The sequence below is a fragment of the Metapseudomonas phytobenefica genome (genome assembly GCF_043392685.1).
Taxonomy (GTDB): Bacteria; Pseudomonadota; Gammaproteobacteria; order Pseudomonadales; family Pseudomonadaceae; genus Metapseudomonas.
In genome coordinates this window covers 1-50,840 of the sequence record NZ_JBHZGM010000036.1, presented here as the reverse complement: position 1 = coordinate 50,840, position 50,840 = coordinate 1, and the positions used below count along the sequence as shown (strand labels likewise).

Here is a 50,840-nt window from a genome sequence, read left to right as displayed (position 1 = left end):
GAGCAAGATCAATAGGATGCACGGCGGCAGCAGGGAGTGGGGGTTGGTTCGTTTGGCGACTGCCAATTTACCCACTTCCCTGACTGTCAACTCGCTCTTCCCCCAGACTCCGCGAAGAACCTTTTTTCTTGCTGGGTTCATCGCCGGAAACGCGAAACTTCCGGTTTTGCGGAGTTCTCGGTCACTCCTGGCCGCGTAGCCCCTGTGACAGTCCGAACATGAACAGCAGCAGGTTCCGGTCCGGTTGTACATCGGCCTTCACCCGGGCGTTGGGTGGTAGCGGGCAATAACCCAGGCCATTGACGCTGACTACGGCGGGTGAAGGCTCATGCCAGGCAGCCACTGCCAGGGAGGCCAGTCCCAAGGCGCCGACGAGGAACAAAGCTCGCGTGACTTCTAACTTCATGATCGCAACCCCTTGATAGCGCTGCCAAACGCTGCTTCATAACCCTAGATCAGCAACACCCAGTGTGCCCAACCCAGCGACGAATGGTGCCTTTGTCTCCCCTGACCCTGCGCAGGCGCGATGCCCACTGCCAGGCCTCTCCGGCGCCATTTGGCCAGCCGAAAGGTGCCGCCCTGGTGAGGCGGTCGAGGTTAGCAGCCGATTGTTACAGTTCGGGTGAACGGGTGCTTTCGGGCGGGCCGGGGAGTGCTGGCTTGCCACTCTAGCCAGCAACTGGTGAAAAAATCGTCAAGAAGCGGAGTGGGGGTTTCCCTTGAGGTCTACCTCGAATCGGCAACCCGTGGGTTGGGAGGCACTCAGGCTGACGGTCCAGCCCTGGTTGTCGCAGATCCGCTGCACCAGCGAAAGGCCCAGCCCAAGGCCGTCGCCGCGTCTGGCAGGCCCCCGGACGAAGGGGCGGAACATCGCCTCGCGATCCTCCTCGGGAATGCCCACGCCGCTGTCCTCCACCACGAATCCGTCGCCCTTCAGGATCAGGCGGATGCTGCCGCTGTCGGTGTAATGCAGGGCGTTGCGCAGCAGGTTGCCTAGCACCGAGCGCAGGAAGGAAGCGTTGTAGCGCCGCTCCTGGGGTTGCCCCGGCTGGTATTCGAAGCTCAGCCCCTTGTGCTCGATAGCCGCGCGCCATTGGCTGGCGAGATCATCGGCCACGCTGCTCAGGCTCGCCTGGGGCGCCACGCTGGCCTCATCGCTCTGGGAGCGCGCCAGCATCAGGAAGGTCTGCACCAGGTCGCGCATTTCCTCGGTGGCACGAGCGATGCGCCGCACCTGGGCGCGGCCCCGGGCATCGAGGCCGGGGTTCTCCGCCAGCAGTTCACAGGAAGTGGCCAGCACCATCAGCGGTGTACGCAGCTCGTGGCTGACGTCACTGGTGAACAGACGCTCGCGGTGCAGTACCTCATGCAGCCGGCCCAGGGTGTCGTCGAAGGCCTGAGCCAGTTGCCCCACCTCGTCGGAGGCATAATCCGGCGCCAGTGGCGGCGCCATGCCCAGCAACTGGTCACGATGGCGGACCTGGCCGGCCAGGCGCACCACGGGCTCGATGACCTTGCGCGCCAGCAGCCAGCCCAGCAGCAGGGCCAGCACCACGCTGATGCCGAAGCCGACCATCACCACGCGATAGAGCACCTGCTCGCGGGCCTCGAAATCGCTCTGGTCCTGCAGCATCACATAGCGCCGGCCATCGATCTCGCGCACCAGCGCGTGGTAGGAATGCTCCCCCTCGAAGACTTCGTGGAAGCCCAGCTGCAGAGCGGCGAGTTCTTCCGGCAGGGCGTAGGGGCCACGCCCATCGCTGCTGTAGAAACGGGTATCGCTGTCCAGGCTGGGCGTCCGGCCCTGGGCGATGTTCTGGGTCAGGACCCGCGTGAGTTCGTTGTCCAGATCGCGGGAGATCAACTGCTCCTCGATCAGGTGCACCACTTCGATGATCCCCACCGCGAAGGTGCCGCCCACGAGTGCGGTCATCAGTACGAAGGCGATGAGAATCCGTCGAGCGAGGCTCTGCCTAAACTCCATCGTCAGACTCCGCCAGGCGGTAACCCAGGCCATGCATGGTGTGCAGCAGCGGCTTGTCGAAGGGCTTGTCGATCACCTGGCGCAGTTGGTGGATGTGGCTGCGCAGGCTGTCGCTGTCGGGGCAGTCATCCCCCCACAACGCCTCTTCCAGTGCTTCGCGGCGCACCAGGTGCGGGCTCTTCTGCATCAGCACGGCGAGCAGCTTGAGACCGATGGGATTGAGCTTGAGCGCCTTGCCTGCACGGGTGACCTCCAGCGTGTCCAGGTCGTAGCTGAGATCGGCCACCTTCAGGCTGCGTTTGCCGCCGCCCTGGGAACGGCGCAGTACCGCTTCGATACGGGCGGCCAGTTCGGACAAGGCGAAAGGTTTGAGCAGGTAGTCGTCAGCGCCGGACTGGAAGCCCTGGAGCCGGTCGTCCAGGCTGTCACGGGCGGTGAGCATGATCACCGGCGTATCACGTCGGGCATCTTCGCGCAGGCGCCGACAGAGGTTGTAGCCGTCCAGCCCCGGCAACATGATGTCGAGCACGATCAGGTCGTAGTGCTCGCTGCTGGCCAGGTGCAGGCCGGAAAGCCCGTCTCGCGCGCAGTCGACGCTGTAGCCCTTGAGCTCTAGGAAGTCGACCATGTTGGCGAGAATGTCGTGGTTGTCTTCGACCAGCAGGATGCGCATCGGCTCAACTCCATTTAACAGCCCGGTGATGGCCACTTACCGACCAACGCAACTTCGACCGGGAATCGCGTGGGAGTTCCCTGCGGCGCCCGGTCACCGATCATAACCACGCTGCGTGCTCCCGTGCATTTGCGTACACAAGAAAAAGCCCCGCACGAGGCGGGGCTTCTTCGGACCAGGTGGCCGGGTGGCTTACATCATGCCGCCCATGCCGCCCATGCCGCCCATGTCAGGCATGGCCGGGGCCGGCTTGTCGTCGGCCGCTTCGGCAACCATGGCCTCGGTGGTGATCATCAGACCGCCGATGGAGGCCGCAGCCTGCAGGGCGGAACGGGTGACCTTGGCCGGGTCCAGGATGCCCATCTCGATCATGTCGCCGTACACGCCGGTAGCAGCGTTGAAGCCGAAGTTGCCGGAACCCTGCTTCACCTTGTCGACCACGACGCTCGGCTCGTCACCGGCGTTGGCCACGATCTGGCGCAGCGGAGCTTCGACAGCGCGACGCAGCAGGGCGATACCGACGTTCTGGTCATCGTTGTCGCCTTTCAGGCCTTCGATGGCCTGCAGGGCGCGAACCAGGGCTACGCCACCGCCAGGAACCACGCCTTCTTCGACGGCAGCACGGGTAGCGTGCAGGGCGTCTTCAACGCGGGCCTTCTTCTCTTTCATCTCGACTTCGGTAGCCGCACCGACCTTGATCACGGCAACACCGCCGGCCAGTTTGGCCAGACGCTCTTGCAGCTTCTCGCGGTCGTAGTCGGAGGTGGTCTCTTCGACTTGCTTGCGGATCTGGGCAACGCGGGCTTCGATGTCGGACTGGGCGCCGGCGCCGTCGATGATGGTGGTGTTTTCCTTGCTCAGGACAACGCGCTTGGCGTTACCCAGGTGCTCCAGAGTGGCGCTTTCCAGGGACAGGCCGACTTCTTCGGAGATCACGGTGCCGCCGGTCAGGATGGCGATGTCCTGCAGCATGGCCTTGCGACGGTCGCCGAAGCCCGGAGCCTTGACGGCTGCGACTTTGACGATGCCGCGCATGTTGTTCACAACCAGGGTGGCCAGGGCTTCGCCTTCCACGTCCTCGGCAACGATCAGAAGCGGGCGGCCAGCCTTGGCAACGGCTTCCAGCACCGGCAGCATTTCGCGGATGTTGGAGATCTTCTTGTCGACCAGCAGGATCAGCGGGCTTTCCAGCTCGGCGACCATGGTGTCCGGCTTGTTGATGAAGTAAGGGGACAGGTAGCCGCGGTCGAACTGCATGCCTTCAACGACGGACAGTTCGTTTTCCAGGCCCGAGCCTTCTTCAACGGTGATCACGCCTTCCTTGCCAACTTTCTCCATGGCTTCGGCAATGATGTTGCCGATGGAGTCGTCGGAGTTGGCGGAGATGGTGCCTACCTGGGCGATGGCCTTGGTGTCGGCGCAGGGCTTGGCCAGCTCTTTCAGCTGGGCAACGATGGCAGTGGTGGCCTTGTCGATGCCGCGCTTCAGGTCCATCGGGTTCATGCCGGCGGCAACGGCCTTCAGGCCTTCGTTGACGATGGCCTGGGCCAGGACGGTAGCGGTGGTGGTGCCGTCACCGGCAGCGTCGTTGGCCTTGGAGGCAACGTCTTTCACCAGCTGGGCGCCCATGTTCTCGAACTTGTCTTTCAGTTCGATTTCCTTGGCAACGGAAACGCCGTCCTTGGTGATGGTCGGAGCGCCGAAGCTCTTGTCCAGGACCACGTTGCGGCCTTTCGGGCCGAGTGTGGCTTTAACGGCGTCGGCCAGTACGTTCACGCCGACGAGCATTTTCTTGCGAGCGGAATCGCCGAATTTGACTTCTTTAGCAGCCATGGTGATTGATCCTCAATTCTTTGGTATTTGGACGGAGATTTGCGGAACTCAGGCTTCGACGACAGCGAGGATTTCGCTTTCGCCCATCACCAGCAGTTCTTCGCCATCGACCTTGATGGTGTTGCTGCCAGAGTACGGGCCGAACACCACCTGGTCACCGACCTTCACGGCCAGCGGACGCACTTCGCCGTTGTCCAGCAGGCGACCGGTGCCTACAGCGACGACTTCGCCGCGGTTCGGCTTCTCGGCGGCCGAGCCCGGCAGCACGATGCCGCCAGCGGTTTTGGTCTCTTCTTCGCTGCGACGGATGACGACGCGGTCATGCAGAGGACGAAGCTTCATTGTCGATCTCTCCCAATAGTGTTGTTGCTCGACCGGTGCGGGCACCGGTGGGTTGGTAATGTCCGGCGGGGCCGGTTGCGGCGTGTCAGGCGCGCCGCTGAAATCTGACCTGCCCACAGGCAGGAACCTTGCGGTGACGGATACATAGGGGCGCCCGGAACCATTTCAAGGGGCAGCCACAAAAAAAATGCACTTTATTGGTCGCGGCGCTCGTATTCGCCTTCGATCACGTGCGGGCGGGTCTGGCCACTGCGAGCGGCCAGGTCGTCGGCGAAGGCGCGCTGGCGGATGGCCTGGGTTTCGGCGCGCTTGCGCAGGTTGCGGATGAACAGTCGACGGGTGAAGGGGATCAGGCACAGCAGGCCGAAGATGTCGCTGATGAAGCCCGGCAACAGCAGCAGGCCGCCGCCGACGGCGATCAGCAGGCCTTCGAGCATTTCCTGCTCAGGCACCTCACCGCGGGCCAGGCGCTCGCGGGCACGCCAGGCGGTAGCGACGCCGGCCACCCGCAGCAGGACGCTGCCGAGTACGGCGGTACCGATCACCAGCAGCAGGGTCGGCAGGACGCCAATGGCACTGCCGACCTGGATCAGGACGGCCAGCTCGATCAGCGGAAAGAGCAGGAACAGAAAGAGAAAAGCGCGCATCAGGGGATTCCTTGGTGGAAGAACGGCTTCCGGTAAACCGTTAGATGAAGCCGCCCTCCTGCCAATTCAAGCCACCGCCTCACCACTGGTCGGCCAGGACTCGGCGCGAGCCAGCTGTACCAGGGCCTGACGGACCGCACCTGGGTTGTTACAGGATGTTGGGAAGGGCAGCCAGTGAAGCGTCTGACCAATGCGTAGGTGGAATCCCTCAGTGTCGATTCCAACCATCTCTGCGCCGGGATCCTTCGGCAGCCCGGCCAGCTCCACATAGTGGGCGATGGCATTGGCGTGGTCGCTGTTCATGTGTTCCAGCATGGCGACTTCACCCTCGCCGGCGAACGCGTTGGCCAGCACCAGCTGATCCACCCAGTGGATGGCGCCGAATCCGCCGATGAAGCGGGCGCGCACCGGCTCCAGGCACCAGAAATCGAAGTCGTGGGTGCGGTGGTAGTCCACCGCATGGGGGAAATAGCGGTAATAACGGGCGGCGGCGGCTTCCACCTCGGCGCCATCGCTGACCTGCCGCGCTTCGGCCAGCAGGGTCAGGCGGCCGGCGGCCTGAACATCTTCGGCGCCGCGCTCGCCCACCAGCAGGGAACACCGGGGGTCCTTCTGCAGGTTATGGGTGTGCTGGGCGATGCGGCTGATCAGGATCAGCGGCCGGCCTTCGGCATCCAGGCAATAGGGAACCACTGATCCGAAAGGGAAGCCCGGCATGGCTTTGGAATGGGTGGACAACACACCCTGGTATTCCTTGAGCAGCAATTCTCGTGCATGCTTTGCGGCTTTCACGCTCACCTTATGACTCCTCGCAAAGAATCCGTCGGAAACGGACGAGCGACCAGAATAGCGGTTTAAGGTCGTCAGCGGGGGCAAAGCGACAGTTATTCGAGGGGAATCTCATGCAACTCAAAGACAAGGTCATCATCATTACCGGTGGTTGCCAGGGCCTCGGCCGTGCCATGGGTGAGTACCTGGCCGCCAAGGGCGCGAAACTCGCCCTCGTGGACCTGAACCAGGAAAAACTGGATGAAGCCGTGGCCGCCTGCAAGGCCGCCGGTGGCGATGCGCGCGCTTACCTCTGCAACGTGGCCGTCGAGGAACAGGTGACCCACATGGTCGCCCAGGTGGCCGAGGATTTCGGCGCCATCAACGGCCTGGTGAACAACGCTGGCATCCTGCGCGACGGCCTGACCATCAAGGTCAAGGACGGCGAAATGACCAAGATGAGCCTGGCCCAGTGGCAGGCGGTGATCGACGTCAACCTGACCGGCGTGTTCCTCTGCACCCGCGAAGTTGCCGCCAAGATGATCGAACTGAAGAACGAAGGCGCGATCATCAACATCTCCTCCATCTCCCGCGCCGGCAACATGGGCCAGGCCAACTACTCCGCCGCCAAGGCCGGTGTGGCCGCCGACACCGTGGTCTGGGCGAAGGAACTGGCTCGCTACGGCATCCGCGTGGGCGGCGTCGCCCCGGGCTTCATCGAAACCGACATGGTCGCCAGCATGAAGCCGGAAGCCCTGGAAAAAATGACCTCGGGCATCCCCCTGCGTCGCCTGGGCAAGCCGATGGAAATCGCCCACTCAGTCGCCTACATCCTGGAGAACGACTACTTCACCGGTCGTGTCCTGGAACTGGACGGCGGCCTGCGCCTGTAAGGCCCCGCGCCATGCAAAAGCCCCGGAGGTCAGACTGTGTGAAAACCTGGTAGTCCGGGGCCGAGCTTGAAGACAATGCCCGTATCGATCGATACGGGCATTGTCGTTTATGGGCTACATCCAGGGAGAGGCACGCAAGCCGGGCTACGGAACTGCGCTGCCCTTGGCGATTGAAGTCGCCCCTACAGATTCGTCGTTCCGCACACAGGCAACGCGCCACACTGCCCCTTGCCGCTCGCGGTCGCTCCCAGAGGCGCCGCCAGGCGCGGGTCATCAGGCGCCAGTTGCCGCGCACAGGCCCGCGCCTGGCCGGCCTGGGCCGTGCAGCCCTTCTCGTTGAGCACCTCGGACAGGTTGAACCAGCCCAGGGCGTAGTCCGGCTTGCGCTTGAGGCTTTGGCGCAGGGCCGCTTCGGCGCCATCGCGATCCCCCTCGGCATAGCGCGCATTGGCCAGGGCGAAGAGCGGTAGCGGCTCCGTCGGCCAATGCTCGGCCGCCGTGCGATAGGCGCGTTCCGCTGCCGCGCGCTGGGCGGTCTGCTCCAGGTCGCTGGCGGCCTTGATCCAGGGCTCCAGCTGCGCTTCCGCCGGTAGCCTGTCCGCCGGCAGCGTCACCACGGCCCAGCGCTCGGCACGTTGCCAGGTACGGTCGAAGCTGCGCAGGTCAGTCACCCAGCGCTTCTCGGTGCCGGAGCGCAGCACCAGCTCATCCTTGCCGCGGTCATAGCCCACCACCACTGCGAAGTGCCAGCGCGGCAGCCAGTCCAGGCCGAGGTTCTGCATCACCAGCACCGGGTTGCCCGCGGCCACCTGGGCCAGCAAGGCATCCAGGTTCGGCTCCAGCGGGTACACCAGCATGCCGTGCTGACGTGCGGCGGCCACCAGTTCCAGCTTGAGGCTGCCCTGCCGGCCCGGCAGGTAGACCTTCGGCGCCAGTTCCTCGGGCGAAGTCTTCACCCCCCGCTGCACCAACAGGGTAGCCAGCGCTGCCGGGCCGCACTGGTAGATTTCCTGCGGATAGAACGGCGTCTGGCTCAGCTCCACCCGCTCGGGCAGCCTGTCGCTCTGCGGCGGCAGCATGGGTTGCTGCCCGGCGCAGCCCGCCAGGACCAGCACCAGGCCGGCGAGCCAGCCACGCATCAGCGGATGCACTTGATGAAGCTGAAGATGTCAGTGGCGCAGAGCATGTCGGTGATGATGAAGATCACCAGGAACAGCACGATGATCCCCACCCAGCCGCCGGCCGGTTCCTGCTCCAGGCGCTGGTTGAACTGCTGCAGTTCCGCCGGTGTCAGGCTGGCGATCCGCGCCTCCACCTGTTCGCGGGGCACGCCGAGGGATTCGAGCTTCTGCTGCACCTGCTTGTCGTCGAGCATGGCGCGCAACTGGGCCTGGTCGACCGGTTGATGCTGCTGCAGCGGCTGTTCCTGCACGGCTTGCGGTGTACCGATCATGGCGGCCTGGGCCAGCGGCATCTGGGTGAGGAAGACGAACTGGCTCGCGATCAGGACGGAAGCGAGACGACGGTTGCAGGGACGCGAAAGCATGGTGGTTTCTCCATATTTTGTTGCCTGTTGACCACGGAGCGTGTTTGTCGGTTCCAGCTTTCCTACCGCAAGCCAGGAAGATTCTTCGACACTTTCTGATTATTGCTGAAGTCCGCCCGTAGGAACTGACATTCCCTGCCCTGCCAATCAATAGGAAACCGTCCGCTCCTTCGACCCGATATTCCAGCGGAACCAGTCGTCCAGCATGGCCTTCTCGTAGCGCAGGCGGTCGCTGCTGAAGTAGTGGTTGCCGTGTTGCAGGTAGGTCTGGTCGATCACCGTCGCGTCGCGGCTGACCAGGGTCTTGCCATTCTGTTCGAAGCTGTAGTGCAGCTTGATCCGGGGCCAGGTCACTTCGCGCATGAAGCGCACATCCCGGGAGTTCACCCGCCAGGGTTCGTACCGGCCGGCCAGGTCGATATCGAGGATGTCCACCTTGAGCGTCTGCCCGGGTTGCAGGTAGCGCTTGCCGAGCTTCTCGATGTGGGCCTTGAGGTCCTTCAGTACGACGTCATCCGCGCCACGGCCGTAGTCGCGGTGCAGGCGCGCGTCGCTGTACTTCTCCGGATTTCTGAAGCTGACCTCGGTGGAGGATGCCAGCGCCGCCGGCGACAGGATCAGCAGGGCCAGCACGATGAGGGGCAACGTGGGTCGCATGGAACACCTCCTGGCGATGATGCGGGGCACCGCCTGTCTCAGTTTACGCCCGTCGACGGCAATGGAAGCCGCGCCAGTCGGACGGTTCAAGCCCCGGTCAAGAACTATCGACTTGCCAGGAACGGCCCGGATCGGGCCATCCGCGACAGTTGGTCGGAACAGCCCCTGCCGCCGGTCCTGGCGGTTCGAACTTTGCAGTTCTCCGGGCGTCCATCGACTCATCGCTCGACCAACCAGGTAACAGGCCATGTACAACCCCTTCCAGATGCTCACCGACGCGTTCCAGGCTGAATTCCGGGTCAACCTCAGCCTCGTCAGCCCGGACGGCGGCATCTTGCTGACCCTGACCAACGAACGGGGCGTGGCAGCGCGGCGCATGATCAGCGTGGTCCAGCGCAACGACCCGGTCCGCTTGCAGCGGGTGATCGAAAGCATCCGCCTGGGAATCGCCATCGAGAGCGGAAACAAGGTGGGGGAACTGCTCACCCGCATGACCGACGGCCATGTGGCGCCGGTGCGCACCGGGCGGGTGAATGCCGCACAGATAGCGCGCATCTGATGCACGCTATCGGTGCACGGGATCAGGCTTCTTCTTCCACTTCAACCTGGTGACGCAGTTGCCGACGACGGGGCGATGCATCGCTCTGCACCGAAGGGAAGCGCGAGGAGGCATAGCGCACCACCAGGATGGCGAGTGCCAGCAGCAGGATGGCGCCGGACACGAAGACCGCGCCCAGGTCCGGCCGGTGGTGGTGCGAGACATCGGAAATCAGCAGGCGTGTCAGAGCAGTGATCGCCACGTAGATCAGGAAGCGCACCGGCATGTGGTTGGTCTTGAAGTAGATGCCGACCATGGCGCCCAGTTCGAGGTAGATGAACAGCAGCAGGATGTCATCGACCGTGGCGTGGCCCTTGTCCAGCATCCCCAGGAAAGCCACCACGGCGGCCCAGGCGGTGATCCCGCCGATGGCGAACAATGCCAGGTAGTGGAAGCTCTCCACCAGGAGGTTTCCCAGCGACTCGGCCAGGCCATGCACATTTTCGCGCGTTCGTTCAGCCCAGTTGATTTTCACGATACAGCTCCTTGCGACGACGACCCCGATGATGACGGGGAAAGGTGACATTGGGGTTATGCAGGATGGAGGCCGTCCTAACGACTGCGCCACGAGGCAGGTTGTCGCAGCCCTTACCGCCAGGTGCGTCACGCAGGAAAAACTGCGTACTGGACATCACTGGCGATCACCCCGCATAAACACCGCTCATCCCGAAATGGAGCTTCGTCATGAGCCGCCTGCTTCACCCTCGCCACGTTCTTCTCGCAGCCCTCGCCCTGGCCCTGCCTTTCGCTTCGCCGATCACGGCCCAGGCCGCGCCGGTGGCCAAGCAGCAGACCCAGGTACCCGGCTTCTACCGAATGGCCGTGGGCGATCTGGAAGTCACCGCGCTCTACGACGGCTACGTGGACCTCGGCACCAACCTGCTCAAGGGCGCCAGCGCGGAAGATATCCAGAGCCTGCTGGCGCGCATGTTCATCGAGTCCGGCAAGGGCGTGCAGACCGCGGTCAACGCCTATCTGGTCAACACCGGCAAGCAGTTGGTGCTGGTGGATACCGGCTCGTCGAAGTGCTTCGGTCCCACCCTCGGCGGCATCCTCGGCAACCTCAAGGCTGCCGGTTACCAGCCGGAACAGGTGGATAGCGTGCTGCTCACCCACCTGCACCCGGACCACGCCTGCGGCCTGCTGGACGCCGTGGGCAAACCGGCCTTCGCCAACGCCACAGTGTTCGTCACCCGGGATGAAGCCGGCTTCTGGCTGAACCCCGAGGTAGCGGCCAAGGCGCCGGCCGACTCGAAAGCCTTCTTCGAGATGGCGCAGAAGGCCGTGGCGCCCTACCAGGCCGCCGGCAAGCTGAAGACCTACAGCGCGGGCGATGCCCTGGTGGAAGGCGTCAGCTCCGCGCCCTCTCCCGGCCATACCCCCGGCCATACCGGCTACCGGTTCAGCTCCAACGGCCAGGAACTGCTGGTCTGGGGCGACGTGGTGCACAGCCATGCCACCCAGTTCGCCAACCCGGACATCGCCATCGAGTTCGATGTGGATAACGCCAAGGCCATCGCCAGCCGCAAGCAGGTGTTTGCCGCTGCCGCGAAGGACAAGCTCTGGGTAGCCGGCGCGCACCTGCCCTTCCCCGGCCTCGGCCACGTCCGTAGCGAAGGCGAAGGCAAGGGCTATGCTTGGGTTCCGGCGGAATTCGGCCCGATTCGCAGCGATCGCTGAGGCCGGCCGGCAAATGGAAATTTCCTACGGGCTATTTCCATTTGCCATCATTCCGAATACTGTACGCACATCCAGTATTTTCCAACCAATGAAGGTGAGGGGTGATGAATGGCCGTCGAAGTGGTGTACCGCAGCAGTCGCGATCCGGAGCGCCTGTTCATGGATAAGGCCGAAGCCGACCGTTACGACAAGATGCTCGAATTGGCCGAATCCCTGGCCGAGGTCCTGCAGAAGGCGGTGCCGTCCCTGAACGAACAGCAGGTGGAAGACATCGGCATCTTCATGGCCAAGCATCGCGATACCTTCGCCCGCGCCTTCAAGAATCAGCCCGACGCCCTGGCCGAGCTGGAACTGCCCGGCGAGTGATCCGCCCTCTCCCCCGGCCCCTCTCCCTGAAGAGGAGAGGGGTGACTCGCGCCGGATGTGACGAGTAACTCCTGATGTGATGCGGCGGGGAATTGGTCTTTCAGGAGCAGATGCACCAATCAGCTGGGCCCAGGCAGTTCCCCTCCTGCATCACATGTTTTCCCGATTGACGTCCGGCCAAACCCGGTCTAGTTTCGCCAAGTCGCCCTTCCGGGGCCCATCTCCTTCGGCGAATCCCAGATGCCCAACGCAAGCGCCCATTCCGCGATGATCACCGACCCCGTCGGTGCGCGCGTTCGCGCCTGCCTGTCGCCGATGTCCCCACCTGTCGCACCGCCGCTTGCCGTGCGGGCCGGCTTTCCGCCGCCGCCCCTGTACGCGCTGCTCGGCTGATCACCAGCCACTGATACCGCTCCGGTCCTGACCACTTTCGGTCGGCGTTCGCGCGCGCCGGAGCCTGTTGCTGCTCACTGACAGGTGAACATTCATGACGTTGGACAAATCCGTCTGGGGCGCTTTCGCCTCGACTTCACTCTTCGTGTTGCTCTGGAGCAGCGGCGCGATCTTCGCGCGACTGGGCCTGGACCATGCCTCGCCCTTTGCTTTCCTCACCCTGCGCTTCGCCCTCGCCTTCGCCACCTTGCTGCTGGTCTGCGGCTGGCGCGGCCAGGCCCTGCCGCAACCGGGCAGTCGGCTGAAGGTGGCGGGTATCGGCCTGCTGCTGATTGGCGGCTACACCATCTGCTACCTGCTGGCGCTGGACAACGGCATCACCCCCGGCGTGCTCGCGGCACTGCTCGGGGTACAGCCGATCCTCACGCTGCTGGTGTTGGAGCGGCGCTTCTCCCTGGCGCGCCTGCTGGGCCTGGCCATCGCCTTGGGCGGCTTGGTGCTGCTGGTGTGGCAGAGCATCGGCCGGGCGCAAGTCTCCACCCTCGGGCTGGTCTACGCTTTCGCCTCGCTGGGCAGCATGACCTTCGGCGCCATCCTGCAGAAAGGCCTCAAGCAGTCGCCCATGCAGGTCCTGCCCGTGCAGTACGGCGCCAGCTTGCTGGCCTGCCTGCTACTGGTGCCCTACAAGCCCTTCCACTTCGAGGCGACCCTGGACTTCGCCATCCCCCTGCTGTGGCTGGCGCTGGTGATCTCGGTGCTGGCGCAGTTGCTGCTCTACCGGCTGATGCAGGCGGGCAACCTGGTGAACGTCACCAGCCTGTTCTACCTGGTGCCGGTGGTGACGGCGGGGATGGATTATCTCTTCCTCGGCAATACCCTGGCGCCGCTGGGCATGGCCGGGATGGGCGGAATACTCGCGGGGCTGATGCTGGTGTTCAGCGTGGGTAACCGGACCGCGTGACACCGGACCGGGCGATTGCCGCACAAGGGCAATCGCCTGGTCCAACTTGCGCGGTTTGTTCAATTCCCAACGAGCGCAGGACGCGACGCTCAAGGCCCCGAACAAGGAGCCTTCCCATGCGTTCACTCTTCGCCTGCCTCTATGCGCCGCTGTTTTTCTTCGGCTTTCTCGCCGCTGCGCTGTGGATAACCGCCCTGCGTCCAGCCTATTGGCTTGTGGTCCTGCTACTGCCCGCCATCGCCCTGGCCTTCCTCGCCGAAGCCTGGCTGCCCTATGAGCCGCAGTGGAACCGGCCACGAGGAGACCGGTTGCGTGACGGCCTGCATGCGCTGGTGAACGAAACCCTCAACCTGCTGGGCATTTTGGCCATTCCGCTGGCAGCTGCCTGGATACCAAATGCCGTCATGTGGCCCCACCACTGGCCTTTGCCGCTCCAGTTGCTGCTGGCCGTCCCGGTCGCCGACCTCGGCATCACGCTGATGCATTACCTCAGCCACCGCCTGGAACCGCTCTGGCGCCTGCACGCCGTGCATCACAGCGTGCAGCGCATGTACGGGTTCAATGGCCTGATGAAGCACCCGCTGCATCAGGCCGTCGAAGCCCTGGCCGGCACCGCGCCTTTGCTGGTGATAGGAATGCCGGTGCAGGTCGCGGCCTTGCTCGCCTTCGCCATCGCCCTGCAACTGCTCTTGCAACACAGCAATGTGGACATGCGCGTCGGCCCGCTGCGGCACCTGTTTGCCTGGGCGCCGGTGCACCGCTTCCACCACATGAAGTACGGCCGCGCCGGAGACGTGAACTTCGCCCTGTTCTTCAGCTTCTGGGACCGCCTGTTGGGCACCGCCTTCCACAGCGACTACCGCATGGGCGTCGATGACCTCGGTATCGGCAGCCGTCCGGACTATCCCCGCGATTACCTGGCCCAGATGCTCGAGCCTTTCCGCCACCAGCCCCACGGAGCCAGCCCGGAAGCACCGGCCGGATTGCGTCGTGCCTAACCGATGAGTTGCAGCTTCAGCCGCGCCAGGTTGCGGTCGGCGCGGATGCCGAAGGTGGCGCGCATGGTGCGCGAGAAATGCGCGGCATCGGCGAAGCCGGCGTCCAGGGCGGCACGGGTCAGTGACTCGCCTTCCAGGGCCAGGCGCAGCGCCAGGCGCAGGCGGCGCCAGAGCACCAGGCGCCGCACCGAGAGCCCCACCTGGTCGCTGAACAGTCTTTCCAGCTGGCTCAGCGACAGGCAGGCCCGTTTCGCCAGCGCCGCCGCGCTGACCTTTTCCTCCAGCAAGGCATCCACCGTCGCCAGCGCCTTGGCGATGCGCAGGTCCAATCGTTGCCGAGGCGCGGCCAGCAGCAAGCCCGCCAGCGCTTCAAGGTCTGCTGGGGCATCCGCGAGCATCTGGCGCAAGGTCGCCGGACTGAAGGCCAGGGGTTCCGCATAGACGGCGACCACGTCCTGACTGGAGTCCTCGATGGCATGGGCGCGCATCGACTCCACCAGCAGGAAACGCCCGCCACATGGTTCCCCCTCCAGGGTCAGGCGCAATGGCGTGGCCTTGGCCAATAGTGCCTGATGGGCGTAGTGGGCGTGGGGACGCGCGCTGCCTGCAACGCCATCGAGCAGGCAGAAGTCGCGGGCCATCCATAGCGCGCCCTGCCAGGGTGATTCGATCATCGGGGGCCTCCTGCCGGTTCCAGGCAGACAGCAATAGCTGCCGGTTGCCGGTTCGGCAAGGGGTGGGCCGAGGTGACTTGTGGGGGCGAATTCATTCGCGAAATGGACTGGCACAGAGCCGCCGGAAACCACCCTCTCCCCCGGCCCCTCTCCCTGAAGAGGAGAGGGGTGACTCTCGGCGGACCACTGAAGCCAGCTGGCGGCACCTTTCCTGTAGGGGCGAACTCATTCGCCAAGCAGGGCACAGCCCTGCCCTACGGCTGCTCCAGCGCCTGCACCAGCGCTTTCAGGAACCGCGCCGCTTCGCCCCCGGTCACCGCCCGATGGTCGAAGGTCAGCGACAGCGGCAGCACCGGGTGGATTTCCACCTTGCCCTGCCAGGCCACCACCTCGTCGCGGATGCCACCGGCGCCGATGATCGCCACCTGGGGCGGAACGACCACGGGGTTGGCGTAGCGGCCGAACAGGGTGCCGAAGTTGGACAGGGTGATGGTCGCCCCCATCATTTCCTGCGGCGGGATCGAGCGCGCCTTGACGTCGGCCCGCAGCCGCGACATGCCTTCCTTCAGGTCCTCGGCACTGCGCCCGCCGACGTTGCGCAACACCGGGACGAAGAGCCCGTCCGGCGTATCGACGGCAATGCCCAGGTCGATCTTGTCATGCTGGCGGATGGACAGCGCGCGGCCGTCGAACCAACTGTTGAGGATGGGTTCCACCTCACAGGCAGCGGCGATGGCCTTGCTCAGGCGAACCAGCGGGTCGCGGGCTTTCGGCCAGCGGTGCAGGTCGGCGTCGCCGAAGAGGGTCACCGGCACCACCTCGGCATGGGAGCGCGCCATGTTGATCGCCATGCTGCGGCGTACGCCCCGCAGGCGCTCGCCACCGAAGCTGTCGCGGGCGCTTCGAGCGGCCTGTTCCACATCCGTGCGCGTCACCAGGCCGTCGGGGCCGGAGCCGGCCAGGGCGGCCAGTTCAACGCCGAGCTGGCGGGCGAGCTGGCGTACCGCCGGGGTCGCACGCGGCGCCAGGTGTTCGCGGGTGGACGGTGCGGCCCCCACGAAAAAGCTGTCGGCCTGGGCATTGCCGCCGCCTTCCAGGCGTCCGACCACCGTGCCGGCGTCGGCATCCTCGCCCTCGTAGCCCAGCAGCGGTTCGCCGACGTGGAGAATGTCGCCCTCCTTGCCGAAGGTCCTGGCCACCACGCCGTCATGGGGCGCCGGGATATCCACAAGCGCCTTGGCGGTTTCCACCGAGACAAGCAGCTGGTCGGCCTTGACGCTGTCCCCCACCTTCACATGCCACTGGACGATCTCGGCTTCCTGCAGACCTTCGCCCAGGTCGGGCAGTTTGAAGTATTTCATCGTGCGCTCCTCGTCTCAGGCGTAGTTCAGCACCAGCTCACAGGCCGCAAGAATGTCTTCCGGGCTGGGGATGTAGAGCTGCTCCAGGCGATACAGCGGCGGTGGAATATCCGGCGCGGTGACCCGCTGGATGGGCGCCTGCAGGTCGAGCAGCGCGCGCTCGTAGAGGCTGGCCGCGATCTCCGCGCCAACGCCGCAACTGCGCGGCGCCTCGTGGACGATCACGCAGCGGCCGGTCTTGCGCACCGATGCCTCCAGAGTGTCGAGGTCCAGCGGCTTGATGCTGGCCACGTCTATCACTTCGGCGGAAACACCCTGCTCCTCCAGCTTCGCGGCAGCCTGCAGGGTTTCGTGGACACTGGCGCCCCAGCTGACGAGGGTGATGTCCGAGCCTTCGCGCAGGGTGAAGCAGCTGTCCAGCGGCAGGCGCCTGCCGTCGTCGATGATCGGTTGCGGGTTCATCCGGTAGAGCCGGGTGGGTTCGAGGAAGATCACCGGGTCCGGATCGTCGATGGCCGCCAGCAACAGGCCGTAGGCCCGTGCCGGCGAAGACGGGATCACCACCCGCAGGCCGGGGATGTGGGCGAACAGCGCCTCGGTGCTTTCGCTGTGGTGCTCCGGCGCGCGAATGCCGGCGCCCATGGGGCTGCGCAGGACCATCGGGCAGGTGATCCGGCCACGGGTGCGGCAGCGCATGCGGCTGGCGTGGGACACCAGGTGTTCCATGGCCGCGTAGATGAAGCCGAGGAACTGGATTTCCATCACCGGCTTCAGGCCTTGGGCGGCCATGCCCACGGCGAGGCCGCCGATCATGGTTTCCGCCAGCGGCGTGTCGATCACCCGCTTGAAGCCGAAGCGGTCACGCAGGCCGAGGGTGGCGCGGAACACGCCGCCGTTGACGCCTACGTCCTCACCGAGAACCACGACGTTCTCGTCTTCCTGCATGGCGCGGTGCAGGGCCAGGTTGACGGCTTCCAGCAGGGCGCGTTTTTCGGTGGTGGCGTTGAGGTTACTCATGGCTACCTCCTTGCTCACGCCGGGCAACCCGTTCCAGGAGCATTTCTCGCTGCTCGCCAAGGGCCGCGGGCCAGCGCGCATAGACGTGGTCGAGCACAGCTTCCACCGGCTGGATTCCGGCGGATTCGAAATGATCCACAGCCGCCTGTACCTGCCGCTGGCAGTCGGCGATCAGCGCCTGCTCGCGCCCTTCGTCCCAGACCCGGTTGGCGGCGAGGAAGGCCTGCATGCGCTTGATGGGTTCTTCCAACCAGGCCGCCTTGACCTCTTCGGCGCTGCGATAACGGGTGGCGTCGTCGGCGGTGGTGTGGTCGCCCAGGCGGTAGCTGAGGCATTCCAGCAGGATCGGTCCCTTGCCGTGGCGCGCGCGGTCCAGCGCCCACTGCACGCGGTCATAGACGGCCAGTACGTCGTTGCCGTCGACCTGTTCGCCGTGGAAGCCGGCGCCGATGGCCTTCTGCGCCAGGGTGGGCGCGCCGCTCTGGATGCGCCGGGGCACCGAGATGGCCCACTGGTTGTTGTTCACCACGAAAACCACCGGCAGTTGCCAGGCCCCAGCCACGTTAAGGGCTTCGAGGAAGTCACCTTTGCTGGTGGCGCCGTCGCCGCAGGTGGTGACCACCGCACGGTGCTGCCCACGGATCTTGATCGCCGTGGCCACGCCACAGGCATGCAGGGCCTGGGTGGCGATGGGCACGCAGATGGGGAAGTCCTCTTTCGAGCGAGGGTCCTGGAAGTCGCTGCCGCGTTCGTCGCCGCCCCAATACAGGAGGATTTCCTCCATGCGCACACCGCGCATCAACTGCACGGCGGTGTCGCGGTAATAGGGCACCAGCACGTCTTCGTCGCGCATCAGGTTGCCGATGGCGACGCCGATGGCCTCCTGGCCCAGGGTCGGGGCGTAGGTGCCGATGCGGCCGGTGCGTTGCAGGGCCACCGCCTTCTGGTCGAACAGGCGGGTCAGCACCATGCGGCGATAGAGGTGGGTGAGGAGGTTGAAATCGTCGGCCCAGGCTGGCAGTTCGCCGACCAGCCGCCCCTCCGGGTCGAGGAAGCGTGTATAGGGCACATCGATCCGATTGGACATGGCATCTCTCCTTACACCTTTTGAGTGCCTCTGCAGTACCCGGGGCTTGTGGCTCCGGGAGCCAACAGGCCGGGCCGCTGGTTGGCGGCCGCTCAGCCGAACAGCAAGCGCTCGGCCATGGCGTCGGCGACCCGCGCGGGGGATCGCTTGTCGGCCTGGGCGTGCGCGTAGATCTCGGTAAGCCGCTGGCTGATCCGCGACAGGTGTGCGGTGATCGCCGGCAGCGACTCGCCCTTGTGCTTGAGGGCAACGTAGATCAGCCCGCCGGAATTGATCACGTAGTCCGGCGCATAGAGGATGCCGCGCGCCTCCATCTCGTCGGCGATCTCGGGGCTGGCGAGCTGGTTGTTGGCCGCGCCGGCCACCGCCGCGCAACGCAGCTGGCCCACCGTCTGGGCGTTGAGCACACCACCCAGGCCGCAGGGCGCGAGGATGTCGCACGGTGTGGTGAGGAAGGCATCGGCAGCCACCGGTTGGGCGCCCAATTGCTCGATGGCCAGTTGCACACGGCCGCTGTCCAGGTCGCTGACCAGCAGCTCGGCACCCGCTGCATGGAGCTGTTCGGCCAGGGCGTAGCCCACGTGGCCGAGACCCTGCACGGCGATGCGCAAACCTTCGAGGTCGTCGCTGCCCAGGCGCGCATGGGCGGTGGCGCGGATGCCGGCGAAGACGCCGAGGGCGGTGTGCGGCGAAGGATCGCCAGCGGCGGTGGTACTGGTGACGTAGCGGGTCTGCTGGGCGATGCAGTCCATGTCGGCGCTGGAGGTGCCGCTGTCCACCGCGGTGATGTAACGGCCATTGAGGGACTCGATCATGCGGCCGAAGGATTCGAACAGTGCGGCGCGGTCAGGCACGTGGGCCGGGCGGATGATCACCGCCTTGCCGCCCCCCTGGTCGAGTCCGGCCAGCGCGGCCTTGTAGCTCATGCCCTGGGCGAGGCGGATGGCGTCACGGATGGCGCTTTCGTCATCGGGATAGGCGAGATAACGGCAGCCCCCCAAGGCCGGGCCGAGGCGGGTGTTGTGGATGGCGATGATGGCCTTGAGTCCGGTGGCGGGGTCGTTGGCGAGGTGCAACGCCTCCAGCCGGGCGGTTTCCATCATGGCGAACATGGCGAGCTCCATTCCTGACTTTAGGGCCAGTATAGGTCGGCCTGCGCCATCCGGGCTCTTGCATCCGGGCATAAGCCGAGGCGTCGAGATAACCGTTGTTCGTGCCACTACTGGACGAAAATCAACCAGTTGGCTACAAGAAAACAACCTCTCGGAGATACCCCATGGACCCGCGCCAACGCTGTCTAGCCTGCCTCGAACGCGAGCCTCCGGCGATGCTGGAGGCCGCCCTGTGGATCGCTGCCGAGCACGATCCGCGCCTGGACCCGGAACGGGTGCTGCGCGAATTTGGCAGCCTGCTGCAGCTGGTGGCGGCCGGCCTGCCGGACCTGGCGCCGGCGGAACTGGCCCAGCCACTGTTGCGACGGCTGAACGAGCTGGACTTCCACGAGGACGACGACACGCCCCTGCGCCCGCGCGCCGCGTTGCTGCCCGAAGTGCTCGCCCGGCGCCGGGGGCAGCCGCTGTCGCTGGCGCTGATCGCCCTGGAGCTGGCCGCCCGCCTGGGCATTCCCCTGGCGGGCGTGGGCTTTCCCGGCCACTTCCTGCTGCGCGTGCCCGGTGCCGACCACCTGCTCGACCCGTGCAGTGGCCGCCGCCTCTACACTCGCGATTGTCGCGACCTGCTGATCCGCGTGTTGGGGCCCCAGGCGGAACTCCAGGCGGTCCACCTGCAGGTGGCCAGCGCAAGGGAAATGCTCCAGCGCCTGTCGCGCAACCTGCGCTTGCTGCACCAGGAGGCCGGCGAGTTCCTCGCCGCGCTGAAGGACGCCGAGCGCGTACTGCTGCTCGGCCCGCCGACCATGCATGACCACCTGGCCCGTGCCGACATCTACCAGCGCCTGGATTGCCCCCAGGCGGAACGCTTTGACCTGGAGCGCGCCCTGCTGCTCTGCGACAACCCGGCCCAGCACCTGCAACTGGCCCAGCGCCTGCGCCGGCTGGGGCATGCACAACCGCTGCATTGATGACGCCCCTGCAACTTGCGTATCACACACGACAAGCGCCCGGCCAGGCTTCAGCCTTGCCAGCCACGACAACCTGCCAACGGGAACCCGCCATGCCGAACTGGCGCTCGATCAGCCTGTGGATGGACACACTCGATGAAAACATCAGGCCACGACCGGCGCTGGCCGGCTCGCTGGAGGTGGACGTGGCGATCATCGGCGCCGGCTACACCGGGTTGTGGACGGCCTATTACCTCAAGCGCCAGGCCCCGGAGCTGAAGATCGCCATCGTCGAGTCGGAGTTCGCCGGCTTTGGCGCCAGCGGCCGCAACGGCGGCTGGCTGATGGGCAACCTGCTGGGCGAGGACCGTGCCCTGGCGCCGCTGCCCGGCGAAGTGCGCAAGGCCTCCTTCGACCTGCTCCATGGCATCCCTGACGAAGTGGCCGAGGTGCTGCAGCGCGAAGGCATCGACTGCCACTACCGCAAGGGCGGCATCCTCTATTGCGCCGCACGCTACCCGGAGCAGGAACAGCGCCTGCGCGAGCAACTGGCCGAGCTGTATGCCGAAGGCCTGAGCGAAGCCGACTACCGCTGGCTGAGCCCCGAGGAACTGAACGGCCAGTTGCGCATAGCCAACCCCTACGGCGGCATCCACACCCCGCACTGCGCCACCATCCAGCCGGCCAGGCTGGTCCGCGGACTGGCGCGGACGGTGGAGCGCATGGGCGTGCAACTGTTCGAGCAGAGCCCCGCCAGCCACTGGCAGCCGGGGTTGGTACGCACCGCCCAGGGCGAACTCAGGGCGCACTGGGTGGTGCCGGCCGTCGAAGGCTACGCCGCCAGCCTGCCGCCGCTGGGCAAGTACCAGTTGCCGGTGCAGAGCCTGCTGATCGCTACCGAACCGTTCTCCGACGCGCAGTGGGCGGAGATCGGCCTGGAACACGGCCAAGCCTTCAGCGAGAGCAGCCGCCAGGTGACTTATGCACAACGCACCGCCGACAACCGCCTGGCCTTCGGCGCGCGGGGCGGCTACCGCTTCGGCGGCCGGCTGCGCCAGGACTTCCGCCTCACCGAGGACGAACTCGACCTGCGCCGCTACCTGCTGGGCGAGCTCTTCCCGCAACTGCGCAATGTGCGCATCACCCACAGCTGGGGCGGCAACCTGGGCATGGCGCGGCGCTTCCGCCCGCACATGCTGGTGGACCGCAAGAACGGCATCGCCCTGTCCGGCGGCTACGGCGGCGAGGGCGTGGGCGCCAGCAACCTGGGCGGACGCACCCTGGCGGACCTGATCCTCGGCAGGGAATCCCTGCTCACCCGCCAGCCCTGGGTGCTCGGCGACGGCCCGCTGAAGCGCCTCAGCGCCTGGGAACCGGAACCCTGCCGCTGGCTCGGCTACAACGCCATCATCCGCAGCTTTGTCCACGAGGATCGGGTGCTGGCCAATCCCCACAGCGCCCGCTGGCGCCGGGCCATGGCGCAGAAACTGGCGGGCCTGCTGGAAAGCCTGATGCGCTAGGTTGCGCGAAATCTCACGGCAGCTGTTCGCGAGCAGAGCTCGCTCCTACAGCATCGCAATCACCCGTCGAAACGACCGTGCCGCCCCTGCCCCGCCTTGAAGGAGCGGGCGCCCGCCAGGGTTTCTCCGCTGTGGATAACCTGCATCCCGCCCTTGAATTCATTGGCGATGGCCGCCTCGAAGGGCAGTTCCCACTGGGCATAGGCGCTGGCCCGGTCCGCCAGCATGCAGCGCTGTGGAAAGGCAGCGATGGTGTGCGCCAATTCCTCGGCCGCAGCGCGGGCCTGGCCCTTGGGGACGATTCGGTTGGCCAGCCCCATGGCGAGTGCTTCCTGGGCCGTCACCGGACGCCCGGTGAGGATCAGGTCCAGCGCCCTGCCCTGACCGACGATGCGCGGCAGGCGCACAGTGCCGCCATCGATCAGCGGCACACCGAAACGCCGGCAGAACACACCGAAAATCGCGTCCTCGGCCATCACCCGCATATCCGCCAACAGCGCCAGTTCCATGCCGCCGGCCACCGCATGGCCCTCGATGGCGGCGATCAGCGGTTTCGCCAACTGCATCCGGCTCGGGCCCATGGGGCCATCGCCCTCCTGTTCCAAGCGGTTGCGGCGTGCGCCGTCCTCGGCCACGGCCCCCAGGTCGGCGCCGGCGCAGAAGGTGCCGCCTGACCCGGTGAGCACCGCCACCCGCGCCTCTTCGTCCACCTCGAAGGCCCGCAGCGCCGCCGCCAGGGCATCGGCGGTGGGCCGGTCGACGGCGTTGCGCACCTCGGGACGGTCGATGATCAGGGTGGTGATCGCGCCGTTCTTCTCGACTCTGACGTTCATGGGGGCTCCTGGGCTGGTAGATAGACGGGCAGCGTTTCCTGTGGGGGCGATTTCAATCGCTATGCAGGCCGCAGGCCTGCCCGATGAGATCCAACAGGGCAGCTGCGCCGCCCTTGGCGATTGAAATCGCCCCAAGTGATTCACCCGCCCCGTCGCCAATGAAAAAGGCCGGCAACGAGGCCGGCCTTCAACATAGTGCTTCTGTGCAGGATTGTTCAGCGCCCTGGCGGAACTGCCCCGCTGATCGGCGGGATCAGAGGGCGTACTTCTGCAGGTTGGCCATCATCTCGCGCAGGGCCTCGACGTTGTCCGCCGGGTGCGCCGCGCCTTCGAAGTCGCAGATGGCCTGCCAGTTGGCCGCCACGTCCTCGGCATCGAAGCCGGCCCTGGGGTCGAAGCCGAAGCCCAGGCTGCGCTCCCAGCGCACCTTGCCGATCCAGCCACCACCCACTTCGAACAGGCCGGAGGTTTCCTGGCACTGCTCGCTGCCGAGGAACACCACCAGCGGGCTCACCAGCTCGGGCTTGAGCTGTTCGAACACCTGCGGCGGGATCAGGCCTTCGGTCATGCGGGTGCCGCCGGTGGGGGCGATGGCGTTGACCAGGATGTTGTTCTTGCGGCCTTCGATGGCCAGATTGCGGGTCAGGCCGTAGAGGCCGAGCTTGGCCATGCCGTAGTTGGACTGGCCGAAGTTGCCGTAGATGCCCGAGGTGGACGAGGTGAAGATGACGCGGCCATAACCCTGCTCGCGCATGTGCGGCCAGGCGGCACGGGTGACCTTGTAGGCGCCTTCGACGTGAACCTTGTAGACCAGGTCCCAGTCGGCGTCTTCCATCTTGTGGAAGGTCTTGTCGCGCAGGATGCCGGCGTTGTTCACCACCACGTCGACGCGGCCGAAATGATCGAGGGCGGTCTGCACGATCTTCTCGCCGTCGGTCACCGAGTCATGGCTGGCCACTGCGGTGCCGCCGGCTTCGCGGATTTCCGCCACCACACGGTCGGCCGCCGAGGCGTTGGCGCCTTCACCGTGGGTGCTGCCGCCCAGGTCGTTGACCACAACCCGCGCGCCATGACGGGCGAACAGCAGCGCATGGGCGCGGCCAATGCCGCCACCGGCGCCGGTGACGATTACGACTTTGTCTTCGAAGCGGATTGCATCGCTCATGGGCTGGCTCCTTGGCGGGTTCTGGTTATGCGCCGAGTCTCCGGCAGCTTCCCCAGCCTCACAAGAATCGGAGCCACCATGAATAGTGCTCGATAAGGGCGACGTTACTTGAAAGGAATGAACAGGGTTCCGCGTGGACGCAGCTTGAACAGCCACCAGCTGTAGCTGTGGCAGAGCAACGCCAGCAGGGCGGATGCCAGCAGGCAACCGATCGCGGCCAGCCAGCTCCACAGGCCCGGATCGCGCAGGATGGCGTAGCCGATGAGGCTGAGGCTGCAGATCAACAGCAGGGCCGCGACACCCGGCCCAAGGGTGCGGATGACGGGATAGAGGAAGACCAGGAGACGGAAGAGCATGAGCGGACCTCGATGCTGCCGGGCAGTCTCTGCACGGCGGTTCAGGGAGGTCCGGATACTAGTGCCAGGCCCCGTGGCGGCGATCTAGGAATGATCCGATTCCGCTGTCAGAGCCGGTCCTGAAAAGCCAGGTAATGCTCCAGCACCCGCTCGGGAGCTTCGGAGGGAACATTGAAAACGCGGAGTGCGAAGAAGGGACACGGCGAGGGGAATGTCCCCAGGACCGGGAAGGCGACACCCGATGGGTGTCGCCTGGGGCGGCTTACTCAGCCTTGAAGCAGTAGACAGCGAGCTTGTTGCCATCGAGGTCACGGGCATAGGCGGCGTAGGCATTCTCGGCCCAGCCGCGCGGGCCGGCAGCGCCTTCGTCCTTTGCGCCGGCAGCCAGGGCGGCTTCATGGAAGGCATGGATGGCAGCACGGTTCGGCGCCTCGAAGCTGACGGTGACGCCGTTACCGACAGAAGCCGGCTGGCCGTTGGCAGGCTTGAGTACGAAGAAGGAAGGCTTGTCCACACCCCAGATCGAGCCGTTGTCGCCCAAGTCGGCAAGGCGCTTGAGGCCAAGTTTGCCGAGGACTTCGTCGTAGAATTCGCGAGCTTTGGCCAGATCGTTGGTACCGACGGTTACGCGAGTGAAGATCGACATGGATGACTCCGGTGCAGGTGGGTTCTCAGGAGAAGCGGCACTTCCCGTGAAGTGCCGCCGGTAGTTAGAAGTGGACGACCGAGCGGATGCTCTTGCCTTCGTGCATCAAGTCGAAGGCCTTGTTGATGTCTTCCAGACCCATGGTGTGAGTGATGAACTTATCGAGCGGGATTTCGCCCCTCTCGGCCTGGGCGACATAGCTCGGCAGTTCGGTACGGCCTTTCACGCCACCGAAAGCGGAACCGCGCCAGACACGACCAGTCACCAGCTGGAAAGGACGAGTGCTGATCTCGGCGCCGGCAGGTGCCACGCCGATGATGGTGGATTCACCCCAGCCCTTGTGGCAGCACTCGAGGGCTGCACGCATCAACTGAACATTGCCGATGCACTCGAAGGAGTAGTCGACGCCGCCATCGGTCAATTCGACGATGACATCCTGGATCGGACGGTCATGCTCCTTCGGGTTGATGAAGTCGGTGGCGCCCAGCTCCTCGGCGATGGCGAACTTGGCCGGATTGATGTCGATGGCGATGATGCGCGAAGCCTTCGCCATCTTCGCCCCGATGATCGCCGCCAGGCCGATGCCGCCCAGGCCGAAGATGGCCACGGTAGCGCCCTCTTCCACCTTGGCGGTGTTCAGCACGGCGCCGATGCCGGTGGTCACGCCGCAACCCAGCAGGCAGACTTTTTCCAGCGGTGCGTCCTTCGGAATCTTCGCCAGGGAGATTTCCGGCAGCACGGTGTACTCGGAGAAGGTCGAGCAGCCCATGTAGTGGTAGATCGGCTGGCCGTTGTAGCTGAAGCGGGTAGTGCCATCGGGCATCAGGCCCTTGCCCTGGGTGGCGCGCACCTTCTGGCACAGGTTGGTCTTGCCGGACTTGCAGAATTTGCACTCGCCACATTCGGCGGTGTACAGCGGGATCACGTGGTCGCCCACCTGCAGGGAGGTTACGCCCTCGCCCACTGCCTCGACGATGCCGCCGCCCTCGTGGCCGAGGATGCAGGGGAACACGCCCTCGGAATCCGCGCCGGACAGGGTGTAGGCATCGGTATGGCAGACGCCGGTGGCCACGATCCGGACCAGAACCTCGCCAGCCCTGGGAGGCTGCACATCGACTTCAACAATTTCGAGCGGCTGATTCGGTCCGAAAGCGACCGCTGCGCGTGACTTGATCATGGTGACGGATACCTTACGTGTGCTATTCAGGTGACCCCCACGATAAAAAAGTCCGATTCATCGCGCTTGTGTAAATGGCTTTGAATTCGGCCAAGCTGACGCGAAATCGCGCCAGGCATTGGATAAGAGAAGTAACGATGCTCGGTCCTGAAACTGCAATTTGTCGAACTGTCGATATAGTGATCTACCCGGAGTTCAAGTCATTCGAGGCCATCGGCCCAATGACGGTCTTCACCTATGCGAACAAGCACCTGGAAGCGCAGGGCAAGGCGCCTGGATATGAAGTGAGGATTGCTTCGACACGACTTGGCCCCATCCCCTCCGACACCCTGATGTGCCTGGAAGCGAGTCGTACTCTCGACGAAGAATCCCTTGCCGATTCCATCATGCTGGTCGGCGCTCACGAGATAGAACGAATAATCGAGGAGCAGTCGGAAATAGTGGAGTGGACCCGGCGTGTCGCACCGAAGGTCGATCGCTTCGCCGCGCTGTGCTCGGGGGCGCTGTTCCTCGCCGCATCCGGCCTGCTTGATGGCAAGAGGGCGACCACCCACTGGCGGATGGCCAAGGTCATGCAGCAGCGATATCCGGAGGTCCAGGTCGATATCGACTCCATCTTCGTTCGTGAAGGCAATCTCTGGACCTCGGCGGGAGTCAGCGCATCGGTGGATCTGGCGCTCGCCTTCGTCGAGGCCGACTTCGGCCATGACCTCGCCCTGCAGGTAGCCCAGGACCTGGTGATCTTCCTGAAGCGCCCCGGCGGCCAGTCCCAGTTCAGCGCCAACCTCACAAGCCAGATGACCCAGGCGCCGGGAATGCGCGCGGTTCAGGAGTGGGTGCTGAACAATATCGACCAGAAGATCAGCGTATCGCTCATGGCCAATCAAGCCTCCATGAGGCTCAGGAATTTCACCCGGATCTTCCATAAGGAAGTGGGGGTCTGTCCGTCCGAGTTCCTCGAAAAGGCCAGGATCGACAAGGCGCGGCGGTTGTTGTGCGAAAGCGGGCTGCCGATGAAGAGCGTGGCCTTCAAGTGCGGCTTTGCCACCGTCGACCAGATGCGGAATATCTTCAAGAAGCATTTGTCGGTGACGCCCAGGCAGTACCAGGAACGCTTCCTGGATGGCTGATGCCGCCTCGGGAATCGAACATGAACTAGCCGTTCCATGGTTTCCCCAGCGTCCGCGCCATTTACCGGGCGTGCTCGCCGGGCGACGCAACACTCACTTCTGCATGCGCCGGACTGATCTGGAACCGCGCATTTTCCATATCGACCCTGACAACCGCAGTCGCTGCGGCCTCGGCGCCACCCGCTCACGAGAACGTACCTTTATCCGTTCGTCGAAGGCGAAACTCTCGGCCTGAATCGCTGTTCACCTGCCCCGCACAGCGCATGTCTGTCGCATATGGCGAGGCAGCCCGCATTCGACGCTATCCCCCTTGGGCATCTGCGCTGTCTGGAGTGACGAGCAGATTTTTCTTCGATAAGTATCGATATAGTGCACCAAAATGGAGCGACTATTTGTATACATCTTTGCCCTGCTTGTTCTTACTGTTTGTATTCAACTTTCCGCTTCTCTTTATCAGGCAAGGCATTGCGCAAAAGCTCGGGAAATCTGATCTTTCCATGAAATGCCACTTTCACCCCAAAATGTGGCGTGATGCACCAATAGAAGTCGTCGTTAAGCAACTTTTTCATAGGCCTAAGGAACATTTTTAATAATTTCCTCGGGTATCCTGCTTCGCCAATATCAATCCCACCTTCATTCGCCGTGCGCGGGTTCGATACGCCGACGGCGTTGGTATTCGGGCTGCTTGCCTCACCCATTCGAGGAACTTCCATGACTCAGCTGATCTTTCCTGCACCGGTGACCGAACTCATCGCGGAGCTACAGGCAAACTGTGATCGGGACTTCGCCGATGCCCGCGCAATGCCGCCGGCGGTCTACACCTCGCCGCAGTTCCTGGAACTCGAGAAAGAGCATCTGTTTCGCACCCAGTGGTTGTGCGTGGGCCGCGCCAGCCGCTTGCAGAAGACCGGCGATTACATGACCTGCGACATCGCTGGCCAGCCGGTGGTGGTGCTGCGCGACGACCAGAACGAAATCCGCGCGTTTTCCAACGTCTGCCTGCATCGCATGTCGGTATTGCTGCAAGGCAGCGGGAATGTGCGCTCCATCGTCTGACCGTACCACGCGTGGGGCTATGACCTGCAGGGGAAACTGCGCGGAGCGGCGCAAATGCATCGCCAGAGCGGGTTCTGCAAGAGCGACTACCAGCTGCCCAGCGTGCGTTGCGAGGTATGGCAAGGCTGGGTGTACGTGACCCTCGATGACAGCCTGCCGCCGATTTCCGAACACCTGAGCGAGCTCGAAAACCTCATCGCCCACTACCGCATGGAGGACTACGTCGAGACCTTCCAGGAAGAGCACATCTGGGACACCAACTGGAAGATCCTGGCTGAGAACTTCATGGAAAGTTATCACCTGCCCATGTTGCACCGGGCGACCGTGGGGCCGTACTCCAAGCTCGACGAGATGGAGTGTCCGCCGGGCCATGAGGCGTTCAACTATCACTGGATCACCAAGGAAGCGTCGCTGGCGATTGGCAACGCGCACCCCGATAACCAGCATCTGGAAGGTCACTGGCGCAAGACCACGGCACTGCTGGCCATCTATCCCAGCCACCTGATCACGCTGACTCCCGGCTACTTCTGGTATCTGATCCTGCAGCCGCACGGTGTCGATCAGGTCCATATCCGCTTCGGTGGCGGTCTTTCTCCGGAATTCATCAATGATCCGAAAGGCGCGGAGTACCTGAGCAGCCTCAAGACCCTGCTCGATGAGGTCAACGCCGAAGACCGCCAAGGCGTGGAGGCGGTGATGCGGGGAGTGCGCGCGCCGCTGGCCAAGCCGGGCCATCTGAGCCATCTGGAGCGCCCGAACTATGACTTCGCCCGTTACATCGCAGCACGAGTGAATCCGCGATGAACGCGCCGCTGACCAGCAAGGTATCCCCGGCGCTGAGCGAGCCTTTCATCAGCTTCAAGGACGTCAGCAAGTCCTACGATGGCAAGGACTATGTGGTCTACGGGCTGGACCTGGACATCGCCCAGGGAGAATTCATTTCTTTGCTCGGGCCTTCGGGCTCGGGCAAGACCACATCCCTGATGATGCTGGCGGGCTTCGAGACGCCGAGCAAGGGCGAGATCCGCATGGCGGGGCAGCGTCTGGATGACCGCCCCCCCTACGAGCGGGACATCGGCATGGTGTTCCAGAACTACGCCCTGTTTCCCCATATGACCATTGCCGAGAACGTCGGCTTCCCCCTGTCGGTGCGCAAGGTCGACCGCGCCCTGATCAAGACGCGGGTTCAGCGGGCGCTGGAAATGGTGGAGCTGTCGCACATTGGCAACCGGCGGCCGGCGCAATTGTCAGGCGGCCAGCAACAGCGCGTCGCCCTGGCTCGTGCACTGGTCTTCGAACCCCGCCTGATCCTGATGGACGAGCCGCTGGGCGCCCTGGACAAACGCCTGCGCGAGCACATGCAGTACGAAATCATGCGCCTGCACCGGGAGCTGGGGCTTACCACGGTCTACGTCACCCATGACCAGTCCGAAGCGCTGACCATGTCTGACCGGGCGGCGGTCTTCTTCGACGGCCGCATCCAGCAGATCGCGCCGCCCCAGGAGCTGTACGAAAACCCGCAGAACGGTTTCGTGGCCAACTTCGTCGGCGAGAACAACGGGCTCTCTGGGCTGGTGACTGCCGTCGAGGAAGAGCAGGCGACCCTGACCCTTCCGAGCGGTGCCAGGATCCAGGGCCGCGTTTCGCAGGAGCTTGGCCTCGGTACCCCCGGCATGTTGTTCGTGCGTCCCGAACAGGTCAGCGTCGTGGAGAACGATGTCAGCCTGGGCAACCGCGTGCGTGGGACGGTGGAGGAGATCATCTACTGCGGCGACCATAACCGGGTGCATGTGCGCCTGGGCGAATCCGACCTGATGGTATGCAAGTTGCCTAACAGTTCGGGCCACCAACGGCCTTCCCAGGGCAGCGTGATCGATCTGACCTGGAAGACGGACGACTGCAAGATCCTGGCCCCGTTCGCCAGGGACCTACCCTGATCCACCCTTGCGCTAACCCTGAACCGTGGAGAAGTCCGATATGCCCATCAAGCCAATAATAAATATTCTCGCCGGCACCTGTGCAGTTGCGACCCTGCTGGCAGCGGGCCCCCTGCAAGCCGCCACCAAGCTGTCGGTGGTGACCTTCGGTGGCGCCTATGAAGCCGCAGTAAAGTCCGCCTACTTCTAGCCTTTCACCCAGGCCACGGGAGTGGGCTTCAACCTCGAGGCATACGATGGCGGGCTGGCCAAGCTGGCCGCGATGGTCCAGGCCAATAACACCACCTGGGACGTGATCGACCTGGAATCCAACGATGCCATCGCCGGGTGTGACGAAGGCCTGCTGATGAGAATCGACAAGGCCAGCCTGGGCGATACCAGCGATTTCATCCCGGGTTCGATCAGTGACTGCGCCGTGGCCAGCATGGTCTGGTCGACCATCTTCGCCTACGACACGGCCAGGCTCGCAACCGCCCCGACTCAGATCAACGACTTCTTCGATACGCAGAAGATCCCGGGCAAGCGCGGCCTGCGCAAGAGCCCCAAGGGTACGCTGGAATGGGCACTGCTGGCCGATGGCGTGCCGAAGGAAGAGGTCTACAAGGTACTGGGCACGCCAGCCGGACTTGACCGTGCCTTCAAGAAGCTCGACAGCATCAAGAAGGACATCATCTGGTGGGAATCCGGTGCCCAGGCACCCCAGCTGCTGGCTGACGGCGCGGTCGTCATGACCCAGGCCTACAACGGCCGCATCCAGGATGCGGTGCGGAAGGATTCCAAGCCGTTCGCCATTGTCTGGGATGGCCAGGTCTACGACTTCGAATGGTGGGGCATCCCCAAAGGCTCGAAAAATGCCAAGGAAGCTGCGGACTTCATCGCCTTCGCCTCCAAGCCCGAGGTGATTTCCCAGCTGTCGCGCTACATCGCCTACGCACCGCCCCGCACCAAGGCGCTGCCGCTGGTCGAGCCGAGCATCCTCAAGGACCTGCCTACCGCCACCGCCAACTTCGGTAACGCGGTGCAGATCGATGCGAGCTTCTGGACGGACAATTTCGACCAGATCAACAAGCGCTTCCAGAACTGGCTGACCCAGTCCTGAGACTCATACACGCCGCCCCCTCGCGGGGCGGCGGCCTGATCCGGGCGATCGCAATACTCTGGAGTGACCCATGAATGTGACGATATCCGCGCCGGTCGGCGGCGAGAGTGTGCCCGCCGCGCAAGACAAGGCCGAACAGACCCGCTCATATCGCCAGGCGCAACGCCGCGAATCGCGCAAGGCCCTGTTGCTGGCTGCACCGTTACTGCTGTTTCTGCTGATCACTTTCATCACGCCCATCGCCATCCTGCTGATGCGCAGCGTGCAAAACCCCGAAGTGCCAGGGGCACTGCCGGGCTTGACCCAGGCCTTGCAGCACTGGGACGAACAGGGCCTGCCTGGTGCCAGTACCTACGCCGTGCTGGCCAGGGAACTGGAGCAGGCCGCAGGCAACGACGAACTGGGCACTGTTGCCCGGCGCCTGAACTTCTATAACCCGCAGATGCGCAGCCTGCTGCTGAAAACCGCGCGCAAGCTCGACGTACAGCAGTCGGACGACTGGCGGGCGACGCTGGCAGGCATCGACGCACGCTGGGAGGACCCGCAGATCTGGCGCATCCTCAAGCGGGCTGCGCAGTCGCCAACGCCCGATTACCTGCTCAATGCGCTCGACAGCCATATCGACAGCAACGGTGAAATCACCAGCCTGCCTGCCGAGGAGTCAGTCTATCTGGAGGCTTTCTCCCGCACTGTCTGGATCAGCGCCAGCGTCACCCTGATCTGCCTCATTCTTGCGTACCCGGTCGCCTGGTTGCTGGCCAATCTGCCGGCCCGGCAAAGCAATCGCCTGATGCTGCTGGTGATCGTGCCGTTCTGGACGTCGCTGCTGGTGCGGACTACCGCCTGGTATGTGCTGCTGCAACCCAACGGCGTGATCAACAGCCTGCTGAGCGGGTTGGGGCTGGTAAGCCAACCCTTGCACCTGATGTTCAATCGCACCGGTGTATTGATCGGCATGACCCACATCCTGCTGCCGTTCATGATCCTGGCGATCTACTCCGTGATGAAAGGCATTTCGCCAGTGTACATGCGTGCAGCCCAGTCGCTGGGTGCCCGGCCACTGACCGCCTTCATGCGCACCTATGTGCCGCAGACCTTCGCAGGAATCGGAGCCGGCTGCTTCCTGGTGTTCGTTCTGTCGCTGGGCTACTACATCACCCCGGCCCTGTTGGGCGGAGCGGGTGACGAAATGATCAGCCAGTTGATCTCCGTGCAGACCAACCAGCAATTGAACTGGGGGTTGGCAGGGGCACTGTCGGCTTACCTAGTGATCTTCACCGCCATCTTCTACTTCATTTTCAACCGTCTGGTAGGCATTGATCGCCTGCGCTTCGGTTAATCGGAGAAGACCATGAAAACGCATTACTGGTCGCGCCTGGAGCGCTGGAGTGCACGCTGGGTACGCTGGCATACGGCGCTGGTGCTGTTCTTCCTGGTGGCACCGATCCTGATCATCATTCCGCTGTCGTTCAACTCCAGCTCGTATTTCTCCTACCCGATGACCGGCGTGTCGCTGCGCTGGTACGAGGCGGCGCTGAGCGATCCGCAATGGCAGCGCGCGTTCTTGAACAGCCTGGGTATCGGCTTCGCCTCCACCCTCCTGGCGACCACGCTGGGAACATTGGCGGCAATGGGCCTGAGCCGTCCGAGCTTTCCCTGGCGCGGGCTGATCATGCCGCTGCTGATCTCGCCGATGATCATCCCGATCGTGGTGGTCGCCGCGGGCTTCTACTACATCTTCGCGCCACTGGGCCTGGTGGATTCCTATCTGGGAGTGATTCTGGCCCATACGGTCCTCGGCACGCCCTTCGTGGTGATCACCGTCTGCGCGGCCCTGCAATCGTTCGACCACAGCATGACCCGCGCCGCCAGCGGCCTGGGCGCCAGGCCCTGGGTCTGCTTCCGGCGGGTGACGCTGCCCCTGATCACCCCCGGGGTCGCGACTGGCGCGGTGTTCGCCTTCGCCACCTCGTTCGATGAGGTGATCGTGGTGCTGTTCATTGGCGGCGCGGAGCAACGCACCGTGCCGCGCCAGATGTGGAATGGCATTCGCGACCAGATCGATCCGTCGATCCTGGTGGTCGCGACCCTGCTGATCCTTTTCGTACTGGCGTTGTATGGCTGCGTGAGCTGGCTGGGCAAGCGCAACCAGGTAGCAGTGACGAGTGACTGACTGATCGCAATCGGTGATTTCGATGCAAGCCAAGGAGCGAGCAATGAACGAGCAAATGCGTGAAGACTTTTCGCGGGACGGAGTGGTGGTGGTACGTGGGCTGTTCAAGGACTGGATCGAACCGCTGCGTGAAGCGGTAGCGTACAACCTCGAGAATCCAGGTCCGTTCTTCAGGAATTACAGTCCGGACCAGGCCCAGGGCCGCTTCTTCGGGGATTACTGCAACTGGCCCAACAACCCCGGGTACCGTTCCTTCATCCAGAGCGGCCCGGCTGCGGCGCTGGCCCGGGAACTGATGGGTTCCCAGCAGGCGCGCATCTTCCATGAGCATGTGCTGGTGAAGGAACCGGGGAGCAACAAGCCCACGCCCTGGCATCACGATGAGCCCTATTACTGCGTAACGGCCGACCAGACCGTCAGCATCTGGCTGCCGCTGGATCCCGTGGCGCGCAATTCGAGTGTCGAATTCGTCGCCGGGTCCCATCGCTGGGGAAAACTCTTCCGTCCGCGAAAATTCACCGGGGTCGATTACGAGCGTACGACCACCAACCTGGAACCCCTGCCGGATATCGAAGCGAACCGCGCCGAATACAGGATCCTGGGCTGGGATCTGGAACCCGGGGATGCGATCGCCTTCGACTACCTGACGGTCCACGGGGCACCGGGCAACGCGTCCAGCGAACACTCGCGCCGGGTTATCTCCACGCGCTGGCTGGGGGATAACGCGCGCTATGTCGACAGGGGCGGCGAAACCTCACCGCCATATCCGCATCTTGCCGGTCGCCTGAAAACGGGCGACCCGCTCCCGGCCGACGAGTTTCCAGTCATCGGCTAAGCGAGCAGGCGCCACCGCCGGCGGCGAGTCGAACAGGTATTTGAACAATGTCGTGTCAGAACAATAGTTGCGGAGTACAGCCGATGGAGAATCAGCGGAGCAGGATGGTTGCGGAGATGGCAGCGCAGCTACACGAAATCGCTGCGCTTCCCGAGTCCGAAGCCCGGTGCCTTCCAGGGAAATTCTATACGTGCCCGGACTTCTTTCAGTTCGAGGTTGAAACCTTCCTCAAGAAGGAGTGGCATTGCGTCGGTCGCGTCGATGAAGTGCCGGCTCCCGGGGATTTTTTCACGACCCATCTGTTCAATGAGCCGCTGCTGATCTGCAGGGGGGACGATGGCGAGATACGCGCCCTGTCCAATCTCTGCCGGCACAGGGGCATGCCGTTGGCGGAGGGGCGCGGCTCGACCCGGCGCTTCGTCTGCTCCTACCATGCGTGGAGCTATGGGCGCGATGGCAAATTGTCCAACGCACCGCGCATGCAGGATAAGGGCGTCAATGCCGAGAAGTGCAGCCTGCCAAGCTTCAGATCCGAAGTCTGGAACGGCTTCATCTACGTCAACCTGGACGACGATGCAGCCCCCCTGAGCAGTCGGCTGGAAAACCTGGAGGCGCTGCTTGGCAATTACGGTACGCAGGACATGCGTATCGTCCATACCCAGGAAGAGATCTGGAATACCAACTGGAAGTGCCTCGTCGAGAACTTCATGGAGGCCTATCACCTGTCGGTCGTTCACCCGGGCACCCTGCATCCCTATACGCCGACCAGCCTCAGCCGGAAGTCGATGTCCGACGACTCCTTCACGAGCTACTGCGCCAACTATCCCGATCACGCCGAATCGCGTGGGGTAGGAGCTCCGGAGTTGACCGAGGAAGAGCGGACCCGTTCGACATTGTTCTGCCTGTTCCCCACCCAGATAGCGAGCCAGGCCGCGACCTTGCTGGTATCCCTGTCGATCCAGCCTCTGGCCGTCGACAAGATCCTGGTCCGCTGGACCATGTCGACCTACTCGGACGAACTGACCAGTGAAGAACTGGAGGCAAGGCTTGCCTTGTGGAACGAGGTCAACCGCGAGGACCGCGAAAAACTCGAACGGATGCAGCGCGGACTGTCGTCGCGGCATGCGCCCTCCGGGCCACTGTCGCCGCGAGATTTCGAAGGCACGATCTGGGACTTCTATCGATACCTTTCGCGCAGCATCTCTTCGCCACTCACGATCGGCGCTGTCAACTAACAGCCTTCCATCTCACATTTTCGAGGAGTCTATTTTCATGCCCAATGTAACTTGGAAATGCTTTGACGGAACGACCGTGTCGGCGGAAGTCGAGAACGGCATCAGTCTGATGGAGGCCGCCGTCAACCATGATGTGACGGGTGTATTCGGCGATTGTGGCGGAGCCTTGTCGTGTGCGACCTGCCATGTCGTGGTCGACGAAACCTGGCATGACAGGGTGCCGAGTCCGACCGCGATGGAGGAGGAGATGCTCGACATGGTCCAGGGCGGCAGGACCTCCCGCAGTCGTCTGAGCTGCCAGATCAGGATGACCGATGAACTGGACGGTATCGTCCTGCATGTGGGGTCGTAGCCATGAGCCAGAACATTCTCATAATCGGCGCGGGCCAGGCTGCCGCGTCGTGCGCGGCGAAGCTGCGCGCACTCTCGCCAGATTGCCGGATCACCATCGTCGGTGACGAATCCCACCTCCCCTACCAGCGTCCACCGCTGTCGAAGGCCTTCCTCACCGGCGCGCTGCCGATGGAGCGCCTCTCGCTACGCCCACGCACCTGGTATGACGCACAGTCGATCACCCTGATGAGTGGAGTGCAGGTCCGGTCCATCGACAGGTCCACGCGCCTGGTCACGCTGGAAGGCGGTGAGCAACTTGCCTACGACAAGCTCGTACTGGCCACGGGTTCGCGCCCCCGGGCGCTTCCCGAAAGCCTGGCCGGCAACACCAGCCGCATCTACACCCTGCGCGGAATAGACGATGCCGAAAAGCTCAAGGTTGAACTGCGTCCCGGCAACAGGGCACTGGTGGTGGGCGGTGGATATGTCGGCCTGGAGTTCGCCGCGTCTGCAGCGAAGGCCGGCCTGGAGATCGTGCTCGTCGAGGCCGGCGAGCGCATTCTCGGCAGGGTGGCTTCCAGGGAAACCGCCGATTACTTCCGTGAGCTGCACCGTAGTCACGGCGTCGAGATTCTCGAGGGCGTCGGACTGCAGTCGCTCTGCGACAAGGCTGGTGCAACACAGGCCACGCTTTCCGACGGCAGACAGATCGAAGTCGATTTCACGGTCGTGGGCATCGGGGCCATCGCCAATGACGAACTGGCAGCGGCGTGCGGTCTCGAAACACGGAACGGTGTCCTCATCAATGAAGCCTGCCAGACCAGCGATCCGCTCATTTTCGCGGTGGGCGATTGTGCGACCTTGCTGCGCGATGGCCTGACCACCCGGACCGAGTCCGTACAGAACGCCATCGAGCAGGGGGAGACCGCGGCTCATTCGATGCTGGGACTGGAACTCCCTGCTGGAAAAACGCCCTGGTTCTGGTCGGATCAGTACGATACGAAGCTGCAGATTGCGGGTATCAATCGCGGCTACGACCGTACCGAGGTCAAGACCGGGACACGACCCGGGGCGCAATCCGTCTGGTACTACGCCGGTGAGAAGCTGATTGCCGTCGATGCCATCAATGACCCGGTGACCTACATGACTGTCCGACGCATGCTGGACGCTCAGGTTTCAGGGGCGTAACCGGCAGATCGACGCGCCCGTCCAGGCGAATGCGGGGAGGTTCGAGTGTGCCCTCGGGGCGGTAACTACCGGCCCGAGGCGCTCACTCCCGCAAGCCCGGGCGCGCCAATCGCCCAGAGGGATTCAGGCCAGCACCATCACTGGTCGTAGCCGGGCATCTGCTGGTCGAGCTTGCGCAGCAGCGCCGGCCACGGCAGCGCGCCGCCCATGCCCTGGGAGCTTTTCATCACGCCGGCGATCATCGCCTGGGCGCCATCGAGGATCTGCTGCGGGATGTGGATAAGTTCGCCGCCACCGGCCTGGGCCATCACCTGGATCTCGCAGGCACGCTGCAGGGTGAACATGCCGAGGAAGGCGTCGGCGATGCTACCGAAGGCGGTGAGCAGGCCGTGGTTGGGCAGGATCATGAAGTTGGCCTGGCCGAGGTCGGCTTGCAGACGGGCCTTTTCCTCGTGGTGCAGGGCCACGCCTTCGTAGCTGTGGTAGGCCAGGCTGGCGAGCACGAACAGCGACTGCTGGGACAGCGGCAGCAGGCCGTTCTTCTGCGCGGAAACGGCGATGCCAGCGGGGGTGTGGATATGCAGCACGCAACCCACGTCGGGGCGTACCTGGTGAACCGCGCTGTGGATGGTGTAGCCGGCCGGGTTGATGTCGTAGGGGCTGTCCATCAGCTTGTTACCGGCCAGGTCGATCTTCACCAGGCTCGATGCGGTGATCTCGTGGAACATCAGCCCGTAGGGATTGATCAGGAAGTCTTCGGTGCCGGGGACCTTGGCGGAGATGTGGGTGAAGATCAGGTCATCCCAACCGTACAGGGCGATCAGCCGGTAGCAGGCGGCCAGATCGACGCGGGTCTGCCATTCGACAGCGGACACCTGGTCCTTGAGGTAGAGCGACGGGAGGGCGTGAGCGGCGGTCATGGCGAAACCTCGTTGTCGTTGTACGTGCGACGAGTCTAGCCACAGGCCGCCAGGGCGATAGTCGCCTTGGCAGCCAGCTTGATGGCCCTGCGGGTCAGATCGGCGCGGCGTCCAGGGGCGCGGAGCAGGCCTAGATTGAAAACCTTCAGATCAGCTCGCGATCCAGCAACGGCCATTCCCGCTGGGCCTGCGGGTCCTCGGACAGCAGGCGAAAACCAGCGAACTCGAACCCGGGCGCCACGTTGCAGCCCACCAATGTATAGGCCCCCAGGCAACGCGCAGCCTGCCAGGCGTGGGCGGACACCGTGCGCTGGGGCAGGCTGCCCTCGGCCACCGGGCCGAGGACTTGCCGGCGCACCTCGGCGGGCGATTCAGCGACCAGCAGCTCCAGCGGGTCGCCTTCGTAGAAGTGCCAGGCCTCGTCGGCATCCACCCGGTGCCAGCGGCTCGCGCCACCCTGTAACAACAGGAAGAAGATGGACGACACCGCCGCCCGGCCACCTGGCAACCGGGTGGCCGATTCGAACACCCGGCGATAGAAGCCGCCTTCCGGATGCGGCTCCAGTTGCAGTTCGCGGATGAGGAATTCGGCGCGCGGATGCATCAGGCTTTCAGCGCGGCGATGACGGCGTTCAGCCAAGGCTCGGCATCCAGCTCGGGGGTGACGGTTTCGCTGGCGTCCAGGCGCTGCATCTCCACCACTTCGCGCAGACCGAGCTCGGCATAAAGCTCGCGCATCAGCTCGCCGCCGCCGCAGAACACGTCGTAGCTGGAATCCCCCAGGGCGAGGATGGCTCCGGGGCGACCGCGCCAGCCGGGCAGGCGGTCGCGCAGCTCGGAATACAGCGGCAGCAGGTTATCCGGCAGTTCGCCCATGCCGGTGGTGGCGGTCACGGTAAGCAGCGCCTCGGGGTCGAAGGCGATCAGCTCGTCCAGGCTCACCCGGGGCAGGTAGCTGGCGTCCAGGCCGGCGGCCTTGAACAGCTTCTCCGCGTGACGGGCGACTTCTTCGGCGGTGCCGTACACCGAACCGGACAGGATGGCGACTTTCATGGGGACTCCGAACAGAGGGGCGAAATGCCGTGCATTATGCCGCAACTGGCGCGGTCCGCAGGATGCCGTAGACTGCTTCCGGTCAGGTCGACAGGGCCAGGAACATGATCGACGCCAAGCTGCTGCAACGGGTAATAGACGCGTCCAACGACGGTATCGTGGTCGCCGAGCAAGAGGGTGAAGACAACATCCTGATCTACGCCAACGCCGCCTTCGAGCGCCTCACCGGCTACCGCCGCGAGGAAATCCTCTACCAGGACTGCCGTTTCCTCCAGGGCACGGACCGCAACCAGCTCGGCATCCCCGCCATCCGCCAGGCCATCCGCAAGGGCCAGCCGTGCAGACAGATCCTGCGCAACTACCGCAAGGACGGCAGCGCCTTCTGGAACGAGCTGTCGATCACCCCGGTATTCAACGAGTCGGACCAGCTCACCTATTTCATCGGCATCCAGAAAGACGTTACCGAGCAGGTGCAAGCCCGCCAGCGGGTGCGTGAACTGGAAGCGGAGGTGGCCGCGCTCAGATCGGAACTGGCACAACTCAAGGCGTAGGAGCGAGCTCTGCTCGCGAAGCCCTTCGCTTGGTCATTCGCGCGTAGAACTCGCCCCTGCAAGGTCAGGTATCCAGATGCCCGGCCAGGAACTGCCGCAGGCGGCGCTGCATCAGGCGGCCCTCGCTGCCGAGGCACGCCACGGAGCTGCCGTCCAGTTCCTCGCTCATCAGATCGGCGGTCTCGCCCGCCAGTGCCAGGGGACAGTCCAGCCCCAGGGCCAGGCGATTGAGCTGCTGGCCGAGGTCGTCGTCCGGTGGCTGGTTGGAAAACAGCACCAGCGCCCGGGGCTGCAACTTGTCGCAGACCAACTCCAGTTCGGCCAGCGGCTGGCCCAGGCCAAGCACGTTCACCACCACCTCGCCGTCGCCCAGCAACAGGCCGGCCACCAGCAACTCCAGCTCGCGCCCCTGCCCCGGCAGGGGCGCCAGCAGCACCCGCTCCTGCTGGCTGTTGCGCGACAGTTGCAGGCGCTGCAGGACGCGGGCACGCAGGAAGCTGTCGAAGAACACCCATTCGCTGCCGCGGCCGAACTCGTCCTGGCGCAACAGTAGCGACTGCCACACCGGCATCAGCACATCGGCGAACGCCACATCCAGTGGGTAGGTGGAAAACACCTGGCCGCAGACCCGCTCCAACTCGGCCTCATCCAGGGTGGCGACGGCGTTGCGCACCTGGGTGCGCCGCTCGCTCCATTCCCCCGAAGCCGCATGCTGGTGAATCGCTGCCAGGGGCATCCTGGCGGCATTGCTGCGGGCCAGCAGCTTGCCCACCTTGCTCACCGGAACACCGCGCTCGATCCAGGCGAGGATGCCGCGCACGGCATCGACATCGGCCTGGGAATACAGGCGGTGGCCGCTTTCGGTCCGGGTCGGCTGGATCAGCCCGTAACGCCGTTCCCAGGCCCGCAGGGTGACCGGATTCACCCCGGTCAGGCGCGAAACCTCCCGGATCGGGAAGAGTTCTTCCTGTTTCGGGACGGCCGAGGCGATGGAAGCACCGGGTTCGGTCATGGGGTGGGAGTCGTCAGATAAAGTATTCAGGCAGTTTAAACCTTGTTGCGGGGATGCCAATTGACCACAGGGGGCGGCAAGCGCGGGAACGACCTGCCGATCAGCCAGCCTGCCGGCGCCCCGGCCGCCGGCCAGCCACCCTCCCCGGCCATTTGTGCAAGCCCCACCCCTGGTATAACGTGGTGCCGATCAGGCCGCCTGCACCACCTTCCGGCCATCGCCCTCAGTACCTCCCGCTTCGAGGCGTCAATGAGCCGACCCGCTCCCATCCTCATCACCGGCGCCAGCCAGCGCGTCGGCCTCTACTGTGCCGAACGCCTGCTGGACGAAGGCCAGCCGGTGATCATCAGCTACCGCACTGAACGCGACGGCGTGCGGCTCCTGCGCGAACGCGGCGCCACGGCGCTCGCCGCGGATTTTTCCAGCGAAGCCGGCATCCTCGCTTTCATCGAAGCGCTCAAGGGCTGCACCGACCGCCTGCGCGCCATCGTCCACAACGCGTCGGACTGGCTGACGGAAACGCCCGGCCACGAGGCGGACGCCTTCCAGCGCATGTTCAGCGTGCACATGCTGGCGCCCTACCTGATCAACCTGCATTGCGAGGAACTGCTGCGCCGCAGCAGCCCCGCCGACATCATCCACCTGAGCGACGACGTGGCGCGCAAGGGCAGCGCGAATCGCGTCGCCTACTGCGCCAGCAAGGCCGGGCTGGACAACCTCACCCTGTCTTTCGCCGCCCGCTTCGCACCCGACATCAAGGTCAACGGCATCGCCCCGGCGCTGGTGATGTTCAATGCCGAAGACGATGACGCCTACCGCAAGAAGACCCTCGCCAAATCGGCACTGGGCATCGAGCCCGGTCCGCAGGTGGTCTACCAGGCCCTGCGCTACCTCCTGGACAATTCCTACGTCACCGGAACGACCCTGACACTCAACGGCGGCCGCCACCTCAAGTAGGCGCCGCGAGGACTGCCACCATGAGCGATGAACTGGACCTGTATTACCGGGAAATCCTGCGGGGGCTGGGGGAAGACCCGGACCGCGAAGGCCTGCGCGACACCCCCATGCGCGCAGCCCGGGCCATGCGCTACCTTTGCCACGGCTACGAGCAGAGCCTGGACGAGCTCGTCAACGGCGCCCTCTTCGCCTCGGACAACGACGAGATGATCACCGTAAAGGACATCGAGCTCTATTCGCTCTGCGAACACCACCTCCTGCCCTTCATCGGCAAGGCCCATGTGGCGTACATTCCCACCGGCAAGGTGCTGGGCCTGTCGAAAGTCGCGCGCATCGTCGACATGTTCGCCAGACGGCTGCAGATCCAGGAGAACCTCACCCGCCAGGTCGCCGACGCGGTGCAGCGGGTGACGGGCGCCGCCGGCGTGGCGGTGGTGATCGAAGCCCAGCACATGTGCATGATGATGCGCGGCGTGGAAAAGCAGAATTCGGTGATGAGCACCTCGGTGATGCTCGGAGCCTTCAGGGAATCCCAGAACACCCGCCACGAATTCCTGAAATTGATCGGACGGAGTAACTAGAGAATGCCGAGACTGGAGCCCGGAATGGCGCGAATCCGCGTCAAGGACCTGCGCCTGCGCACCTACATCGGAATCAAGGAGGAAGAAATCCTCAACAAGCAGGATGTGCTGATCAACCTCACCATCCTCTACCCGGCCACTGAGGCCGTGCGTGACAACGACATCGACCACGCGCTGAACTACCGCACCATCACCAAGGCGATCATCCGCCACGTCGAAGAGAACCGCTTCGCCCTGCTGGAGCGCCTGACCCAGGAAATCCTCGACCTGGTGATGGCCAACCCCAACGTGCGCTATGCCGAGGTGGAAGTGGACAAGCCCCACGCGCTGCGCTTCGCCGAATCGGTGTCGATCACACTTGCCAGCCATCGCGAGTGACAGGTCCGCTTTGTCGCTGACCTGTTCAGACTCGATTGCCGGGGCCAGGGAGGGCTCCTATCATCCCCGCCAGTCCCTCCCGCAAGCCCCAGGAGAATCCTGCCATGACCGAGCAAGAACGCCTTGAACTCGAGGCCGCAGCCTTCCGCAGTCTGGTGCAACACCTGCGTAGCCGCCCCGATGTGCAGAACATCGACCTGATGAACCTCGCCGGCTTCTGCCGCAACTGCCTGTCGAAGTGGTACAAGGCCGCCGCCGACGACCTGGGCCTGGAAGTGACGCCAGACCAGGCCCGCGAGGAGATCTACGGCATGCCTTACGCCGACTGGAAGGCCAAGTACCAGAAAGAAGCCAGCGCCGAACAACAAGCGGCCTTCAACAAAGCGAACAAAGAATGAGCAACCTGAACAACTTCCGCGCCCGCCTGCACAGCGGCCAGTTCCTCTTCGCCGAGACCCTGGCCTTCATCGCCGAAGGCTACGACTACCAGCAGAGCGCCTTTACCAATGGTTCGGTGGAAAACGCAGCCGGCCAGAACGAAGGCTCCTGCAAGACCGTCGGCCTGGCCCTGCTGGAAGGCTTCAGCCTGGAAGAAACCCTGCTGGCCTTCGGCGAGCACTACCGCGCCGTGCTGGCCACTCCGGATGGCAACGACCACGGCAACATCCGCGCCCTGATGAACACCGGCCTGGCCGGCGTTCGCTTCGAACGCCAGCCGCTGCAACGCAAGGCCTGACCCCACCCCACCGCCCCGTCCGGGGCGGTTTTCTTACGCTTTGGCTTCCGCTCTCTGTAGGCAATGGCTGACAGAGTTTTTCTACCAAGCGCGTAGGATTCTTATCTGATTCCTGCTGGCCACGGATGATGCCCAGCATTCGCTCACGAAGGCGGGAAGGCTTTTGTAGGTTGGCTCAGGCAGCGCTCCGCGAGCTTGCGAAACCCAATGTAGCGGACTTGCCCAGCAGTGTTGGGCCTCGTTCCTCGGACCAACCTACCGAACTGATTGACATGGAATCTCCCACAGCGACGACGACACCTCCATCGGAGCGCACGGATGCAGCAAACCCTCATATGGATGCCCCTGACGACGCCAGGCTTGGAAAGCCTGCGTCTGTCCATGGATGAACAGGGCATCCACGCCAGCAGCCACCTGGTTCAGAACCACGAAGGCCAGAGCATCGCCGCCACCTACGTGCTGGACAGCGACCCGCGCTGGCGCTTCCGTCATCTCTGGCTGAAGGTGGAAAACCAGGGCTCGCGCAGCCTGCGCCTTGACCGCGACGTCCGCGGACGCTGGCTGCTCAACGGCCAGCGCCGTCACGACCTCGACCAGTGTCAACTGGTGATGCTCTCCGCCACGCCCTTCACCCACACGCCAGCCCTGCAGCGCTGCGGCCTGAACACTGGCCAGAGCGAGCAATTGCAGGTCGCCTACATCGACTTGCCGAGCTTGCGGGTGGAAGCCCGCCAGTTGCGCTACCACTGCCTGCGCCAGCAAGCCCGGTACAGCCTCTACCGCTGCGAGGCGGAAGGTTGCAGGGCCATCGAACTCACGGTGAACCGCCAGTCCCTGCTGCTGGAAGCCCATGGGCTGTACCAGCTCATGAGTGAGCGAACGCTATCGTTGAATACCTGGGTCTGATCGACGCAAAAGAAAAAGCCCCGGCAAGGCCAGGGCGTTTTCGTCAGAGGCGTCTCACTGCCCGTCGAGGTACCGCTCGACGTCCAGGGCTGCCATGCAACCGGCACCGGCCGAGGTGATGGCCTGGCGATAGACGTGGTCGGCCACGTCGCCGGCGGCGAACACGCCGGGGATGTTGGTGGCGGTGGCGTTGCCTTCACGGCCGCCGTTGACCACCAGGTAGCCATCCTTGAGCGCCAGCTGGCCTTCGAACAGCGAGGTGTTCGGAGTATGACCGATGGCGACGAACAGGCCGTCCACCTTCAGCTCGTCGCTGCCGCCGTCATTGAGCTTCAGGCGCACGCCGGTGACACCCATGTCGTCGCCCAGCACTTCGTCCACTTCCGCGTTCAGCTTGAGGACGATCTTGCCTTCGGCGACTCGCGCCATCAGCTTGTCCTGGAGGATCTTCTCGGCGCGGAAGGTCTCGCGGCGGTGCACCAGGGTCACCTTGCTGGCGATGTTGGCCAGGTACAGCGCTTCTTCCACCGCGGTGTTGCCGCCACCGACCACCGCCACTTCGCGGTTGCGGTAGAAGAAACCGTCGCAGGTGGCACAGGCGGAAACGCCCTTGCCCATGAATGCCTCTTCCGAGGGCAGGCCCAGGTAACGGGCGCTGGCGCCGGTGGCGATGATCAGCGCATCGCAGGTGTAGGTGCCGCTGTCGCCCACCAGGGTGAACGGCTTGCCGGCCAGGTCCACGGCATTGATGTGGTCGAAGACGATCTCGGTCTCGAAGCGTTCGGCGTGCTCCTGCATGCGTTGCATCAGCGCCGGGCCGGTAAGGCCATGGGCATCACCGGGCCAGTTGTCGACTTCGGTGGTGGTGGTCAGCTGGCCGCCCGCCTGCATGCCGGTGATCAACAGCGGCTTGAGGTTGGCGCGGGCGGCGTAGACAGCCGCGGAGTAACCGGCGGGGCCGGAACCGAGGATGATGACCCGCGAATGACGTGCTTCGGACATGGCTGACTCCTGCCCTATGGGCAATAAAAAGGGGCCACTGCTGCACTTGGGGAAGGCTTTGGATGCAGTGGCCCCGTTGAACAGGGTCTGGCCTACTTCGATTGGCCAGCAATGGATGCAAGGTTACCGGGGGGCGTTCGATAGCGGAAATACCCGCTCTCAATCCCGTCCATAGGTGACACCTATTTGCCAAGCCGCGATCAAATTTGTTCCGAGCCTTTTCCAGGCTTTCCACGCCGCCGGCAAAGCCGTTAAGGTCGGCGCATTTGCAACTTTGGGGGACCCACCATGCCTGCACCCGCACTTTCCGGGCCGCAATACCTCGGCGAAGGACTGAAACTGGTCCTCAGCCCCGGACTGCGCCTGTTCGTCCTGCTGCCGCTGACCGTCAACCTGCTGCTGTTCGCCGCCCTGATCGGCTTCGCCGTGCAGGAGTTCAGCGGCTGGGTCGACGCCTTCATGCCCAGCCTCCCCGACTGGCTGAGCTTCCTGCAGTACCTGCTCTGGCCGCTCTTCGTGCTGCTGGTCCTGGTGCTGGTGTTCTTCAGCTTCACCATGCTGGCCAACATCATCGCCGCGCCGTTCAACGGTTTCCTCGCGGAAAAGGTGGAAGTGGTGGTACGCGGCAAGGACGAGTTCCCGGCCTTCAGCTGGGCCGAACTGCTGGCGATGATCCCCCGCACCGTTGGCCGCGAGTTGCGCAAGCTGGCCTATTTCCTGCCACGGGCCGGCGCCCTGCTGATCCTCTCCTTCATCCCCGTCGTCAATCTGGTGGCCGCGCCGCTGTGGATCATTTTCGGCATCTGGATGATGGCGGTGCAGTACATCGACTACCCGGCGGACAACCACAAGCTGGGCTGGAACGAGATGCTCGCCTGGCTGCGCGAGAAGCGCTGGCAGAGCCTGGGTTTTGGCGGCATCACCTACCTGGCGCTGATGATTCCCTTCGTCAATATCCTGATGATGCCCGCCGCCGTGGCCGGCGCGACCCTGTTCTGGGTGCGCGAGGGTGGTGACAAGGCGCTGGTGAAGTAGCTGCTGACGCAGCTCATGACGCCCACGGGCTGAGCCGTAAGCAGACCCCTTTCCTGCTAACTGATACAGAAGGCAGGTACAGAACATGGCGCTTATCGCTCAGCCTTTCCGGCATCCCGATTTGGGGATTGACTACCTGCGGCGTGGAGTCCCCGAAAACCTTCGCCCCATCTTGGGCAAAGTCGAAATCCGCCGCTCTCTCCGCACTCGTGACCATCGTGAAGCCAAGGCAGCTTTCGCAATCGCATTCGCAGACTCGGAGCGGCTGTTCTTGGACCCGGCTCTTCTACGCCGACAGCCTGCCCGGGGGCAAAGCCCACGTGGTCCGGTTCTGGGATACCCCCAAGGGCGTATTCGTCCGCTGCAACTACGGGAAGAACCTGAGCGGGAAATCCCTGTTGAAGACCAGGCCGGCAAACGTGCTGGCACTTGCCTGACATGCTCACCTGCATCAAGGTCACCCATGACCCACAACAACACTTCCCGCCAGCTCGAAAAGCTGCTCGACCAGGCACAAACCTTCACCGTCGGCCGATTCGAGTTCACTGTCCTGAACATCCGCTGCGAAGGCAAAATCGACCTGTTCGCCACCTTCAAGATCAAGCGGGCCGAGTACATCGGTATGAAGGTTCCGACGCGGGTCATCGGGCGTCCCAACGCCGAGACCTAGTCCGTGATGTCCCTGAGAAATCGCGGTCGGAAAATCTTGAACTTCGCCATCGATCAGGACCGTGCCCTAGTACTGGTTTGAGCAGCCTCAGCATGATGATTCCAGTGCTTGCAGCTGCATCTTTGCTCGACACCGCCAAGGCCATGAAACAATCACTGGACACTGACCGGACCAAGGTCGGGCGGATCCGCATCGGGGTGATGGACACGGTGATCCACACCTGGATGAGTGCCCTGGTGGCCGAACTGACCGAGAGTTACCCGCAGGTGGAGATCGAGCTGGTGGCCGACACCGCGCTGAACCAGCGCGAGCAGCGTAAGCATCCGCCCTGCACCCACTGCCTGCCCGAGCCTTGAATAGCCACAATGGTGTCCACCATTTTTAGTGGACACCATTGTGGATACGCTCCCTTCTACTCCTCACCGCAGTCGCCACCCCAACTTTTCGGCGGAGTTCAAGCGTCGTGTCGTCGAGGCCACGCTATTGCCCGGCGCGTCCGTCGCGTTGATCGCCCGAGAGCATGAGGTCAACGCCAACCTCGTCTTCAAATGGCGTCGTCACTATCGCTAGGGGCAGCTGGGGCCAGTCGCCCACCAGGTTACTGTGTTGCCGGTCAACCTGAGCAGGCGCCGACGCCCTCAGCGGAAGAGGCCATGCCACTGCCGTCGAGTCCGGGCGGACTGGTTGTGGAGTACGCTCGGGTCACCTTGCGCATTGAGGGCGTGCCCGACCCGCAAACCTTGCAACTGGTCTTGCAGCAGGTGTTGTGGTGATTGCCCCGCCCACTGGGACGCGCATCTGGATCGCTGCCGGGGTCACAGACATGCGGCGGGGGGTTGATGGCCTGGCGGCCCTGGTGCAAACCCCGCTTGAGGCGGATCTATTCTCCGGCCAGATCTTTGTATTTCGGGGACTACGCGGTGACCGGATCAAATTGCTGTGGTGGGATGGCGATGGCTTGTGCCTGTTCTGCAAGCGGCTTGAGCAGGGGCGCTTCGTCTGACCGCAGGCCACCAGCGGCAGCGTATCCTTGACGACAGCACAACTCGCGATGCTGTTGGAGGGCATCGATTGGCGCCGACCGCTGCGCATGGCGCCGCTACGAGCGATCTGATGTTCAACGCCGGAGAACACCAGTAACATCGCGCCATGACCTGCGCGACCGACTGCCTCCCTGACGACATCCAGGCCTTGAAAGCCTTGGTAACCGCCCAGCGCGGGGAAATCGAGCATATGAAACTGATGCTCGCCAAGCTGCGGCGCATGCAGTTCGGTCGGCGTTCCGAGCAACTCTATGGCATGCTCGACCAACTGCAACTGACGCTCGAAGAGTTGCAAGTCAGCCAGGCCGCATTGGCCTCGCCACCGCCAACCGAATCGCGTCCGCGTCCCCCCGTACGCCGCGGGCCGTTGCCCGAGCATTTGCCCCGTGAAGTCCACGTCCATCGATCCGATGCGCAGTGTCCTGGCTGTGGCGGGGAACTTCGTCATCTGGGCGATGACGTGGCCGAAGTCCTGAAGTATGTGCCGGCGCGCTTCAAGGTGATTCGCCACGTGCGGCCCAAGTTGGCCTGCCGCTGCTGTGACGGGATCGTGCAGGTGCCGGCACCGAGCCGCCCGATTGCCCGGGGGCTGGCCGGGCCGGGATTGTTGGCTCATGTATTGGTGTCCAAATACGTGGATCATCTGCCGCTGTATCGGCAGTCCGAAATCTATGCGCGCGAGGGCATGTCCCTGGAGCGCTCGACTATGGGCGACTGACTTTGGCGACAACTGGGAGCACCGGATCAAGATCGAGCGGCTGTTACCGGCCATTGCGTGCCCGCAAGTGCTGTATTGCATCGACGGCGCTAATGCCAGCCCGCCGGAGGATGTCGGCGGTGCACCGGGTTACGCCCATTTTCTGGACGCGCCTGCCGACCCCGAACATCCCGAATACCTGGACATGCTCGACTGGTACGGCGATACCTTCGACCCCACGGCATTTGACCGCGACGACATCAATCAGCGTCTGAAACGGATTAAGGTCTGAGGGTCAAGACGGTAAAGAGCGGACGCTTACGTTGCTAGGAGGGTTGCAGCCATCTCCGAGCCTCGAACTGGTGGTGGCCTGGCAAACTGGGGTTACGTTGGAGGACGAGGTGGTGGGGGGATGTCGGCAGGTACTGCGGCGTTATGCCCAGGATATGGGGGAACATCGGATCGTATTGATCCGATCCCCCATCCCTTGGCTACGATGCTTTGGCACGACTCAGCACCCTCGAATGCAACCTACCTCCCGTTGCATTCGAAGAGTACGCAAGCCCCACTGCTACCACTGATAACCGACCCCCACGGCAGCCCCCAGATTGCCACGCGAAGTGACTGAGCCCGCGGCTTTATAGACCCACTTGCCACTGGGCGACATCCCGGAGATACCTACGGCAGTTGCAGATTGCCCTTCGAAGGTAGAGGCTGCGACCGAAACCATTCCGCCCCCTTCATTCATCGCCTGCGGGAGTGAAGCAATCGCCATCGCCGCGGCGGTACCGGCAAACGCATCACGTCGAACGTCATTGATCCTGCTGTCGGTATAGGACTTGGACTCCAGCAGAGCCTCAATTGAAGACTGCCGGCTCAATGCCCTTGCTTGCCCCAGGTTCACAGCATCAGTGTTTTGAGTGCCCGCAGCCACATTCACGACTTGTCGCTCCGCGCCTCGTGCCCCCACCGATACCGTGTTGGCACGGTCCGCTACAGCGTTGGCCCCAATGGCCACAGAGCCTTCTGCTGTCGCTGCCGCGTTGCCACCAATGGCGACACTGTTCTTTTTCGCTGCATGGGCTTGGCTTCCCAACGCGACGGCATGCTGTCCTTGGGACTTGGCCCCGGCGCCAACTGCAAGACCCCGGCTTCCATGTTTAACAGAGGCGGCGTCACTGCCATCACCCGCTGAATCCACAGCAGTACTCAAGCGTTCGTTTTCCATCTGTTCGACTTTATTCTTCATGGCAAACAACTGACGGCCGTTTACCGCATCGCTGCTTCCCTCTTCCAGGCGCCCGTCGCTAACACCCGAAACCCGGCGATCGCCCTCTGCGCCAGAAACATCGATTTCCTTTGCTTTCTGATCCTTGGCGAAGCTGACCACCTTGCTATCTTCATCCAGTTTGATGAGCCCCGTTTCTCCTTTTTCCAGCTGCTTGCCGAGTGCAATTACCGCGTCAGCATTCTTTTGAATTTCAAGCTTCGCTTCATGGGCAACGGCATTGGCACTGATCGCCTGAGCAAGCGACTGACTGCTCTCCGCCTTGGCGTCGTTTGCTGTCGCTACGGCTTTCCCTGCTTCATCCTTGGCGACATTGGCCATGCTCACTGCATTGGTAGCGTCTGCCTTGGCTTCGCTGGAAGCAGTGACTGCCTTGTTTGCGTCATCCTTCGCAACATTCGCCACGCTCTTGGCGTTAGTAGCTTCTGCCTTGGCTTCGGTGGAAGCGGTCATCGCTTTGTTTGCGTCATCCTTGGCGACACTCGCCACGCTCATGGCATTGCTGGCGTCTGTCTTGGCTTCGCTGGAAGCGGTCACAGCCTTGTTTGCGTCATCCTTCGCACCATTGGCCACGCTCACGGCATTGCTGGCGTCCGCCTTGGCTTCGTTAGCAGCGGTCACGGCTTTGTTTGCGTCATCCTTCGCACCATTGGCCACACTCACGGCATTGCTGGCATCTGCCTGAGCGCCTGCGGCCTGGGTTTTGGCCTCGGCGGCGGCCACCAGAGCTTTACCTGCGTCTACCTTGGCTTCGCTGGAGGCGGTCACGGCCTTGTTTGCGTCATCCTTCG

The 50,840-nt window shown here is 63.9% G+C and carries 59 protein-coding genes and 5 pseudogenes; 36 read left to right on the top strand and 28 right to left on the bottom strand.

All coding sequences use genetic code 11. The features are described from left to right. Positions 1 to 181: 181 nt before the first annotated feature. The 7 genes from ACFW0B_RS22480 to ACFW0B_RS22450 form a co-directional block, all read right to left on the bottom strand. Positions 182 to 406, bottom strand: a complete 225-nt coding sequence (locus ACFW0B_RS22480) for a hypothetical protein (protein ID WP_449151191.1) — start codon at positions 404 to 406, stop codon at positions 182 to 184. Positions 407 to 694: 288 nt separating this feature from the next. Further along, on the bottom strand, positions 695 to 1,984 hold the full coding sequence (locus ACFW0B_RS22475) for a sensor histidine kinase (RefSeq protein ID WP_449151190.1): 1,290 nt from the start codon (positions 1,982 to 1,984) through the stop codon (positions 695 to 697). Next, complete coding sequence (locus ACFW0B_RS22470; RefSeq protein ID WP_449151189.1) at positions 1,974 to 2,657, bottom strand: response regulator transcription factor; 684 nt, start codon at positions 2,655 to 2,657, stop codon at positions 1,974 to 1,976. Before ACFW0B_RS22470 ends, ACFW0B_RS22475 begins: the two co-directional genes overlap by 11 nt. A 192-nt stretch (positions 2,658 to 2,849) precedes the next feature. Further along, complete coding sequence (gene groL / locus ACFW0B_RS22465) at positions 2,850 to 4,490, bottom strand: chaperonin GroEL (protein WP_449151188.1); 1,641 nt, start codon at positions 4,488 to 4,490, stop codon at positions 2,850 to 2,852. 48 nt (positions 4,491 to 4,538) lie between these two features. Next, complete coding sequence (locus ACFW0B_RS22460) at positions 4,539 to 4,832, bottom strand: co-chaperone GroES (RefSeq protein ID WP_028628402.1); 294 nt, start codon at positions 4,830 to 4,832, stop codon at positions 4,539 to 4,541. 194 nt (positions 4,833 to 5,026) lie between these two features. Next, entirely contained in the window at positions 5,027 to 5,479 is a 453-nt protein-coding gene (locus ACFW0B_RS22455; RefSeq protein WP_449151187.1) for an FxsA family protein, read from the bottom strand. Positions 5,480 to 5,545: 66 nt separating this feature from the next. Beyond that, positions 5,546 to 6,277: a HugZ family pyridoxamine 5'-phosphate oxidase gene (locus ACFW0B_RS22450; RefSeq protein ID WP_449151186.1), complete on the bottom strand. Its 732-nt coding sequence runs from the start codon at positions 6,275 to 6,277 to the stop codon at positions 5,546 to 5,548. A 104-nt stretch (positions 6,278 to 6,381) separates the two neighbouring features. Between ACFW0B_RS22450 and ACFW0B_RS22445 the strand changes: the two genes are divergently transcribed. Further along, positions 6,382 to 7,140, top strand: coding sequence for an SDR family oxidoreductase (locus ACFW0B_RS22445; RefSeq protein ID WP_449151185.1), 759 nt, complete (start codon positions 6,382 to 6,384; stop codon positions 7,138 to 7,140). A gap of 182 nt (positions 7,141 to 7,322) precedes the next feature. Here the strand turns inward: ACFW0B_RS22445 and ACFW0B_RS22440 are convergent, their stop codons facing one another. The 3 genes from ACFW0B_RS22440 to ACFW0B_RS22430 form a co-directional block, all read right to left on the bottom strand. After that, entirely contained in the window at positions 7,323 to 8,279 is a 957-nt protein-coding gene (locus ACFW0B_RS22440; protein ID WP_449151184.1) for a PA2778 family cysteine peptidase, read from the bottom strand. After that, the gene (locus ACFW0B_RS22435; RefSeq protein WP_449151183.1) at positions 8,279 to 8,686 is read right to left on the bottom strand and encodes a PA2779 family protein; all 408 of its coding nucleotides are present in this window, start codon (positions 8,684 to 8,686) and stop codon (positions 8,279 to 8,281) included. Before ACFW0B_RS22435 ends, ACFW0B_RS22440 begins: the two co-directional genes overlap by 1 nt. Before the next feature lie 147 nt (positions 8,687 to 8,833). Beyond that, positions 8,834 to 9,343 (bottom strand): DUF3016 domain-containing protein, encoded by a 510-nt coding sequence (locus tag ACFW0B_RS22430; RefSeq protein WP_449151182.1) that lies wholly within the window; start codon positions 9,341 to 9,343, stop codon positions 8,834 to 8,836. Between the two features lie 247 nt (positions 9,344 to 9,590). Here ACFW0B_RS22430 and ACFW0B_RS22425 point away from each other — a divergent pair, with 247 nt between their 5' ends. Next, positions 9,591 to 9,902 (top strand): DUF3509 domain-containing protein, encoded by a 312-nt coding sequence (locus ACFW0B_RS22425; protein WP_449151181.1) that lies wholly within the window; start codon positions 9,591 to 9,593, stop codon positions 9,900 to 9,902. A 22-nt stretch (positions 9,903 to 9,924) separates the two neighbouring features. On the opposite strand, the gene ACFW0B_RS22420 is transcribed toward ACFW0B_RS22425, so the two are convergent. Beyond that, positions 9,925 to 10,416 carry a phosphate-starvation-inducible protein PsiE gene (locus tag ACFW0B_RS22420; RefSeq protein WP_449151180.1) on the bottom strand — a complete coding sequence of 164 codons (492 nt, stop codon included), beginning with the start codon at positions 10,414 to 10,416 and terminating at the stop codon, positions 9,925 to 9,927. Between the two features lie 209 nt (positions 10,417 to 10,625). On the opposite strand from ACFW0B_RS22420, the gene ACFW0B_RS22415 reads away from it, so the two are divergent. The 4 genes from ACFW0B_RS22415 to ACFW0B_RS22400 all read left to right on the top strand — a co-directional run bounded on the left by ACFW0B_RS22415 (position 10,626) and on the right by ACFW0B_RS22400 (position 14,339). Continuing rightward, a complete protein-coding gene (locus ACFW0B_RS22415; RefSeq protein ID WP_449151179.1) occupies positions 10,626 to 11,621 on the top strand; it encodes an MBL fold metallo-hydrolase in 996 nt (331 codons plus the stop codon). A gap of 108 nt (positions 11,622 to 11,729) precedes the next feature. Next, positions 11,730 to 11,987 carry a YebG family protein gene (locus ACFW0B_RS22410; protein WP_449151178.1) on the top strand — a complete coding sequence of 86 codons (258 nt, stop codon included), beginning with the start codon at positions 11,730 to 11,732 and terminating at the stop codon, positions 11,985 to 11,987. A gap of 487 nt (positions 11,988 to 12,474) precedes the next feature. Then, on the top strand, positions 12,475 to 13,341 hold the full coding sequence (locus tag ACFW0B_RS22405; protein ID WP_449151177.1) for a DMT family transporter: 867 nt from the start codon (positions 12,475 to 12,477) through the stop codon (positions 13,339 to 13,341). A 116-nt stretch (positions 13,342 to 13,457) separates the two neighbouring features. Continuing rightward, positions 13,458 to 14,339: a sterol desaturase family protein gene (locus ACFW0B_RS22400; RefSeq protein WP_449151176.1), complete on the top strand. Its 882-nt coding sequence runs from the start codon at positions 13,458 to 13,460 to the stop codon at positions 14,337 to 14,339. Here ACFW0B_RS22400 and ACFW0B_RS22395 read toward each other — a convergent pair. The 5 genes from ACFW0B_RS22395 to ACFW0B_RS22375 form a co-directional block, all read right to left on the bottom strand. After that, the gene (locus ACFW0B_RS22395) at positions 14,336 to 15,013 is read right to left on the bottom strand and encodes a helix-turn-helix domain-containing protein (RefSeq protein WP_449151175.1); all 678 of its coding nucleotides are present in this window, start codon (positions 15,011 to 15,013) and stop codon (positions 14,336 to 14,338) included. The genes ACFW0B_RS22400 and ACFW0B_RS22395 overlap by 4 nt on opposite strands. Positions 15,014 to 15,267: 254 nt before the next feature. Then, complete coding sequence (locus ACFW0B_RS22390) at positions 15,268 to 16,374, bottom strand: dihydrolipoamide acetyltransferase family protein (protein WP_449151174.1); 1,107 nt, start codon at positions 16,372 to 16,374, stop codon at positions 15,268 to 15,270. 15 nt (positions 16,375 to 16,389) lie between these two features. Further along, positions 16,390 to 17,391 (bottom strand): alpha-ketoacid dehydrogenase subunit beta, encoded by a 1,002-nt coding sequence (locus tag ACFW0B_RS22385; protein ID WP_449151173.1) that lies wholly within the window; start codon positions 17,389 to 17,391, stop codon positions 16,390 to 16,392. Beyond that, positions 17,384 to 18,478 (bottom strand): pyruvate dehydrogenase (acetyl-transferring) E1 component subunit alpha, encoded by a 1,095-nt coding sequence (gene pdhA / locus ACFW0B_RS22380; RefSeq protein ID WP_449151172.1) that lies wholly within the window; start codon positions 18,476 to 18,478, stop codon positions 17,384 to 17,386. Before pdhA ends, ACFW0B_RS22385 begins: the two co-directional genes overlap by 8 nt. 92 nt (positions 18,479 to 18,570) lie before the next feature. After that, a complete protein-coding gene (locus tag ACFW0B_RS22375) occupies positions 18,571 to 19,590 on the bottom strand; it encodes a Leu/Phe/Val dehydrogenase (protein ID WP_449151171.1) in 1,020 nt (339 codons plus the stop codon). A gap of 164 nt (positions 19,591 to 19,754) precedes the next feature. Between ACFW0B_RS22375 and ACFW0B_RS22370 the strand changes: the two genes are divergently transcribed. Both ACFW0B_RS22370 and ACFW0B_RS22365 read left to right on the top strand, forming a co-directional pair. Further along, on the top strand, positions 19,755 to 20,558 hold the full coding sequence (locus ACFW0B_RS22370; RefSeq protein WP_449151170.1) for a SirB1 family protein: 804 nt from the start codon (positions 19,755 to 19,757) through the stop codon (positions 20,556 to 20,558). Positions 20,559 to 20,650: 92 nt separating this feature from the next. Beyond that, the gene (locus ACFW0B_RS22365) at positions 20,651 to 22,057 is read left to right on the top strand and encodes an NAD(P)/FAD-dependent oxidoreductase (RefSeq protein WP_449151169.1); all 1,407 of its coding nucleotides are present in this window, start codon (positions 20,651 to 20,653) and stop codon (positions 22,055 to 22,057) included. A gap of 59 nt (positions 22,058 to 22,116) precedes the next feature. Here the strand turns inward: ACFW0B_RS22365 and ACFW0B_RS22360 are convergent, their stop codons facing one another. The 5 genes from ACFW0B_RS22360 to ACFW0B_RS22340 form a co-directional block, all read right to left on the bottom strand. Then, complete coding sequence (locus tag ACFW0B_RS22360) at positions 22,117 to 22,890, bottom strand: crotonase/enoyl-CoA hydratase family protein (RefSeq protein WP_449151168.1); 774 nt, start codon at positions 22,888 to 22,890, stop codon at positions 22,117 to 22,119. A 253-nt stretch (positions 22,891 to 23,143) separates the two neighbouring features. Next, the gene (locus ACFW0B_RS22355) at positions 23,144 to 24,055 is read right to left on the bottom strand and encodes an SDR family oxidoreductase (protein WP_449151167.1); all 912 of its coding nucleotides are present in this window, start codon (positions 24,053 to 24,055) and stop codon (positions 23,144 to 23,146) included. A gap of 104 nt (positions 24,056 to 24,159) precedes the next feature. After that, positions 24,160 to 24,411, bottom strand: coding sequence for a hypothetical protein (locus ACFW0B_RS22350; protein ID WP_449151166.1), 252 nt, complete (start codon positions 24,409 to 24,411; stop codon positions 24,160 to 24,162). Between the two features lie 262 nt (positions 24,412 to 24,673). Next, on the bottom strand, positions 24,674 to 25,057 hold the full coding sequence (locus ACFW0B_RS22345; RefSeq protein ID WP_449151165.1) for a VOC family protein: 384 nt from the start codon (positions 25,055 to 25,057) through the stop codon (positions 24,674 to 24,676). 64 nt (positions 25,058 to 25,121) lie between these two features. After that, positions 25,122 to 26,234, bottom strand: a complete 1,113-nt coding sequence (locus ACFW0B_RS22340; RefSeq protein ID WP_449151164.1) for an S-(hydroxymethyl)glutathione dehydrogenase/class III alcohol dehydrogenase — start codon at positions 26,232 to 26,234, stop codon at positions 25,122 to 25,124. Positions 26,235 to 26,371: 137 nt separating this feature from the next. Between ACFW0B_RS22340 and ACFW0B_RS22335 the strand changes: the two genes are divergently transcribed. Together ACFW0B_RS22335 and ACFW0B_RS22330 are read left to right on the top strand one after the other, a co-directional pair. Next, positions 26,372 to 27,364, top strand: a complete 993-nt coding sequence (locus tag ACFW0B_RS22335) for a GlxA family transcriptional regulator (protein ID WP_449151163.1) — start codon at positions 26,372 to 26,374, stop codon at positions 27,362 to 27,364. Next, positions 27,357 to 27,599 carry a hypothetical protein gene (locus tag ACFW0B_RS22330; protein WP_449151162.1) on the top strand — a complete coding sequence of 81 codons (243 nt, stop codon included), beginning with the start codon at positions 27,357 to 27,359 and terminating at the stop codon, positions 27,597 to 27,599. The genes ACFW0B_RS22335 and ACFW0B_RS22330 overlap by 8 nt, the downstream gene beginning before the upstream one ends. Positions 27,600 to 27,783: 184 nt before the next feature. Here the strand turns inward: ACFW0B_RS22330 and ACFW0B_RS22325 are convergent, their stop codons facing one another. Next, on the bottom strand, positions 27,784 to 28,062 hold the full coding sequence (locus ACFW0B_RS22325; protein WP_449151161.1) for a hypothetical protein: 279 nt from the start codon (positions 28,060 to 28,062) through the stop codon (positions 27,784 to 27,786). A 13-nt stretch (positions 28,063 to 28,075) separates the two neighbouring features. On the opposite strand from ACFW0B_RS22325, the gene ACFW0B_RS22320 reads away from it, so the two are divergent. The 11 genes and pseudogenes from ACFW0B_RS22320 (at position 28,076) to ACFW0B_RS22270 (ending at position 37,220) form a co-directional block, all read left to right on the top strand. Next, positions 28,076 to 28,420, top strand: a complete 345-nt coding sequence (locus ACFW0B_RS22320; RefSeq protein ID WP_449151160.1) for an aromatic ring-hydroxylating oxygenase subunit alpha — start codon at positions 28,076 to 28,078, stop codon at positions 28,418 to 28,420. A 54-nt stretch (positions 28,421 to 28,474) separates the two neighbouring features. Continuing rightward, positions 28,475 to 29,224, top strand: a complete 750-nt coding sequence (locus ACFW0B_RS22315) for an SRPBCC family protein (RefSeq protein WP_449151159.1) — start codon at positions 28,475 to 28,477, stop codon at positions 29,222 to 29,224. Next, on the top strand, positions 29,221 to 30,357 hold the full coding sequence (locus ACFW0B_RS22310) for an ABC transporter ATP-binding protein (RefSeq protein ID WP_449151158.1): 1,137 nt from the start codon (positions 29,221 to 29,223) through the stop codon (positions 30,355 to 30,357). The genes ACFW0B_RS22315 and ACFW0B_RS22310 overlap by 4 nt, the downstream gene beginning before the upstream one ends. Positions 30,358 to 30,397: 40 nt before the next feature. After that, positions 30,398 to 30,547: a hypothetical protein gene (locus ACFW0B_RS22305; protein WP_449151157.1), complete on the top strand. Its 150-nt coding sequence runs from the start codon at positions 30,398 to 30,400 to the stop codon at positions 30,545 to 30,547. A 12-nt stretch (positions 30,548 to 30,559) separates the two neighbouring features. Then, positions 30,560 to 31,456 (top strand): annotated as a pseudogene (locus ACFW0B_RS22300) (ABC transporter substrate-binding protein); the annotation flags it as partial. A gap of 70 nt (positions 31,457 to 31,526) precedes the next feature. Continuing rightward, entirely contained in the window at positions 31,527 to 32,795 is a 1,269-nt protein-coding gene (locus tag ACFW0B_RS22295; RefSeq protein WP_449151156.1) for an ABC transporter permease, read from the top strand. A 12-nt stretch (positions 32,796 to 32,807) separates the two neighbouring features. Then, positions 32,808 to 33,629, top strand: a complete 822-nt coding sequence (locus ACFW0B_RS22290) for an ABC transporter permease (RefSeq protein ID WP_449151155.1) — start codon at positions 32,808 to 32,810, stop codon at positions 33,627 to 33,629. A gap of 55 nt (positions 33,630 to 33,684) precedes the next feature. Beyond that, on the top strand, positions 33,685 to 34,464 hold the full coding sequence (locus ACFW0B_RS22285; RefSeq protein WP_449151154.1) for a phytanoyl-CoA dioxygenase family protein: 780 nt from the start codon (positions 33,685 to 33,687) through the stop codon (positions 34,462 to 34,464). Between the two features lie 116 nt (positions 34,465 to 34,580). After that, on the top strand, positions 34,581 to 35,699 hold the full coding sequence (locus ACFW0B_RS22280; protein WP_449151153.1) for an aromatic ring-hydroxylating oxygenase subunit alpha: 1,119 nt from the start codon (positions 34,581 to 34,583) through the stop codon (positions 35,697 to 35,699). Positions 35,700 to 35,736: 37 nt separating this feature from the next. Beyond that, complete coding sequence (locus ACFW0B_RS22275) at positions 35,737 to 36,051, top strand: 2Fe-2S iron-sulfur cluster-binding protein (RefSeq protein ID WP_449151152.1); 315 nt, start codon at positions 35,737 to 35,739, stop codon at positions 36,049 to 36,051. Positions 36,052 to 36,053: 2 nt separating this feature from the next. Continuing rightward, a complete protein-coding gene (locus ACFW0B_RS22270) occupies positions 36,054 to 37,220 on the top strand; it encodes an NAD(P)/FAD-dependent oxidoreductase (protein ID WP_449151151.1) in 1,167 nt (388 codons plus the stop codon). A 137-nt stretch (positions 37,221 to 37,357) separates the two neighbouring features. On the opposite strand, the gene ACFW0B_RS22265 is transcribed toward ACFW0B_RS22270, so the two are convergent. The 3 genes from ACFW0B_RS22265 to ACFW0B_RS22255 form a co-directional block, all read right to left on the bottom strand. Further along, entirely contained in the window at positions 37,358 to 38,140 is a 783-nt protein-coding gene (locus ACFW0B_RS22265; protein WP_449151150.1) for a class II aldolase/adducin family protein, read from the bottom strand. Between the two features lie 145 nt (positions 38,141 to 38,285). After that, on the bottom strand, positions 38,286 to 38,780 hold the full coding sequence (locus tag ACFW0B_RS22260) for a cupin domain-containing protein (RefSeq protein WP_449151149.1): 495 nt from the start codon (positions 38,778 to 38,780) through the stop codon (positions 38,286 to 38,288). Next, complete coding sequence (locus tag ACFW0B_RS22255) at positions 38,744 to 39,193, bottom strand: flavodoxin (protein WP_449151148.1); 450 nt, start codon at positions 39,191 to 39,193, stop codon at positions 38,744 to 38,746. Before ACFW0B_RS22255 ends, ACFW0B_RS22260 begins: the two co-directional genes overlap by 37 nt. A gap of 104 nt (positions 39,194 to 39,297) precedes the next feature. Here ACFW0B_RS22255 and ACFW0B_RS22250 point away from each other — a divergent pair, with 104 nt between their 5' ends. Continuing rightward, positions 39,298 to 39,744, top strand: coding sequence for a PAS domain-containing protein (locus tag ACFW0B_RS22250; RefSeq protein ID WP_449151147.1), 447 nt, complete (start codon positions 39,298 to 39,300; stop codon positions 39,742 to 39,744). A 64-nt stretch (positions 39,745 to 39,808) separates the two neighbouring features. On the opposite strand, the gene ACFW0B_RS22245 is transcribed toward ACFW0B_RS22250, so the two are convergent. Continuing rightward, positions 39,809 to 40,756 carry a MerR family transcriptional regulator gene (locus tag ACFW0B_RS22245; RefSeq protein ID WP_449151146.1) on the bottom strand — a complete coding sequence of 316 codons (948 nt, stop codon included), beginning with the start codon at positions 40,754 to 40,756 and terminating at the stop codon, positions 39,809 to 39,811. Between the two features lie 249 nt (positions 40,757 to 41,005). Between ACFW0B_RS22245 and folM the strand changes: the two genes are divergently transcribed. The 6 genes from folM to ACFW0B_RS22215 all read left to right on the top strand — a co-directional run bounded on the left by folM (position 41,006) and on the right by ACFW0B_RS22215 (position 44,314). Further along, positions 41,006 to 41,713: a dihydromonapterin reductase gene (folM, locus tag ACFW0B_RS22240; protein ID WP_449151145.1), complete on the top strand. Its 708-nt coding sequence runs from the start codon at positions 41,006 to 41,008 to the stop codon at positions 41,711 to 41,713. A 20-nt stretch (positions 41,714 to 41,733) separates the two neighbouring features. Beyond that, positions 41,734 to 42,294 carry a GTP cyclohydrolase I FolE gene (folE, locus tag ACFW0B_RS22235; RefSeq protein ID WP_449151144.1) on the top strand — a complete coding sequence of 187 codons (561 nt, stop codon included), beginning with the start codon at positions 41,734 to 41,736 and terminating at the stop codon, positions 42,292 to 42,294. 3 nt (positions 42,295 to 42,297) lie between these two features. Further along, on the top strand, positions 42,298 to 42,672 hold the full coding sequence (gene folX, locus ACFW0B_RS22230; protein ID WP_449151143.1) for a dihydroneopterin triphosphate 2'-epimerase: 375 nt from the start codon (positions 42,298 to 42,300) through the stop codon (positions 42,670 to 42,672). A gap of 104 nt (positions 42,673 to 42,776) precedes the next feature. Then, positions 42,777 to 43,070 carry a DUF1244 domain-containing protein gene (locus ACFW0B_RS22225; RefSeq protein WP_449151142.1) on the top strand — a complete coding sequence of 98 codons (294 nt, stop codon included), beginning with the start codon at positions 42,777 to 42,779 and terminating at the stop codon, positions 43,068 to 43,070. Continuing rightward, complete coding sequence (locus ACFW0B_RS22220; protein ID WP_449151141.1) at positions 43,067 to 43,408, top strand: HopJ type III effector protein; 342 nt, start codon at positions 43,067 to 43,069, stop codon at positions 43,406 to 43,408. Before ACFW0B_RS22225 ends, ACFW0B_RS22220 begins: the two co-directional genes overlap by 4 nt. Positions 43,409 to 43,726: 318 nt before the next feature. After that, the gene (locus ACFW0B_RS22215) at positions 43,727 to 44,314 is read left to right on the top strand and encodes a putative glycolipid-binding domain-containing protein (RefSeq protein ID WP_449151139.1); all 588 of its coding nucleotides are present in this window, start codon (positions 43,727 to 43,729) and stop codon (positions 44,312 to 44,314) included. A gap of 54 nt (positions 44,315 to 44,368) precedes the next feature. On the opposite strand, the gene trxB is transcribed toward ACFW0B_RS22215, so the two are convergent. Next, positions 44,369 to 45,316 (bottom strand): thioredoxin-disulfide reductase, encoded by a 948-nt coding sequence (gene trxB, locus ACFW0B_RS22210; RefSeq protein WP_449151138.1) that lies wholly within the window; start codon positions 45,314 to 45,316, stop codon positions 44,369 to 44,371. 288 nt (positions 45,317 to 45,604) lie between these two features. On the opposite strand from trxB, the gene cysZ reads away from it, so the two are divergent. From cysZ to ACFW0B_RS22170, 8 genes and pseudogenes are all read left to right on the top strand, one after another. After that, entirely contained in the window at positions 45,605 to 46,351 is a 747-nt protein-coding gene (gene cysZ / locus ACFW0B_RS22205; RefSeq protein WP_449151137.1) for a sulfate transporter CysZ, read from the top strand. Between the two features lie 85 nt (positions 46,352 to 46,436). Further along, positions 46,437 to 46,610: pseudogene (locus tag ACFW0B_RS22200) on the top strand (DUF6538 domain-containing protein); the annotation flags it as partial. 204 nt (positions 46,611 to 46,814) lie between these two features. Further along, the gene (locus ACFW0B_RS22195) at positions 46,815 to 47,021 is read left to right on the top strand and encodes a hypothetical protein (protein WP_449151192.1); all 207 of its coding nucleotides are present in this window, start codon (positions 46,815 to 46,817) and stop codon (positions 47,019 to 47,021) included. Positions 47,022 to 47,134: 113 nt separating this feature from the next. Beyond that, positions 47,135 to 47,335 (top strand): annotated as a pseudogene (locus ACFW0B_RS22190) (LysR substrate-binding domain-containing protein); the annotation flags it as partial. A 70-nt stretch (positions 47,336 to 47,405) separates the two neighbouring features. Continuing rightward, entirely contained in the window at positions 47,406 to 47,591 is a 186-nt protein-coding gene (locus tag ACFW0B_RS22185; protein WP_449151136.1) for a transposase, read from the top strand. A 196-nt stretch (positions 47,592 to 47,787) separates the two neighbouring features. After that, positions 47,788 to 48,024, top strand: a complete 237-nt coding sequence (tnpB, locus tag ACFW0B_RS22180; protein WP_449151135.1) for an IS66 family insertion sequence element accessory protein TnpB — start codon at positions 47,788 to 47,790, stop codon at positions 48,022 to 48,024. Between the two features lie 146 nt (positions 48,025 to 48,170). Continuing rightward, positions 48,171 to 48,779 (top strand): annotated as a pseudogene (locus ACFW0B_RS22175) (transposase domain-containing protein); the annotation flags it as partial. Between the two features lies 1 nt (position 48,780). Beyond that, positions 48,781 to 49,053 (top strand): annotated as a pseudogene (locus ACFW0B_RS22170) (plasmid pRiA4b ORF-3 family protein); the annotation flags it as partial. A 279-nt stretch (positions 49,054 to 49,332) separates the two neighbouring features. Here the strand turns inward: ACFW0B_RS22170 and ACFW0B_RS22165 are convergent. Beyond that, positions 49,333 to 50,840, bottom strand: a 1,508-nt coding sequence (locus ACFW0B_RS22165) for a YadA family autotransporter adhesin (protein ID WP_449151134.1), incomplete at its 5' end; no start/stop codon positions are given.

Bases quoted from the DNA above. Each gene is read 5' to 3' on its own strand.
- ACFW0B_RS22345 (WP_449151165.1), bottom strand. From the start codon at position 25,057: ATGTCGATCTTCACTCGCGTAACCGTCGGTACCAACGATCTGGCCAAA.
- ACFW0B_RS22220 (WP_449151141.1), top strand. From the start codon at position 43,067: ATGAGCAACCTGAACAACTTCCGCGCCCGCCTGCACAGCGGCCAGTTC.
- ACFW0B_RS22410 (WP_449151178.1), top strand. From the start codon at position 11,730: ATGGCCGTCGAAGTGGTGTACCGCAGCAGTCGCGATCCGGAGCGCCTG.
- ACFW0B_RS22330 (WP_449151162.1), top strand. From the start codon at position 27,357: ATGGCTGATGCCGCCTCGGGAATCGAACATGAACTAGCCGTTCCATGG.
- ACFW0B_RS22280 (WP_449151153.1), top strand. From the start codon at position 34,581: ATGGCAGCGCAGCTACACGAAATCGCTGCGCTTCCCGAGTCCGAAGCC.
- folE (WP_449151144.1), top strand. From the start codon at position 41,734: ATGAGCGATGAACTGGACCTGTATTACCGGGAAATCCTGCGGGGGCTG.
- ACFW0B_RS22440 (WP_449151184.1), bottom strand. From the start codon at position 8,279: ATGCGTGGCTGGCTCGCCGGCCTGGTGCTGGTCCTGGCGGGCTGCGCC.
- cysZ (WP_449151137.1), top strand. From the start codon at position 45,605: ATGCCTGCACCCGCACTTTCCGGGCCGCAATACCTCGGCGAAGGACTG.
- ACFW0B_RS22245 (WP_449151146.1), bottom strand. From the start codon at position 40,756: ATGACCGAACCCGGTGCTTCCATCGCCTCGGCCGTCCCGAAACAGGAA.
- folM (WP_449151145.1), top strand. From the start codon at position 41,006: ATGAGCCGACCCGCTCCCATCCTCATCACCGGCGCCAGCCAGCGCGTC.
- ACFW0B_RS22385 (WP_449151173.1), bottom strand. From the start codon at position 17,391: ATGAGTAACCTCAACGCCACCACCGAAAAACGCGCCCTGCTGGAAGCC.
- ACFW0B_RS22405 (WP_449151177.1), top strand. From the start codon at position 12,475: ATGACGTTGGACAAATCCGTCTGGGGCGCTTTCGCCTCGACTTCACTC.
- ACFW0B_RS22360 (WP_449151168.1), bottom strand. From the start codon at position 22,890: ATGAACGTCAGAGTCGAGAAGAACGGCGCGATCACCACCCTGATCATC.
- ACFW0B_RS22470 (WP_449151189.1), bottom strand. From the start codon at position 2,657: ATGCGCATCCTGCTGGTCGAAGACAACCACGACATTCTCGCCAACATG.
- ACFW0B_RS22215 (WP_449151139.1), top strand. From the start codon at position 43,727: ATGCAGCAAACCCTCATATGGATGCCCCTGACGACGCCAGGCTTGGAA.
- ACFW0B_RS22480 (WP_449151191.1), bottom strand. From the start codon at position 406: ATGAAGTTAGAAGTCACGCGAGCTTTGTTCCTCGTCGGCGCCTTGGGA.
- ACFW0B_RS22445 (WP_449151185.1), top strand. From the start codon at position 6,382: ATGCAACTCAAAGACAAGGTCATCATCATTACCGGTGGTTGCCAGGGC.
- ACFW0B_RS22455 (WP_449151187.1), bottom strand. From the start codon at position 5,479: ATGCGCGCTTTTCTCTTTCTGTTCCTGCTCTTTCCGCTGATCGAGCTG.
- ACFW0B_RS22225 (WP_449151142.1), top strand. From the start codon at position 42,777: ATGACCGAGCAAGAACGCCTTGAACTCGAGGCCGCAGCCTTCCGCAGT.
- pdhA (WP_449151172.1), bottom strand. From the start codon at position 18,478: ATGTCCAATCGGATCGATGTGCCCTATACACGCTTCCTCGACCCGGAG.
- ACFW0B_RS22315 (WP_449151159.1), top strand. From the start codon at position 28,475: ATGCATCGCCAGAGCGGGTTCTGCAAGAGCGACTACCAGCTGCCCAGC.
- ACFW0B_RS22435 (WP_449151183.1), bottom strand. From the start codon at position 8,686: ATGCTTTCGCGTCCCTGCAACCGTCGTCTCGCTTCCGTCCTGATCGCG.
- ACFW0B_RS22310 (WP_449151158.1), top strand. From the start codon at position 29,221: ATGAACGCGCCGCTGACCAGCAAGGTATCCCCGGCGCTGAGCGAGCCT.
- ACFW0B_RS22320 (WP_449151160.1), top strand. From the start codon at position 28,076: ATGACTCAGCTGATCTTTCCTGCACCGGTGACCGAACTCATCGCGGAG.
- ACFW0B_RS22400 (WP_449151176.1), top strand. From the start codon at position 13,458: ATGCGTTCACTCTTCGCCTGCCTCTATGCGCCGCTGTTTTTCTTCGGC.
- ACFW0B_RS22295 (WP_449151156.1), top strand. From the start codon at position 31,527: ATGAATGTGACGATATCCGCGCCGGTCGGCGGCGAGAGTGTGCCCGCC.
- ACFW0B_RS22425 (WP_449151181.1), top strand. From the start codon at position 9,591: ATGTACAACCCCTTCCAGATGCTCACCGACGCGTTCCAGGCTGAATTC.
- ACFW0B_RS22270 (WP_449151151.1), top strand. From the start codon at position 36,054: ATGAGCCAGAACATTCTCATAATCGGCGCGGGCCAGGCTGCCGCGTCG.
- ACFW0B_RS22195 (WP_449151192.1), top strand. From the start codon at position 46,815: ATGACCCACAACAACACTTCCCGCCAGCTCGAAAAGCTGCTCGACCAG.
- ACFW0B_RS22355 (WP_449151167.1), bottom strand. From the start codon at position 24,055: ATGAGCGATGCAATCCGCTTCGAAGACAAAGTCGTAATCGTCACCGGC.
- groL (WP_449151188.1), bottom strand. From the start codon at position 4,490: ATGGCTGCTAAAGAAGTCAAATTCGGCGATTCCGCTCGCAAGAAAATG.
- ACFW0B_RS22250 (WP_449151147.1), top strand. From the start codon at position 39,298: ATGATCGACGCCAAGCTGCTGCAACGGGTAATAGACGCGTCCAACGAC.
- ACFW0B_RS22290 (WP_449151155.1), top strand. From the start codon at position 32,808: ATGAAAACGCATTACTGGTCGCGCCTGGAGCGCTGGAGTGCACGCTGG.
- ACFW0B_RS22460 (WP_028628402.1), bottom strand. From the start codon at position 4,832: ATGAAGCTTCGTCCTCTGCATGACCGCGTCGTCATCCGTCGCAGCGAA.
- ACFW0B_RS22365 (WP_449151169.1), top strand. From the start codon at position 20,651: ATGCCGAACTGGCGCTCGATCAGCCTGTGGATGGACACACTCGATGAA.
- ACFW0B_RS22335 (WP_449151163.1), top strand. From the start codon at position 26,372: ATGCTCGGTCCTGAAACTGCAATTTGTCGAACTGTCGATATAGTGATC.
- ACFW0B_RS22285 (WP_449151154.1), top strand. From the start codon at position 33,685: ATGCGTGAAGACTTTTCGCGGGACGGAGTGGTGGTGGTACGTGGGCTG.
- folX (WP_449151143.1), top strand. From the start codon at position 42,298: ATGCCGAGACTGGAGCCCGGAATGGCGCGAATCCGCGTCAAGGACCTG.
- ACFW0B_RS22390 (WP_449151174.1), bottom strand. From the start codon at position 16,374: ATGAAATACTTCAAACTGCCCGACCTGGGCGAAGGTCTGCAGGAAGCC.
- ACFW0B_RS22325 (WP_449151161.1), bottom strand. From the start codon at position 28,062: ATGGGTGAGGCAAGCAGCCCGAATACCAACGCCGTCGGCGTATCGAAC.
- ACFW0B_RS22350 (WP_449151166.1), bottom strand. From the start codon at position 24,411: ATGCTCTTCCGTCTCCTGGTCTTCCTCTATCCCGTCATCCGCACCCTT.
- ACFW0B_RS22265 (WP_449151150.1), bottom strand. From the start codon at position 38,140: ATGACCGCCGCTCACGCCCTCCCGTCGCTCTACCTCAAGGACCAGGTG.
- trxB (WP_449151138.1), bottom strand. From the start codon at position 45,316: ATGTCCGAAGCACGTCATTCGCGGGTCATCATCCTCGGTTCCGGCCCC.
- ACFW0B_RS22370 (WP_449151170.1), top strand. From the start codon at position 19,755: ATGGACCCGCGCCAACGCTGTCTAGCCTGCCTCGAACGCGAGCCTCCG.
- ACFW0B_RS22415 (WP_449151179.1), top strand. From the start codon at position 10,626: ATGAGCCGCCTGCTTCACCCTCGCCACGTTCTTCTCGCAGCCCTCGCC.
- ACFW0B_RS22275 (WP_449151152.1), top strand. From the start codon at position 35,737: ATGCCCAATGTAACTTGGAAATGCTTTGACGGAACGACCGTGTCGGCG.
- ACFW0B_RS22255 (WP_449151148.1), bottom strand. From the start codon at position 39,193: ATGAAAGTCGCCATCCTGTCCGGTTCGGTGTACGGCACCGCCGAAGAA.
- ACFW0B_RS22475 (WP_449151190.1), bottom strand. From the start codon at position 1,984: ATGGAGTTTAGGCAGAGCCTCGCTCGACGGATTCTCATCGCCTTCGTA.
- ACFW0B_RS22375 (WP_449151171.1), bottom strand. From the start codon at position 19,590: ATGTTCGCCATGATGGAAACCGCCCGGCTGGAGGCGTTGCACCTCGCC.
- ACFW0B_RS22305 (WP_449151157.1), top strand. From the start codon at position 30,398: ATGCCCATCAAGCCAATAATAAATATTCTCGCCGGCACCTGTGCAGTT.
- ACFW0B_RS22340 (WP_449151164.1), bottom strand. From the start codon at position 26,234: ATGATCAAGTCACGCGCAGCGGTCGCTTTCGGACCGAATCAGCCGCTC.
- ACFW0B_RS22430 (WP_449151182.1), bottom strand. From the start codon at position 9,343: ATGCGACCCACGTTGCCCCTCATCGTGCTGGCCCTGCTGATCCTGTCG.
- ACFW0B_RS22395 (WP_449151175.1), bottom strand. From the start codon at position 15,013: ATGATCGAATCACCCTGGCAGGGCGCGCTATGGATGGCCCGCGACTTC.